The 57160-nt window shown below is 67.2% G+C and carries 48 protein-coding genes (1 of these 48 cut by a window edge); 17 read left to right on the top strand and 31 right to left on the bottom strand.

Annotated features, from left to right (window positions below):
- On the bottom strand, positions 1 to 8180 hold the 5' portion of the coding sequence (locus tag Q0C59_RS03830; protein ID WP_291211937.1) for an SdrD B-like domain-containing protein. The gene continues 277 nt to the left of window position 1, outside the view; only the first 8180 of its 8457 coding nucleotides appear in the window; it begins with the start codon at positions 8178 to 8180; its stop codon lies off the left edge, out of view.
- A 447-nt stretch (positions 8181 to 8627) separates the two neighbouring features.
- Between Q0C59_RS03830 and Q0C59_RS03825 the strand changes: the two genes are divergently transcribed.
- Positions 8628 to 9914, top strand: a complete 1287-nt coding sequence (locus Q0C59_RS03825) for a BLUF domain-containing protein (protein WP_291211934.1) — start codon at positions 8628 to 8630, stop codon at positions 9912 to 9914.
- Here Q0C59_RS03825 and Q0C59_RS03820 read toward each other — a convergent pair.
- Genes Q0C59_RS03820 through Q0C59_RS03810 form a run of 3 tightly spaced genes read right to left on the bottom strand, consistent with a single transcriptional unit; the run spans position 9890 to position 12122 of the window.
- On the bottom strand, positions 9890 to 10567 hold the full coding sequence (locus Q0C59_RS03820) for a hypothetical protein (RefSeq protein ID WP_291211931.1): 678 nt from the start codon (positions 10565 to 10567) through the stop codon (positions 9890 to 9892). The two genes, Q0C59_RS03825 and Q0C59_RS03820, sit on opposite strands and share 25 nt — an antisense overlap.
- The gene (locus Q0C59_RS03815; RefSeq protein ID WP_291211928.1) at positions 10560 to 11684 is read right to left on the bottom strand and encodes a PHB depolymerase family esterase; all 1125 of its coding nucleotides are present in this window, start codon (positions 11682 to 11684) and stop codon (positions 10560 to 10562) included. The genes Q0C59_RS03820 and Q0C59_RS03815 overlap by 8 nt, the downstream gene beginning before the upstream one ends.
- A gap of 30 nt (positions 11685 to 11714) precedes the next feature.
- Positions 11715 to 12122, bottom strand: a complete 408-nt coding sequence (locus Q0C59_RS03810; RefSeq protein ID WP_291211925.1) for a CopG family transcriptional regulator — start codon at positions 12120 to 12122, stop codon at positions 11715 to 11717.
- Positions 12123 to 12277: 155 nt separating this feature from the next.
- Here Q0C59_RS03810 and Q0C59_RS03805 point away from each other — a divergent pair, with 155 nt between their 5' ends.
- Entirely contained in the window at positions 12278 to 13489 is a 1212-nt protein-coding gene (locus tag Q0C59_RS03805; RefSeq protein ID WP_304753730.1) for an AI-2E family transporter, read from the top strand.
- A 9-nt stretch (positions 13490 to 13498) separates the two neighbouring features.
- On the opposite strand, the gene Q0C59_RS03800 is transcribed toward Q0C59_RS03805, so the two are convergent.
- Both Q0C59_RS03800 and Q0C59_RS03795 read right to left on the bottom strand, forming a co-directional pair.
- The gene (locus Q0C59_RS03800) at positions 13499 to 14353 is read right to left on the bottom strand and encodes a heme-dependent oxidative N-demethylase subunit alpha family protein (protein ID WP_291211920.1); all 855 of its coding nucleotides are present in this window, start codon (positions 14351 to 14353) and stop codon (positions 13499 to 13501) included.
- Between the two features lie 64 nt (positions 14354 to 14417).
- Positions 14418 to 15305 carry a LysR family transcriptional regulator gene (locus Q0C59_RS03795; RefSeq protein ID WP_291211917.1) on the bottom strand — a complete coding sequence of 296 codons (888 nt, stop codon included), beginning with the start codon at positions 15303 to 15305 and terminating at the stop codon, positions 14418 to 14420.
- A gap of 92 nt (positions 15306 to 15397) precedes the next feature.
- Here Q0C59_RS03795 and Q0C59_RS03790 point away from each other — a divergent pair, with 92 nt between their 5' ends.
- From Q0C59_RS03790 to Q0C59_RS03765, 6 genes are all read left to right on the top strand, one after another.
- Positions 15398 to 15820, top strand: coding sequence for a TerB family tellurite resistance protein (locus Q0C59_RS03790; protein ID WP_291211914.1), 423 nt, complete (start codon positions 15398 to 15400; stop codon positions 15818 to 15820).
- Positions 15817 to 16227 carry a hypothetical protein gene (locus tag Q0C59_RS03785; protein WP_291211911.1) on the top strand — a complete coding sequence of 137 codons (411 nt, stop codon included), beginning with the start codon at positions 15817 to 15819 and terminating at the stop codon, positions 16225 to 16227. Before Q0C59_RS03790 ends, Q0C59_RS03785 begins: the two co-directional genes overlap by 4 nt.
- Positions 16224 to 16862: an exopolysaccharide biosynthesis protein gene (locus tag Q0C59_RS03780; RefSeq protein ID WP_291211909.1), complete on the top strand. Its 639-nt coding sequence runs from the start codon at positions 16224 to 16226 to the stop codon at positions 16860 to 16862. The genes Q0C59_RS03785 and Q0C59_RS03780 overlap by 4 nt, the downstream gene beginning before the upstream one ends.
- Before the next feature lie 72 nt (positions 16863 to 16934).
- The gene (locus tag Q0C59_RS03775) at positions 16935 to 18410 is read left to right on the top strand and encodes a UbiA family prenyltransferase (protein ID WP_291211906.1); all 1476 of its coding nucleotides are present in this window, start codon (positions 16935 to 16937) and stop codon (positions 18408 to 18410) included.
- Positions 18411 to 18417: 7 nt separating this feature from the next.
- The gene (locus Q0C59_RS03770) at positions 18418 to 18777 is read left to right on the top strand and encodes an SMR family transporter (protein ID WP_291211903.1); all 360 of its coding nucleotides are present in this window, start codon (positions 18418 to 18420) and stop codon (positions 18775 to 18777) included.
- Between the two features lie 10 nt (positions 18778 to 18787).
- Positions 18788 to 20332, top strand: coding sequence for a glycosyltransferase family 39 protein (locus Q0C59_RS03765; RefSeq protein ID WP_291211900.1), 1545 nt, complete (start codon positions 18788 to 18790; stop codon positions 20330 to 20332).
- Positions 20333 to 20406: 74 nt separating this feature from the next.
- On the opposite strand, the gene alr is transcribed toward Q0C59_RS03765, so the two are convergent.
- Entirely contained in the window at positions 20407 to 21522 is a 1116-nt protein-coding gene (alr, locus tag Q0C59_RS03760) for an alanine racemase (protein ID WP_291211897.1), read from the bottom strand.
- 192 nt (positions 21523 to 21714) lie between these two features.
- Here alr and lplT point away from each other — a divergent pair, with 192 nt between their 5' ends.
- Entirely contained in the window at positions 21715 to 22998 is a 1284-nt protein-coding gene (lplT, locus tag Q0C59_RS03755) for a lysophospholipid transporter LplT (RefSeq protein WP_291211894.1), read from the top strand.
- On the opposite strand, the gene Q0C59_RS03750 is transcribed toward lplT, so the two are convergent.
- Positions 22995 to 24185 carry a hypothetical protein gene (locus Q0C59_RS03750; RefSeq protein ID WP_291211891.1) on the bottom strand — a complete coding sequence of 397 codons (1191 nt, stop codon included), beginning with the start codon at positions 24183 to 24185 and terminating at the stop codon, positions 22995 to 22997. The two genes, lplT and Q0C59_RS03750, sit on opposite strands and share 4 nt — an antisense overlap.
- A gap of 178 nt (positions 24186 to 24363) precedes the next feature.
- Here Q0C59_RS03750 and Q0C59_RS03745 point away from each other — a divergent pair, with 178 nt between their 5' ends.
- A complete protein-coding gene (locus Q0C59_RS03745; RefSeq protein WP_291211889.1) occupies positions 24364 to 24846 on the top strand; it encodes a glutathione peroxidase in 483 nt (160 codons plus the stop codon).
- A 10-nt stretch (positions 24847 to 24856) separates the two neighbouring features.
- On the opposite strand, the gene corA is transcribed toward Q0C59_RS03745, so the two are convergent.
- The 10 genes from corA to Q0C59_RS03695 form a co-directional block, all read right to left on the bottom strand.
- Positions 24857 to 25843: a magnesium/cobalt transporter CorA gene (corA, locus tag Q0C59_RS03740; RefSeq protein WP_291211887.1), complete on the bottom strand. Its 987-nt coding sequence runs from the start codon at positions 25841 to 25843 to the stop codon at positions 24857 to 24859.
- 207 nt (positions 25844 to 26050) lie between these two features.
- Entirely contained in the window at positions 26051 to 27298 is a 1248-nt protein-coding gene (locus tag Q0C59_RS03735; protein WP_291211883.1) for a patatin-like phospholipase family protein, read from the bottom strand.
- A gap of 37 nt (positions 27299 to 27335) precedes the next feature.
- Complete coding sequence (locus Q0C59_RS03730; protein WP_291211880.1) at positions 27336 to 28691, bottom strand: solute carrier family 23 protein; 1356 nt, start codon at positions 28689 to 28691, stop codon at positions 27336 to 27338.
- Positions 28692 to 28770: 79 nt separating this feature from the next.
- Positions 28771 to 30096 (bottom strand): fumarylacetoacetase, encoded by a 1326-nt coding sequence (gene fahA, locus Q0C59_RS03725; RefSeq protein ID WP_291211878.1) that lies wholly within the window; start codon positions 30094 to 30096, stop codon positions 28771 to 28773.
- A 102-nt stretch (positions 30097 to 30198) separates the two neighbouring features.
- Positions 30199 to 31005: a cyclase family protein gene (locus Q0C59_RS03720; RefSeq protein WP_291211875.1), complete on the bottom strand. Its 807-nt coding sequence runs from the start codon at positions 31003 to 31005 to the stop codon at positions 30199 to 30201.
- A gap of 23 nt (positions 31006 to 31028) precedes the next feature.
- Positions 31029 to 31805: an ABC transporter permease gene (locus Q0C59_RS03715; protein ID WP_291211873.1), complete on the bottom strand. Its 777-nt coding sequence runs from the start codon at positions 31803 to 31805 to the stop codon at positions 31029 to 31031.
- Positions 31802 to 32545, bottom strand: coding sequence for an ABC transporter permease (locus tag Q0C59_RS03710; protein ID WP_291211870.1), 744 nt, complete (start codon positions 32543 to 32545; stop codon positions 31802 to 31804). The genes Q0C59_RS03715 and Q0C59_RS03710 overlap by 4 nt, the downstream gene beginning before the upstream one ends.
- Positions 32546 to 33322: an ABC transporter ATP-binding protein gene (locus Q0C59_RS03705; RefSeq protein WP_291211868.1), complete on the bottom strand. Its 777-nt coding sequence runs from the start codon at positions 33320 to 33322 to the stop codon at positions 32546 to 32548.
- Positions 33323 to 33335: 13 nt separating this feature from the next.
- Entirely contained in the window at positions 33336 to 34277 is a 942-nt protein-coding gene (locus tag Q0C59_RS03700; RefSeq protein WP_291211865.1) for an ABC transporter substrate-binding protein, read from the bottom strand.
- Positions 34274 to 35008: a TetR/AcrR family transcriptional regulator gene (locus Q0C59_RS03695; RefSeq protein ID WP_291211863.1), complete on the bottom strand. Its 735-nt coding sequence runs from the start codon at positions 35006 to 35008 to the stop codon at positions 34274 to 34276. Before Q0C59_RS03695 ends, Q0C59_RS03700 begins: the two co-directional genes overlap by 4 nt.
- Positions 35009 to 35118: 110 nt before the next feature.
- Here Q0C59_RS03695 and Q0C59_RS03690 point away from each other — a divergent pair, with 110 nt between their 5' ends.
- Positions 35119 to 37296: an acetoacetate--CoA ligase gene (locus Q0C59_RS03690; protein ID WP_291211860.1), complete on the top strand. Its 2178-nt coding sequence runs from the start codon at positions 35119 to 35121 to the stop codon at positions 37294 to 37296.
- Positions 37297 to 37325: 29 nt separating this feature from the next.
- Positions 37326 to 37553 (top strand): tripartite tricarboxylate transporter substrate-binding protein, encoded by a 228-nt coding sequence (locus tag Q0C59_RS03685; RefSeq protein WP_291211857.1) that lies wholly within the window; start codon positions 37326 to 37328, stop codon positions 37551 to 37553.
- A gap of 319 nt (positions 37554 to 37872) precedes the next feature.
- On the opposite strand, the gene Q0C59_RS03680 is transcribed toward Q0C59_RS03685, so the two are convergent.
- Together Q0C59_RS03680 and Q0C59_RS03675 are read right to left on the bottom strand one after the other, a co-directional pair.
- Positions 37873 to 38775, bottom strand: coding sequence for a DMT family transporter (locus Q0C59_RS03680; RefSeq protein ID WP_291211854.1), 903 nt, complete (start codon positions 38773 to 38775; stop codon positions 37873 to 37875).
- Between the two features lie 55 nt (positions 38776 to 38830).
- A complete protein-coding gene (locus Q0C59_RS03675; RefSeq protein WP_291211851.1) occupies positions 38831 to 39352 on the bottom strand; it encodes a flavin reductase family protein in 522 nt (173 codons plus the stop codon).
- Between the two features lie 81 nt (positions 39353 to 39433).
- Between Q0C59_RS03675 and Q0C59_RS03670 the strand changes: the two genes are divergently transcribed.
- Positions 39434 to 40327: a M14 family murein peptide amidase A gene (locus Q0C59_RS03670; RefSeq protein ID WP_291211848.1), complete on the top strand. Its 894-nt coding sequence runs from the start codon at positions 39434 to 39436 to the stop codon at positions 40325 to 40327.
- Between the two features lie 18 nt (positions 40328 to 40345).
- On the opposite strand, the gene Q0C59_RS03665 is transcribed toward Q0C59_RS03670, so the two are convergent.
- Positions 40346 to 41842 (bottom strand): sodium:alanine symporter family protein, encoded by a 1497-nt coding sequence (locus Q0C59_RS03665; RefSeq protein ID WP_291211846.1) that lies wholly within the window; start codon positions 41840 to 41842, stop codon positions 40346 to 40348.
- A 120-nt stretch (positions 41843 to 41962) separates the two neighbouring features.
- Positions 41963 to 43324, bottom strand: coding sequence for a D-amino acid dehydrogenase (locus Q0C59_RS03660; RefSeq protein ID WP_370654307.1), 1362 nt, complete (start codon positions 43322 to 43324; stop codon positions 41963 to 41965).
- A 118-nt stretch (positions 43325 to 43442) separates the two neighbouring features.
- Here Q0C59_RS03660 and Q0C59_RS03655 point away from each other — a divergent pair, with 118 nt between their 5' ends.
- Positions 43443 to 44360, top strand: a complete 918-nt coding sequence (locus tag Q0C59_RS03655; protein WP_291211844.1) for a LysR family transcriptional regulator ArgP — start codon at positions 43443 to 43445, stop codon at positions 44358 to 44360.
- A gap of 49 nt (positions 44361 to 44409) precedes the next feature.
- Here Q0C59_RS03655 and Q0C59_RS03650 read toward each other — a convergent pair whose 3' ends face one another.
- Positions 44410 to 44865: a fasciclin domain-containing protein gene (locus Q0C59_RS03650; protein ID WP_291211842.1), complete on the bottom strand. Its 456-nt coding sequence runs from the start codon at positions 44863 to 44865 to the stop codon at positions 44410 to 44412.
- A gap of 204 nt (positions 44866 to 45069) precedes the next feature.
- Between Q0C59_RS03650 and Q0C59_RS03645 the strand changes: the two genes are divergently transcribed.
- Positions 45070 to 45714 carry a TetR/AcrR family transcriptional regulator gene (locus Q0C59_RS03645; protein WP_291211839.1) on the top strand — a complete coding sequence of 215 codons (645 nt, stop codon included), beginning with the start codon at positions 45070 to 45072 and terminating at the stop codon, positions 45712 to 45714.
- Positions 45715 to 45780: 66 nt separating this feature from the next.
- Here the strand turns inward: Q0C59_RS03645 and Q0C59_RS03640 are convergent, their stop codons facing one another.
- The 3 genes from Q0C59_RS03640 to Q0C59_RS03630 all read right to left on the bottom strand — a co-directional run bounded on the left by Q0C59_RS03640 (position 45781) and on the right by Q0C59_RS03630 (position 48226).
- Positions 45781 to 46203: a universal stress protein gene (locus tag Q0C59_RS03640; protein WP_291211837.1), complete on the bottom strand. Its 423-nt coding sequence runs from the start codon at positions 46201 to 46203 to the stop codon at positions 45781 to 45783.
- 71 nt (positions 46204 to 46274) lie between these two features.
- Positions 46275 to 47195: a metallophosphoesterase gene (locus tag Q0C59_RS03635; RefSeq protein ID WP_291211835.1), complete on the bottom strand. Its 921-nt coding sequence runs from the start codon at positions 47193 to 47195 to the stop codon at positions 46275 to 46277.
- Positions 47196 to 47218: 23 nt separating this feature from the next.
- Positions 47219 to 48226 (bottom strand): LysR family transcriptional regulator, encoded by a 1008-nt coding sequence (locus Q0C59_RS03630; protein ID WP_291211943.1) that lies wholly within the window; start codon positions 48224 to 48226, stop codon positions 47219 to 47221.
- Positions 48227 to 48332: 106 nt separating this feature from the next.
- Between Q0C59_RS03630 and Q0C59_RS03625 the strand changes: the two genes are divergently transcribed.
- Positions 48333 to 48878 carry a hypothetical protein gene (locus Q0C59_RS03625; protein WP_291211832.1) on the top strand — a complete coding sequence of 182 codons (546 nt, stop codon included), beginning with the start codon at positions 48333 to 48335 and terminating at the stop codon, positions 48876 to 48878.
- Positions 48879 to 49017: 139 nt separating this feature from the next.
- On the opposite strand, the gene Q0C59_RS03620 is transcribed toward Q0C59_RS03625, so the two are convergent.
- From Q0C59_RS03620 to Q0C59_RS03600, 5 genes are all read right to left on the bottom strand, one after another.
- Entirely contained in the window at positions 49018 to 50874 is a 1857-nt protein-coding gene (locus Q0C59_RS03620) for a phosphoenolpyruvate carboxykinase (GTP) (protein WP_291211830.1), read from the bottom strand.
- Between the two features lie 367 nt (positions 50875 to 51241).
- Positions 51242 to 51385, bottom strand: coding sequence for a hypothetical protein (locus tag Q0C59_RS03615; protein ID WP_291211828.1), 144 nt, complete (start codon positions 51383 to 51385; stop codon positions 51242 to 51244).
- Positions 51386 to 51437: 52 nt separating this feature from the next.
- Positions 51438 to 51866, bottom strand: a complete 429-nt coding sequence (locus Q0C59_RS03610; RefSeq protein ID WP_370654308.1) for a PaaI family thioesterase — start codon at positions 51864 to 51866, stop codon at positions 51438 to 51440.
- Entirely contained in the window at positions 51867 to 53327 is a 1461-nt protein-coding gene (locus tag Q0C59_RS03605) for a mechanosensitive ion channel (RefSeq protein WP_291211825.1), read from the bottom strand.
- Positions 53328 to 53408: 81 nt separating this feature from the next.
- Positions 53409 to 54608, bottom strand: a complete 1200-nt coding sequence (locus Q0C59_RS03600) for a threonine ammonia-lyase (protein ID WP_291211823.1) — start codon at positions 54606 to 54608, stop codon at positions 53409 to 53411.
- A gap of 238 nt (positions 54609 to 54846) precedes the next feature.
- Between Q0C59_RS03600 and Q0C59_RS03595 the strand changes: the two genes are divergently transcribed.
- Positions 54847 to 57160: ATP-binding protein (locus tag Q0C59_RS03595; protein ID WP_291211821.1), on the top strand; the 2314-nt coding region annotated here is incomplete at its 3' end.

Genomic DNA, 57160 nt, shown 5'->3' with positions numbered 1-57160 from the left:
GTCAAGTCGACCCGCATCACCGAGGTGCGCGCGGGCAGACCGCAGATGCTGTACTTGCCTTCGCTGTCGCTGGTGAGGTTCGTGCCGTCCTGCAAGTAGAAGCGCACGCCGGGGATGCCGGGTTCTTCGGCGTCCTGGATGCGGTTGCCGTTGCAGTCCACAAAGACCTTGCCGAGCACACACGCTTCCTGGAAGAACACTCCGCCGGTGATGCGGATGCGTGCCTGCGCGCGGTTGGACGACACCACCGTGCCACCCACGGTGCCGCTGGCCTGGGCGCGGTTGATGCCGTCGCCCTGCTGCGCGCCCACACCCACGCGCAAGCGGTAGGTGATGGTCACGGTGACGTTGGCGGCAAAGTTGCCGGCGTTGAAGTTGAGCACCGGGCCGGGCGCGCCGGCCGGGTCGGCCACCACCACGCCGTCGCGCGTGACGGTGCCGGGAATCAGGCGCAGGCCGGCGGGCAGGCGGTCGGTGATGGTCACGTTGGTCGCGGCGCCGTTGGGGCTGAGCACGCGCAGCGTGTACTGCACCGAGTCACCCAGCTCGACCACCTCGCGCGCCACGTTCTTTTGCAGGAACAGACCTCCACCGGCGAACGGCTCCAGCGGGATGTGGTTGTGGATCACATCGGGCATGCCGGCGGCCAGGTTGAAGCGCAGGTAATACGTGGTGGGCTGGCCCAGCGGGGGCGGGCCGGCCTGCGCCTGCACCAGCAAGGGCGAGGCTCCGGCGGGCGTGAACACGCCGGGTGAGGGCGGGATGGACGCGATCGGCGTGGGCGCGTAGTTGGGCGCCGAGGCGCTCAGCGTGTACTCACCCGTGGTGGCGCCCGGCGCCAGCAGGAACTGGTAGAAACCGCCCGGGCCGGTGACCATCTGGGCGCAGTTGCCCTGGTTCACATAGCTCGCGCCCCCCACCAGCATGGTGGCCGGGTTGAAGCCGGGCGGGCCGCAGAAGCGCACGGTGGAGCCGCCAATGGGTTGTCGCGTGCTGGCGTCGTAGACCACGCCCGAGGGGTCCAGCGGCAGGTCTTGCTGCTGCAGGTTGGCGCCGGGTTGCAGCGTGACGGCCAGGTAGTCGCGGCTGCTGGCCACGCGCGAGGCCGGGTCGCCGCCCGAGTTCTGCGGGGTACCGTAGATCACGTTGTTGGCCGGGTCGCGGAACGCCACACGGTAGTCGCCGGGCACGAGGCCGAGCACGCCGTAGCTGCCGTCGGCGCCGGTACGGAACAGGCTGCGGCCGTCGGGCATGGTCACGCAGCCCTGCACGCTGTTGCTCGGCACGGTGCGGCACAGCACGGCGGCGCCGTTGGCATCCAGGATCTCCACCGCCCAGTCGGGCACAGGCGTGTCACCCGGGTCGCGCTTTCGGTCGGCGTTGTTGTCGCGCCAGACAAAGCCCGACAGGGTGGCGGGCAGGGCCGAGAGCGGCACACCGGTGGGGTCGATGCCTGCGGTCTGGAACGGCGTTTGTGTGAGGCTGGCCGGGTTGATCACGCCGGGTGGCGGGTTGCCCGCGCCGCCGGTGGGCGTGGTGGCGTCCACCGCGTCGGTGCGGATCGCGGCACCCCCCGCACGCGCCTGGTTCAGGCGCGCAGTGGTCACCCCCGGGGTCACGGTCACCGGCACCTCGATCGACACCCATCCGCCCGCGGGCAATGTGGCGTTGCCCAGCACGTCGTTGCCGGCCAGGCCGCTGTAGCCCGCGTTGAGCACGATGCTGGCGCCACCACCGCTCTGGCTGGTGAGGGCGGGTGCGCCGGCGCGGGTCATGAAGTCGGGCAGTGTGTCGCTGATGTCCAGCGTGAGCGGGAAGGCGCTGTCGTTCTGGTAGATCACCTGCCACACCACTTCAGCGCCCGGCGAGATGCCCACCGCCGCCACGGGCGAGACGATGCGCACGGCCTTGTAGCCGCGCAGGGTGGCGCCGGTCACGGTTTCGGCGAAGTTGACCTGCAGGGCCGCGCCCGGCGTTGCGTTGAAGCTCAGGGCCACGGTTTCGGTGGCGCCGCCCAGCGGGCCCACGGTGCCTGCGCTGCCACCGGTCACCGGGCCGGCGCTGTTGAGCACGCTGGTGTAGTCCAGTGGCTGGGTCTGGCGCACGGTGTAGTTGCCCGGCGGCAGGCCGCTGAAGCTGTACTGGCCGGTGCCGTCGGTGGTGGTGAAGCGGGTGATGCTGTTGCCAAAGGCGTCGGTGCCCAGCAGCGTGAGGGTGTTGCCGGCAATGCCGACATCGGTGCCGCCAAAGCTTCCGTCGAGGTTGCGGTCTTCAAACACGCGGCCGGCCACCTGGATGTTGGAGACCAGCGGGAAGTTGTTCTGCACCGACTGCTGCGCCGCACCGAGGTTGATGCCGCTCACCACCGCGGGGCTCACGCCCGGTGCGGTGGCCACGCCGGTGGGCGTGCCGCCCACATTGCCGGCCGTGGTGATGCCGGCGGTGGTGCCGGCCGGTGGTGTGGCCAGGCGCACCTGGTAGCTGGCGCCGGGCGCCAGCGCCGGCAGGCTGAGCGAGCTGAACAGGTATTGGCCAGCGGCGTTGGTGGTGGTGGTGCCCAGCACCGCGCCACCGGCGTCCAGCAGCTCCAGCGTGATGCCGGCCACGGGCGAGTCGGTCGCGGTGAAGGCGCCGCCGCTGTTGTCCGGATCGAAGTACACCGTGCCGCCGATCTGCTGGGCGGGCGGGGTTTTGGTGAACAGGTTGTCAATGGCGGCGCTGGCGCCGCCGGTGAGCGAGATGCCGGTGATTTGCGGCACGGCTTGCGTGCCGGCGGCGGTACCACCGCCGCTGCCCGGCCAGGCCAGCGGCGTGGTGCTGTTGGCCAGGCCTGCAGGCGCTGCGCAACTGCTGCAGGTGAGCGTGTAGCTGGCGCCCGGGGGCACGCCGGTGAAGCTGAAGTTGCCGTTGGCATCGGTGTCCACCGTGCGGTTCACCGGGTTGCCGGCGATGTCGGTGCCGGTCAGGGTGATGGTTTGCACGAGGTTGTTGGCGCCGGGGGCGCCGCTGCCCACGCCGGCGTCCAGGCCATTGACCTGGCCGTCGCCATTGGCGTCGGTGAACACGCGCCCGCTGATGGTGCGGTCGCTGGCCACTTCACCGAAGTTGTTGTTGGCCGAACGCGTGTTGGGCGGCAGCACGATGCCGGTGACTCGGCTGGTGCCGGCATCGATCACGTAGGCCGTGGGCGGGCCACCGTAAGCGACCGCGGGTGCGTTGTTGGAGCCGGTGCCTGCGGTGCCGGTGGCGGCCCCAGAAGTCAGGTTGGTCACTGCACCAGCGCTGGTCTGGCCATTGACCGTGCCGGCGGGCTGTGTGCCCTCTGTGAGCACATAGCCCGGGCATCCCGGTGCGGCCAGGGGCGAGCAGCTGGGTCGCAGGCCGGTGAAGCTGTAGTTGCCGTTGGCATCGGTCACCGCGCTGCGGTTCACGGACTGGTTGAGGTCGTCCACGCCCTGCAAGGTGACGCTCACGCCGGCGATGCCGGGCTCGGTGCCGTTGGCCACGCCGTTGTTGTTGTCGTCGCGGTAGACCTTGCCCGAGACCTCGGACGGCAACACCTCACCGAAGTTGTTGCCCACCGAGCTGGCCACGTTGCCACCGGAAAGGTTGAGCTGGATGTTGGAGCGCCGGGAGATGAAGTCGACGCTGCTGTTGTTCGGTGTGCCGACCGTGCCGGTGCCGCCGGTGATGCTCGACTCGGCCGTGGTGGCCGGTGTGAGACGACCGGGCAAGGTGCCGCTGAGGGCGTTGGTGGCGGTGCTCGGTGAGGGCGAGGCGCCCGAGCCTTGCACGTCGCTGCCGGAGCGCAGGAAGCGCACCGAATAGTCCGAGCCTTGGGCAGCGGTATCGACGAGTTCGCTGAACACGTAAAAGCCGCCGCTGTCGGTGGTGGTCTTCTGCAGCACCACGCTGTCGAGAGAACGGATCAGGCTCACCGACTGGCCCGCCAGCGGGAGTTCGCCCACGTCGTAGGCGCCGTTGTTGTTGGCGTCGATGTAGGCCCGGCCCGAAATGGAGCCCAGCGGGCTGACGCGCAGCTCGGCGGTGGTGGGCTGGCCGTTGCTGCCCGCGTTGGTGAGCAGGGCGCCGGCGAGAAGCTGGTTGGTGTAGGTGCCGGCGTTGGCCGCCGTCACATTGACCTCGATCGTGCAGCCACCGGCAGGGATGCTTGCACCGTTGGCGTAAACCACTTGCGAACTGCCGGCGGTGGCGGTGACGGAGCCGGTGGTGCAGGTGCCGCCCACGGCGGGCGTTGGGGCCACGGTCACGCCCACGGGCAGGTTGTCGGTCAGGGCCTGCTGCAGCGTCTGGGCCGACGGATTGGCATTGCCCAGGGTGATGATCAGGCGCGACACGCCGCCAGGCGAAACAGTGGGCGGCACGAAGGCCTTGTTCAGCGTGGGCGGCTGCAGCACCCGGACCTGGGCCGTCGCCGGGTCGGCGTTGCTCACGCCCTCGGTGGCGGTCAGCGCCCCCGTGGGGATGGTGTTGATGTACAGCCCAGGTGTGTTGGACACGGTGTCGAACGAGAAGCTGCACGAGCCGCTGGCGGGCACGGTGGCGCCCGACACCTGGGCGCTGGTGGCCGAGGCCAGTGCGCTGACGGTGCCACCGGCGCAGGTGGTTGCCGTGTTCGGCACCTGTGCCACGAACAGGCCGCTGGGCAGGTTGTCGACCAGCGCGACGCCGGTGAGTGCTTGTGTGGCGTTGGGGTTGCTGATCGTCACGGTGAGCCGGTTGGGCGCGCCGGGCGCCACGGGGCTGGCCGCAAAGGCCTTGCTCACGGTGGGAGGTGCCAGCACGAACAGGGTGGCGGTGGGGCCGGGCTGCGGGTTGGTCACCGCGCCTTCATTGGCCACCACGGTGCCACCGGGAATCGTGTTCACGTAGGCACCGGGGGCATTGGCGCGCACGTCCACGCGGATCTCGCACACGCTGGGGCCGGCAGGCAATTGCGCGCCGCTGAAGCCGATGCTCGATGCGGTGGTGGTGAGCGTGGCGCCCGCGCAGGTGGTGGTGGCGTTGGGGGGTGTGGAGAGCTCCAGCCCGGCCGGGAAGTTGTCGGTGCTGGAAATGTTGGTCAGCGCCTGCGGCAGCGAATTGCGGATGCGGATGACCAGACGCGCAGGCTGGCCCACACCGACGGCGGTGGGATCAAAGAACTTCTCCACACCCAGACCGGCCAGTGACGCCACGTTGGCAGTGAAGGGGTTGGCGTTGGTGACCCCTTGCGTGTTGGTGATCGCACCGGCCGCCAGGGTGTTGTTGAGCGTGCCCACGAAGGCCGAGGTGATGTTGACCGACACCGTGCAGCCGGCATTGCCGCCCACCGAGCCACCGGAGAGGCTGACCGTTGTGGACTCGGCGGCGGCGTTGACGATGCCGCCGGGGCAGGTGGTGGCGGCATTGGGCGACGGCGCGACCACCATGCCCGAGGGCAGGTTGTCGACCACGCCGAGATCTGTCAGGGCTGTGGCGCTGAGGTTGTCGATGCTGATCGTGAGGCGCGAGACACTGCCCGGGCCGCTGAGCGTCGTAGGCGAGAAGGCCTTGGTGAGGTTCACGCTCGTGGTGATCTTGTTGAGCGTGGCGCTGACCGGGTTGGTGTTGGCCACACCGCCGTTGGCGGTGACGCTGCCCACCGGCAGGGTGTTGGTCGACGGCGTGCTGGTGGAGGTGGTCACGTCGAACAGGAAGTCGCAACTGCTGCTGCCGGCAATCTCGGCGCCGGTGAGGCTGGCCGAGACGCCGCCCGCAGGCGCGTTCAGCACGACCGGGCCGGCACACGTGGTGCTGGGGTTGGGCGCGGCGGCCAGCGCCAGGCCGGTGCCGGTCAGCGGGTCGGTGACGCTGACGTTGCTGAGCAGTCCGCTGCCGGTGTTGCCCAGCGTGATGCGCACGCGGCTTGTGCCGCCCACCTGCACCGGGTTGGTCAGGAAGGTCTTGGCCGCGGTGAGGGCGGGCAGGTATTCCAGCGTGGCGGTGGTGGTGTTGAGGTTGCGCACCGTGCTGCCTGGCACGTTTCCGATGGTGCCGGTGGCGCTCACGGTGTCGGCGGCGTTGGCGCCGGTGAAGGCGGGAATGCTGTTGGTATGCACGCCCACGGTGCCACCGACCACGTTCACCCGCACGCTGCACAGGCCGGCGGCAAACGGGGTGACCGAGCTGCGCGCCGGGATGTTGCCGCCGCTCAGGCTGAAACCGGTGTCGCCCGGGTTGGCCGTGACGGTGCCGCCGCAGGTGCTGACCGCATTGGCCGGGCTGGCCACCCGCAGCACGCCCGGTGTGCCGGGCAGGGTGTCGGTGAAGGCGACATTGCTCAGAGCCGAGAAGTTGTTGTTGGTCAGCACGATTTCGACCACCGAAGGCGAGCCCTGGAAGAGCTGGCGCGCATTGACGCCATCAAACGTCTTGGTCACCACCAGCGGGTTCACTACCGTGAAGCTGACCGCGCCCGAGCTGCCGGAGACGGTGCCGTTGCCCGCGCCGAAGCTGGCGTTGGTGAGGGTGGTGCTGGGCGCTGCATTGGTGGGAACGCGTGCGGTGAAGCGCACCACACAGGTGGTGCCGCCGGGTGCCGCAGACGGAAAGTCGAACGTGAACTGGGGGGCAGTGGCCAGGGGTGCGGGGAAGGGTGCCGAGAAGCTGCAGCCGCCACTGATGGTGGGCGTGATGCCGCCTTCGGTGGTGTCCACGTAGACCATGCCGGCGGGCAAGGTGTCGGTGAAGGTGACGGACGTCTGCGGGGCCAGGCTGAACGAGGTGAGGGCCACCGAGAAGGTCGCCACGTCGCCGGGCGCCACGGTGGTTGGCGCAAAGGTCTTGGCCACGGTGAGCGCGTTGTTGCGAACTTCCAGCGCGGCCGAGCGCGCAGGTGAAATGAAGCCCTGGTCGTTGGTGACGCCCTGGGTGTTGCCCACGTTGCCGGCCGGGATGCTGTTCGTGTGGGTGCCGGGTGTGTCGGAGGTGACGGGGTAGCTGATCACGCACTCGGCGCCGGCGGCGATGGTGGCGTTGGCCAGGGTGAAGCCTTTGTCGACACCCGCGTCGGTGCCGGTGGTCAGGGTCGCGCCCGCACCGCAGGCGGTCAGGTTGCCCGCGCCAATGGCGCCGGCGTTGCGCACGGGGGCTGGCCAGCCGGTGCCCACCACATCGGCCAGGCCCAAGCCAGTCAGCGGCGCCAGGCTGTTGTTGCGGATGCGCACGGTGAGCTGCGAGTTGGTGCCGGCCGTCAACGGCGTCACCGAAAAGCCTTTGCCCAACACGATCGGGCTGTTGACGGTGATGGCTGTGCTGGTGCCCGGGTAGTTGACGCCCCGGGTGTTGCCGATGTCGCCTGCCGCAATGGTGTTGGTGCCGGCCAGCGAGGCCACGCCGGCCGGGAGCACGCCGCGAATGGTGAACTGCAGGTTGCAGGTGCCCGGGGAGCCGGCGGGAATGGCGCCGCCGGTGAGCGTGACGCTGCTGGCATTGAAGCTGGTGCTGCTGCCGCAGGTGGTGGTGACCGGGCCCTCCACCTGCAGGTTGGCGGGCAGGTTGTCGGTGAAGGTCGTGAACGGAATGTTCACCCCCGGGTTGGGGTTGGTGAAGGTGATGGTCGCGGTGCGCGAGAGCCCTTGCGTGAGTGTGGCGCCACCCAGGTTCTTGCTGACCGCAGGCAGCAGGATGTTGTTGACCAGGATGCTCTGCTGCGCCACCGTGGCGGCGTTGGGCGTCAGGTCGGTCGGGTTGATGACGTTGGTCCAGGTGCTTCCGCCCTGGAAGGAGGTGATGTCGACCTCGATCGCGCAGGTGCCGTCAATGCCGCCGCTGATGCCCGGGATGCTGAAGCCGCTGACGGTCAGCGTGTCGTTGCCCCCGGCAGGCGTTGGCGTGATGGTGGCGCCCGCGCAGGTGCTGGACGGCGCCACATAGCCGGGAAAGCCCGGGTCGTACAGCCTGAGCTGCGGTGGAAAGTTGTTGATCAGCTGGGCGCCGTTCACCTGCACGTCGCTGTTGCTCACCGTGATGGTGAGGCGCACGCGCTCGCCCACCACGATGGTGTTGGCGCTCACGCTCTGGCTGACCACCAGGGTGGCGTGGGCCGAGGCCGCGAAGAACAGCGTGGCCACGCAGGCCAGCACCAACGAGCGAACGAACCCACCCGCGCTGCGTGCGCGAGAACTCCAACGACTCATGTCTAAAACCCGGTGGCGTGCCTTGCAGGCTCGTCGCCTGAAGGTATCGGGCGCTGAAACCGTTGGACAGAACTGGCGTGGAACCACGAAAGTTCACATGTTTCAGATGTGAGAAATTCGTTGCTGTATGAAACGGGGGGGAGTATATCGGGGCCTCGCCAGCGGGCAAGCCTGAGGCGGCCGCAATTCGGCGGACCGTGAAACACAGCACGGCGTTTGCAGGCAAACTCCGGAAGGGGCGGCTGAATGCCTTCGCGTTACATCGACGGCCCAACCCCGTTTTGCAGCACCTGTTTTGTGTTTTTCAGGCCCGGGTAAACCTTGCTTGACAGGGAATTGGACGCGGCAGGATCATGCCCTCGGTCAAGAGTTCCTCTGCTCGAGTTAACGAACCGACCAGCGCGCACCGCCATCCCGCGACACCCAACCTGTTCACTCAAGAGCGCCGTGTTGTCCCGCCCCTCCACCCCTCTGTCTGCCGTTGCCCAGGCCAGCGCCCAGCCGGCCTTGGCCACGCTTGTTTACCGCAGCCGCTGCGTCACGCCGCTGGATGACGCCGCGCTGAAGCAACTGGTGGAGGCAGCCCTCCAGCGCAACCAGGCTGAGTCGGTCACTGGCTTGCTGATCTACGACGCCGGGCGTTTCCTGCAGTGGCTCGAAGGCCCGGCCGAGAGCGTGAACCGCATCTGGCAGTCGATCCGGGTCGACAGCCGGCACACCGATGTGGAGATCCTGGGCCACATGCCCAGCACCGTGCGCTGTTTCCCCGACTGGGGCATGAAGCTGGGCGACCGCGATGCGAGCGAGCGGCCCGATGCCGCCAACGACGCGCACATGAGCCCGCCGCACAACCTGATCGAGCTGCTGCGCAGCCAGCAAGGCATGCCGCATGCCAGCGCCACCGAGCTCTGGCAGAGCGCCCCGGCGCAGCCCGCGTTCGAACACGAGTTCGCCCGGCTGGACCACGAGATCCTGCGGCGCGTGGTGGATTCCACCGTGCTGCCGCAGGTGACGCCGCGCTACGGCATCGAACAGCCGCTGCACGTCGAGGCCGATCGCGATCCCCGCATGGCCAGCCTGGCCCGCCTGCTGGTGGCGGCGGACCCGGCCGAGGCGTTTGCGCTGCTTGATGTGCTGCACGCCGAAGCCGGCTCGCTGCGTGCTTCGTGCATGTGGGTCTCGGAGCCGGCCGCGCGCGACCTGGGCGACCTGTGGGCGTCCGACGAAGTGTCTGAATTCGACGTGACGCTCGGGCTGGGTCGGCTGCAGCAGTCGTTTCGCAAGCTGTGCCTGGAGGCCGATCACAACGACCGACCCCAGGAGCGCCTGCGTGGTCGCATCCTGATCGCGCCGCTGCCGGGTGAGCAGCACCTGATGGGTGCCGTGTTCGACGCAGAAATGATGTGGCGCGAAGGCTGGGACACGCACTGCGAGTTTCCCGAGGACAACGCGGCCCTGATCAAGCTGGTCAAGCGCCAGTGGTTCGACGTGGTGGACCTCTCGCTGAGCCTGGCCTTCAACCGCGAGGACTGGATGCCGCGCATGGCGCAGACCATCGCCGATGTGCGCCGCGCGTCACTCAACCCGGCGCTGGTGGTGGTGGTGCGTGGCCGCGTGTTTTTTGACCACGATGGGCCCTTGCCCGAGCTCATTCACAGCGTGGGCGCGGACGGCGCGAGCACCGCCGCGGTGCTGGTCGTGCCGTCGTTTCAGGCTTCAGCCGCCCGCGGCTGAAGGGCTTTCACCGGCACCCCGAGGGTGCTCAGCCGTCCGGTGAGGGTTTCCGGCCCGTTCTGCACCACCAGCCAACGCACCGGGTGCGCGAACCGCAACGACGACGATTGCATCGCCGCCAAAGTCTCCACCAAGGTCTCTTGCGGCCAACCCACAGCCACCACGAGCGTGGCCCGGCGCGGCTCGAACCGCGCCAGCGCCGCACGCGCTTCAGGCTCGTTCAGCGCATAGCCGCAGTCCCACGGGTCTGAGGCCTGGCGGCGGCGCCACCACATCACATCGCAAGCCTTCACCCGCAGGCGCAGCCGCAGACCCGCCAGTGCACCACCGGCCGCCAGCAGCTGATGGCTGCCGTCGAGGTGGCGGCTGAAGGCATCGATCAGGTCGAGTGCGGTGGGGTCGTCCGCGGGCCAGACCGCAGCAGAGAACGGCAGCTCCACTTGCGGTGCTTGTGTGGGCCGCAGCAGCGGACTGCTGCCTGTGCCGGCGCCCTCGAAACTCCAGGCTTGCAACGGCGCCCACTGCGCAAGTTGCGTGGCGGACGGCTTGCGCACCGCGTTGGCCGGCTGACCCGGCAGCGCCACTTGAAGGGCCGCGCCGTCAAAGCGCGCGCGCAGCGTGGCCAGCAGGCGGCGGCGTCGGACTTCAGCCACGCGGCTTCTGCGCCAGGAAGAAGCGCAGCATCTCGGCCGAGGCATCGGGCCCGGCGTTGTCGGTGTACGAGCCTGCGGCGTCGCCGCCCGACCATGCGTGGCCCGCGCCGTGCACGGTCCACTGCTCCACCAGCACGCGGCCGGTGGCGTCGGCGTGCACGTCGCGTGTGTAGCTGCGTCCGCCCGAGGCGGTGCCGCTGTGGTGGCTGATGTCCAGCGCGGGCGTGGCCTGGCGGGCCTGCTGTGCAATGTGCTCGCCGTTGCTGTGCTGCACGGTGTGGTCGCGGTCGCCGTGGAACACGATGGTGGGCACGGCGTGTGTGGCGCTTCGCCGTGGGTCGTCGCCGGTGCCGGGGAAATGCGCGCGGCCCATCACGGCACGGCCCTTCATGGCGGCCATGGCCGAGGGGATGTCGTGCGCAGCCGCGTATGGCAGACCCGAGTGCGCGCCCACAGCGGCAAACAGGTCGGGCCAGGTCTCGCCCAGCACCACCGCCATCGCCGCGCCGGCCGAGAGCCCGGCCACGAACACGCGCTGCGCGTCCACCGGTTGCTCGGCCATGACGGTGCGCACCATGGCCGCGATGAGCGCGGGTTCACCACCTTCGCGCACCTGGTCTTGCGGGCGAAACCAGTTCCAGCAGCGCGAGGCATTGGCGGTGGTCGATTGTTCGGGGTAGAGCACCAGAAAGCCGTGTTCGTCCGCCAGGCGGTTCATCTGCGTGCCGGCGGCAAAGTCGTCGGCCGACTGGGTGCAGCCGTGCAGCATGACGACCAGCGGCCATGGGCCCTGGACCGTGCCGGCTCGCAGCGCCGGCAGGTAGAGCTTGTAGTCGCGCGCGCCGGCCGGGTGCTGCAGCGTGCGGCGCACGAACTGGCCGGCGCCGGGTGCCGAGGGCTTGGCGTCGATGTCGCGCGCCAGCACGTCGAACACGTCCGCATCGGCGCGGGACACCACAGTCCCTCCTCCCAGCCCTGCGGACGCCAGCGCCTTGCGGATGGTCTCGGTCACGCCCTGGAGCGGCCCGCTGCGGGTGTCGAGTCCGGCCTGCGCGAACGCCTTGCTGAGGGTGTCGTTGATGTTCATGGCCAAGGTCGGCGAGTGGGGTGTTTTCAAGGTGTGTGTTTCGTCAAAGGGAAAGAAGATTCAAACGGTGCGGGCCGCCAGCGCGCGGCGCACCGCGGGGCTGGCGTGGAAGGCGCCGAGCACCGAGACGGATTCGATGGCGGCCAGGGCGAGTTCGGGCGTCACGTCCTCGTCGATGCGGGCCAGGCCCACCACCTGGATGCGCAGGCGTTCGCCAGCGGCCACGGTGCGCTCCAGCCCGGCGCGGGTGAGGTGCTGCAGGCCGAGCGTGAGCGTCTTGCGGGCCACGGTTTGTTTGAGCGTGTCGGCGTGGGTGGCCAGCAGGTTGCGCACTGCCGTGCGCACCAGGTCGGAGCGGTTGGAGTAGAAGCCTTCCTGCACCAGCAGGTCAACCTGACCGAGATCGACCACGCCGAGGTTGACGGTCATCTTTTCCGAATCACCCACGCGGGGGCGGAGCTCGTGCATCCGGTTTGTCATTGTTTTGCCATCCATGTGGAATCCATATGGATGGCATTTAAGCACGTTTCGGCGGATTGCAAGGGCGTGACCGCCGCACAACGCACCAGTGCGCTGGCGAACAGCGCCATACTCGGCGCGCCCCCAAACTCCCGGCCGTGAACATGACAACACCCGCCACACCTGCCGACCCCGCTGCGGTCGAATCCACCTCCAGCGAGGCGCAAGACCTGTCGCCCCTGCCGGCGCCCGCAGTCTCGGCCCCGCTCACGCTGCGCCTCATGCTGGCCGCCGTGACGGTGGCGTTCTTCTGGATCCTGCTGCCTTTCTTCGGCACCATTTTGTGGGGTTCGATCATCGCGTTGATGTTCGCGCCGCTCTACCGCTGGTTGTTGCCGCGCATGAACCACCGGCACACACGCGCCGCGCTGGCCACCATGGGTGCCGCGATGCTGGTGGTGGTGCTTCCGGCGGTGCTGGTGGTCATCTCGCTGGCGCGCGAAGCCACACAGATGTACACCCGCATCCAGTCGGGCGAGGTCAACCCGGCCTTGATGCTGCGCGGGCTGTTCAACGCCTTGCCCGACGGGCTGATCGCATTTCTGCGGCGCTTCGGTCTGGGCAGCTTCGACCAGGTGCAGCGCAAGTTCAACGCGCTGCTCACGCAGGGCAGCGAGCTGATTGCCACCCACACCTTCAACTTCGGCCAGGACCTTTTCACGCTGGTCATCAGCCTGTTCATCACGCTGTACCTGGCGTTTTTTCTCACCCGCGACGGCGCCAGCATCGTGCGCAGCATCCGCATGGCGATCCCGCTGCCGCCCGACCACAAGCAGGAACTGCTGGAGCGCTTCGGCACCGTGCTGCGCGCCACCGTCAAGGGCAACCTGGTGGTGGCGTTGGTGCAGGGCATGCTGGGTGGCCTGGCGTTCTGGGTGCTGGGCGTCAACGGGGCGCTGCTGTGGGCGGTTCTGATGGCTGCGCTCTCGCTGCTGCCCGCCGTGGGCGCCGGCCTGGTGTGGGTGCCGGTGGCCCTGTACCTGTTTGCGGTGGACCAGGTGTGGCAAGGCGCAGCGCTGGTCGCATGGGGTGTGCTGGTGATCGGGTTGGCCGACAACGTGCTGCGCCCGCTGCTGGTGGGCAAGGACACCGGCATGCCCGACTACCTGGTGCTGATCACCACGCTGGGCGGCATCGCGGTGATGGGCATCAACGGTTTTGTGATCGGCCCCACCATCGCGGCCATGTTTGTGGCGGTCTGGCACATCCAGACCACCACTCGACCAACCATTCCGCCGCACAAGCCCCCGGTGGTGGAGCCCACGCAGCCGGCGCCGGCTGAGGCGCAAGCGCCGGTCGATTCCGCGAAACCCTGAAGCCTGGCCTCAGCCGAGCGCCTGCAGCTCCTGCAACAGGCGCTCCCGCACGCCCTGCATGCCGCGGTAGTGCACCACGGCGTCGCTCATGGAGTGCAAGGCCTCACGCAGTTCGGCCGCGCGGCTGGGCTCCACCGACAGCACATCCACCAGACCACAGACCATCACGCGGATGAAGAACACACCGCGTTGGAGCGCGGGCAGCGGCAGCGTGGTCTGGCGCTCGACGCGAAAGAACACCTGATCGATCAACCGACCCGAGAGCGAGATCTCGGCCTGCAGCAGCGCGTCTTCCCAGCGGCTGCGGCGGCTTTCGGGGTGCTGGGACAGGTCGGCGCCGGGTGTGATCAGCCACACATGGCGCAGCATCGAGGCCTTGCGAAACGCCATGTCCACAATGCCTGCTGCGCCCGCCTGCAGCAACGCGTTGTCGGCCACGGGCGCGTGGATGGCGGCAAAGTCCAGGCCCAGCTTCTCGGCCGGGTTCCAGTTCGACGGAAAACACACCGCCAGAAAACGCGCTCGCATGCCCGCCGGCTCGTCGTGCAGGACCACAAAGTCTTCCTGCATGCCGCCCGCCAGCGCGTCTGCGGTGGCATCCAGGTGCACACCGGTCTGCGCCGCGTAGGCCTGCGCGATGGCCTGCAGCACCTCGGCGTCGGGCTCGCCGTGCAGGGCGTTCGGCCCCGGCGCTTGCAGCACGGCGGCCTTCTCATCGGCGTAGGCACCGGCCAACGCATCGCGCATGAAAAGCGGTGGCACATCGACTGCGGGTGCCGCGGGCAGGCGCTTGAGACCGGGGTGCATGCGAAACGGCCGGGTCACGGGCCAGGGCATCTGGGGGGCGGGTGTCAGGGTCGGCATGGTGCACCGATCTTCCCGCAGAGCTGCGCGGCCGTTGGTGCCACTTTCTGGCGCCGCGCGCGCTTCAAGCGGCCGGCGCGCTGAGCAGGCTCTGCACCAGCGGGTGCTGCACCTTGCGCGCGGTGCCGATGGCGTAGAAGTGTTCGCGCACGCCGTCGCAGGCGCCGATCCACTGCAGGCCGTAGCCCTTGGACAACTTCTCGCGCATGCGCTCGGAGGCCGGGAACACGCCCATGCCCGACGAACCGAAGGTGGCCAGCAGCGCGCTGTCTTCAAACTCGCCCACCACACGCGGCAACACGCCGTGGCCCTCGAACCACTGGTCGATGCGCAGGCGCACCGAGGCGTGGGCGGTGGGCAGCAGCACCGGCACGTTGGCCAGGCTGTTGGGAAAGTCCTGCTTCGCCTGGGCCAGCCAGGCTTTGGGGGCGTACCAGCCCAGGGCCGACGAGCCCAGCGCGTGGCTGTAGAGCCGCAGGTTGGGGTTGGCCGGGGCCGGCCGGTCGGCGAGCACCACGTCAAGCCGGTGCAGCGCGAGTTCGGCGAGCAGGTCGTCAAACTCGCCTTCGTGGCACAGCAGGCGCAGGTTCGGCTCCGCCATGGCAGGCTCGAGCAGGTCGCGCACGGCGAGTTTGGGCAGGCCGTCGGAAATGCCCACCACCAGACGCACCTCGCTGGCGCGCGTGGCGTCGCGCACGGCCGCGGGCAGTTGCTCACCCAGATGAAAGATCTGCTCGGCCACCTGCAACGCAGCCTGTCCCGCCTCGGTGAGCGCCAGCCCGCGCCCGGCGGGCTTGAACAGCGCGTGGCCCAGCGACTGTTCCAGCAAGCGCACTTGCGCGCTCACCGTCTGCACCGCCAGCCCGAGGCGGTCGGCTGCGTGCGACATGCCGCCCTCCTTGGCCGTGACCCAGAAGTAGTACAGGTGCTTGTAGTTGAGTTCCGTGTTCATGCATCGTCTTTTCGGAATGATTGCGCAGCGATTTTCTGCTTTTTCAACGCACTGTGCGTGCTTATGCTCGCGCTTTTCGTCAGGAGATCCCCATGCGCACCTACTCCGTCAACAGTCCCCAGGCCGCTGCCCGCCTGCTGGCCATGGCCCTGGTGGCCGATGGCAACTACGCCCTGAGCGAGATCAGGGCGCTGGACCGGCTGGACGCCGCACGCCAGCTCGGCCTGCCGCCGCAAGACCTCAAGGCTGTGATCGACGCTTTCTGCGAAGACCTGCTGCTCGGCGCCCACGGTGAATGGCTGGGCTCGTCGCAGCTCGATGCCGCCACCCGCCAGGCCCTGCTGGCCGAGGTGACCGACCCGGGCCTGCGCGAAACCATCGTGGCCTTGTGCGAAGCGGTGGTGGAGGCCGACGGGCACCTGGCCGAAGGGGAAACTGCGATGCTCGACAGCCTGACACATGCCTGGCGCAAGATGCCCCAGACCCACCAAAACTTCGAAGGAGTCTTGCCTTGAAAACCATCATCTGGGGCGTGTTCGCCTTTCTTGCGGTGTGCTGGACCGCGCTGATCGCGCTGTCGGTGCAATTGACGCACTGGCTGGTGGGCGCCGCCGGCTCGGGTCAGGCCACCTCTGCCGCCACGGCCGTGGGCGAGTGGCCAGTGCCGGCCTGGGCCGCGCTGTGGGTGGACCCGGCGTGGATCCAGTCCTTGCAGTTGATGTGGCTGGACCTCGTGCAGTGGCTGGGCCAGGTTGCACCGTCGAGCGAAGGCGTCATGGGCTGGATCACACCGCTGCTGTGGACCGGCTGGGGTCTGGGCATGTTGTGCCTGTTGGTGCCTGCGATCGGCCTGCACTGGATGGTGGGCCGCTTGAACAAACCCACCGCGCTGCGCGGCGTCCCTTCGCAAGGCCACGTTTGAGCGAGCGGCTGGCGCAATCGCTGCGCAGCGCGGCCCACGCGCACGCGGCCAGTGCACGGACGGAACCACCCACCGACCCGGCCGATCTCCGCCTGAACCTGGCCGAGTTGCTGCAACTGCACGGTGACAGTTCGACCGCGGTGGTGCTGATGCTCATGGCCTTGCTCACCGTGGTGCCCATCGCCGGTGCGGGCACGGTGCTCAGCCTGGGCATTCTGGTCATCGCCTGGGGCTGGGCGCGCGGGCGCGACTCGGTGGACTTGCCCGATCGCCTGGGCGCGCTGAGCCTGAACGAACGCTGGACCGGGCGCTGCCTGCACGGCCTGGCCTGGGTGTACGAGCGCGCCAACCGCTGGCTGCGACCTCGGTGGTTGGTCTTGAGCCACGGCGCCACGCGCTGGGGCTGGGGCGTCTGGATCGCCCTGATGGCAGGGGTGATCTTCCTGCCCTTGCCGCTGGGCAACGTGCTGCCCAGCATGAGCCTGATCCTGCTGAGCCTGGGCTGGATGTTTCGCGACGGCATGGCATTGGCGGTCTCTGCGCTGACGGGTTGTGCGGCGCTGGCCTACACCGCATCACTGGCCCACCTGCTGGTGCAACTGGTGGACCGGGCCCGGGGTTGGCTGCCCATCTGACACCCGCTGCGGCAGGGTGAAACGCCGCGGGTACGGCGCCTAGAATCGGCGCACACCCACCGGACCCACCGTTTGACGCCTGCCGCCACCACCGCCCGCCCCGCCGACACCTGCCCGCTGTACGTGGACCTGGACGGCACGCTCACGCCCAGCGACACGCTGTACGAGTCGGTGATGCTGTTCATCCGGCGCAACCCGCTGAACCTGCTGCGCCTCTTCGCATGGCTGCTGCTGGGCAAGGCCGGCTTCAAGCTCAAACTCGCCAACGCCGTGCGCCCCGACCCGGCCCGCCTGCCGTACCACGAGCGCTTCGTTCAGTTCCTGCGCGAGGAACACGCGCGCGGCCGCAGCCTGGTGCTGGCCAGCGCCGCCGATTCGCGCATCGTGCAGGACGTGGCCGCACACCTGAAGCTGTTTGACGACACGCTCGGCACCAACGCCCGCGCCGACGGCGTGAACCTCAGCCGGGGCAACAAGCGCGACGCGATCGCCGCCCACGCGCAGGCGCGCGGCCACAGCAGCTGGGCCTACGCCGGCAACAGCCACGATGACATCGCGGTGTGGCAGGGCAGCGCGCAAGCGGTGGCGGTGAACGCACCTGCCGGCGTCATCCACGCGTTGCAGAAGGTGCATCCGCAGGCGCGGGTGTTTGAACGTGAGCCGCTGCGTCTGAAAACCGTGCTGCGCGCGATCCGCCTCAAGCAGTGGTCGAAGAACGCCCTGCTGTTCATTCCCCTGCTCGCGTCGCACCGCACCGACTCCGGGCTGTGGGCCGTGGTGATGATGGCCTTTGTGGCCTTCGGTTTGTGCGCTTCGGCCACCTACCTGTTCAACGACCTGCTGGACCTGCCCAACGATCGCGCGCACCGCCTCAAGCGCCACCGCCCGCTGGCTTCAGCCGCCATCAGCATCCCGTTGGCGGTAGCGCTGGGCAGTGTGATGCTGGTGCTGGCCTTCGTGCTGGCCTGGGCGGTGTCGCCGGCTTTCGCCGCCATGCTGCTGCTCTACACCCTGACCACGCTGGCCTATTCGATGGTGCTCAAGCGGCTGGCGCTCATCGACGTGTTGGTGCTCTCCGGCCTGTACACCCTGCGCATCGCTGCTGGCGCGGTGGCCGCCAACCTGGTGCTCTCCAACTGGCTGGCCGCGATCTCGATCTTCCTGTTCCTGAGCCTGGCGCTGGTGAAGCGCTGCGCCGAGCTGGAAGAGCTCGATGACGAGCGCACCACGCTGGCGCCGGGCCGCGGTTACCAGCCGCGCGACCTGCCGTCGCTGCGCGCGATGGGCATGGCCAGCGGTTTTCTGGCGGTGATGGTGCTGGCCTTGTACATCGACAGCCAGAACAGCGAAATGCTCTACGCCAACCCCGAGTGGTTGTGGGCCGCGGCTCCCGTGCTGCTGCTGTGGGTCATGCGCATCTGGCTCAAGACCGGGCGGCGCGAGCTGCACGGCGAGGACCCGCTGCAGTTCGCACTGAAAGACCCCTTCAGCTGGATGACGCTGCTCGCCATGGGCGCCATCGGTCTGGCGGCCACCACCGGACTCTGAAGCACCCATGAAATCCATCGCCATCGGCCTCGCCGTCTTCTGTGTGCTGCTGTCCTCGGCGGCGCAACTCGCCATGAAGCGAGGCATGGGCGCGCCTGTGGGTGGTGATGTGGGCGCCACCTACCTGCACGCCCTCACCAGCCCCATGGTGTGGCTGGGTCTGGTGCTGTACGGCGCCAGCGCCGTGCTCTGGCTGTGGGTGTTGTCTCGGCTCGACGTGAGCCTGGCGTACCCGCTGGTCAGTCTGGGATTCGTGGTGACCATGGCGCTGGGAGTGCTGTGGCTGGGCGAGCCGTTTTCGTGGTTGCGTGTGGCGGGTTGCACCCTGATCGTGGTGGGTGTTTCGCTGCTGGCGCTGGATGCTTGAGAACCCTTTGATGCGCGCCTCTGAGTTTTCCGCCCACGCTTCGCGCCAGATCTTCTGGTCGACGTTTGTCATCACGCTCGTTCTGAAGGTCGTCATCGCGGCGGGCTTTCCCTTCACCGGCGACGAAGCCTTTTTTTACCAGTGGGGCGTGTTCCCCGCCTGGGGCTACTCGGACCACCCGCCCATGGTGGGCTGGCTGCTCGCCGCGCTGCGCCAGTTCAGCGAACACCCGCTGGTGCTGCGCAGCTTCACGCTCATCGTCACCAGCGTGATCGCGCTGGGCATTGTCGATGCGCTGCGCCGGTGGTTGCCCGACGAGCGCGAGTCCAGCGCCTGGCTGGCCGGCGCGGTGTACCTGGCCATGCCGTGGAGCTGGCTGTTCGTGCTGGTGACCACCGACACGCCGCTGATCTTCTTCATGGCGCTCTCGGCCTGGGCCTACCTGCGGGCCGACACCAGCGCCACACGCAGCCTGCCTTGGTACGCGCTGGCGGGGCTGTTCCTGGGGCTGGCGTTTCTGTCCAAGTACTTTGCGGCGTTGCTGGGTTTCGCCTACGCCGCACACTGCTTCGGCTGGCGGCGCGAGCGCTGGTGGGCGCCGTTCCTCATCTTCGCGCTGGCCTTGCCCTCGATCGCGCTCAACGTGGCTTTCAACGCCACGCACGGCTGGACCAACGTGATGTTCAACGTGTTCAACCGCAACGAAGGCTCGGCCTGGTCCCTCAAGACCTTCGGCACCTATGTGGCCATGGCGGTCTACCTGCTCACACCCTGGTTGCTCTGGCGCAGCGCCGCCGCCCGCCCGATCGCGGGCACCTCGGCCACGACACGCACCACGCTGGCCGTGCTGTGGCTCTTCCCCATCGTGGTGTTTGCGCTGCTGAGCACGCGCCGCACCATCGGCTTGCACTGGGTGCTGGGCTTCGTGCCGCTGTTCGTGGTGTGGGCCGGGCTGCGGCTGGAAGCGCGGCCGCTGCGCAGCGCGCTGACATGGACGGTGGTGCTCTCGGTGCCGCACCTGCTGGTGGTGGCGGCTATCGCGTGGGCACCGCTGGCCTGGTGGCAGCCTTTCAAGATTCACGACCGCACGGTGTTCCTGCGCGAGACGCCGGCGGTGGTCGCAGAGCTCAGGCAGGACATGCCGGCCGGCGCCACGTTGATGGCGCGCACCTACAACCCGGCGGGCATGCTGGCGTTTCACCACGGCGCCTACGTGCCGGTGTTCGGTGTGGGCCGCCACCATGCACGGCAGGACGACCAGATCGTCGACTTCCGTTCGTACGACGGCAAACCGATCCGTGTGTTTCTGTACGACGAACCGGTGCTCGCCGAGTTCACGCCCTACTTCGAGCGCGTGAGCGTGAAGCGCTTCGAGGTGGAGGGTGTGCCGTTCTTCGCGGTGGATGGGGTGGGGTTCCGGTTTCAGGCTTATCGCGACGGGGTGCTGGCCGTTGTCGCTCGGGAGTTTCACGACGTGCCGAAGTGGTTGCCGGTGTTGGGGAGTCCTTTTTGTGAGCGGTATGGGTTTGTGGCCTGCTCTCCTGGGCGTCGTTGAAGTTCTTTTGAAGTGATGGTTCTGCTTTCGTGGCGAGCCGGGCCGAGACCCGGCCAGCCACGAAAGAAAAAACATCACGACAAAGAAAACGGAACCCGCGCCGCGACCGCACACATCAACTCATACCCAATCGTCCCCGCCGCAGCCGCCACCTCATCCACCCCCAACACAGCCCCGGACGAAGCCCGCCCCCACAACACCACCTCCGACCCGATGCCGGACCCATCCAGGCCGGAGAGATCCACGGTGACCATGTCCATGCTCACCCGCCCCACCACCCGCGTGCGCACGCCATCCACCAGCACCGGCGTGCCATTGGGCGCGTGCCTTGGATACCCATCCGCATAACCACAAGCGACCACGCCGATGCGCATGGCCTTGTCTGCCGTGAAAGCCGAGCCGTAGCCCACGGTGTCGCCAGCCTGCAAGCTCTGCACGCCGATGATCCGGCTGGACAAGGTCATGGCCGGTTGCAGGTTCCACTCCAGGGCCGAGCGGGCGGGAAAGTCGGGCGCGCTGCCGTAGAGCGCAATGCCTTCGCGCACCCAGTCGGCGGCCAATGTCGTCACGCCCTCGCCGCGCAGCGCATCGCCTGGGTTTCGCAGCAGGGCCGCGCTGTTGCACAGCGTGCGCTCGCCCGGCAGGTCGGCGGTGGCGGCTTCGAAGGCGGCCACCTGGTGCGCGATGCCGCGGGGTCCGTCGGCGTCGCTGAAGTGCGTCATGAGCGAGATCTCGTCCACCTGTGGCAGCGCATTGAGCCGAGCCCAGGCGCTGCGAAAGGCGTTGGGCGTGAAGCCCAGGCGGTTCATGCCGCTGTTGAGTTTGAGGAAAACGCGGTGCGGTGCCAGCGTCTTGTGCGCGGCCAGCCAGTCGATCTGCTCGGTGCAATGCACCGTGTGCCACAGGTGCAGGCGCGAACACAGTTCCAGGTCGCGTGGCTCGAACACACCTTCGAGCAGCAGGATGGGGCCGCGCCAGTCCAGCGCGCGGATGCGTTCGGCCTCATTCAGATCGAGCAGGGCAAAGCCGTCTGCCGAGCGCAGGGCTTCGAAGCAGCGCTCAATGCCGTGACCGTAGGCATTGGCCTTGACCACCGCCCAGACCCGCGCATCGGGGGCGCATTCGCGGGCGCGTTGCAGGTTGTGGCGCAGGGCTTCGGGGTGGATGGTGGCGAGGATGGGGCGGGGCATGGGGCGGGCGTGAGGTCCGTCATCGAAAGGCGTTGAAAGCGGGTTCAACGCCGGTGAATACGTGGTCGTTTCAGGGCCGCGTGCTATAACCCCGCATCCCTTGGAGACACCCGTCAACTGTCGCATAAAAAAGCCGCTGCGACCCGCTCAGCCACTCTCCGCTGAGGCCCTTCGGCGCTCAAAATCATCGCCATGAAGCGCGGCTTCTACACCATCATGACGGCGCAGTTCTTCAGTTCGCTGGCGGACAACGCGCTGTTCGTGGCCGCGATCGAACTGCTGCGCACGCGTGGTGCCCCCGAGTGGCAAAGCGCTGCCCTCGTTCCCCTGTTTGCCTTGTTCTACGTGGTGCTCGCGCCTTTTGTGGGCGCGTTCGCGGATGCGAGGCCAAAAGGCCAGGTCATGTTCATCAGCAACGCCATCAAGGTCGTGGGCTGCCTGCTCATGCTCACCGGCGTGCATCCGCTGCTGGCCTACACGCTGGTGGGTCTGGGTGCCGCAGCCTACTCGCCGGCCAAGTACGGCATCCTCACCGAACTGCTGCCGCCCTCACAGCTGGTCAAGGCCAACGGCTGGATCGAAGGCCTCACCATCGCTTCCATCATCCTGGGCGTGTTGCTGGGCGGCCAGTTGGTGAGCCCGTGGGTGTCGGCACACTTGCTGGCGATCGACATCCCCGGTTTGCACACCGGCATCCACCACCCCGCACAAGCTGCGGTGGCCGCGCTGATGTTGGTCTACATGCTGGCGGCGTGGTTCAACACCCGCATCCCGCTCACCGGCGTGACGCCACGCCCCATGCCCGCCAACCCCTGGGCGCTGCTGCCCGATTTCTGGCGCTGCAACAGCCGCCTGTGGCGCGACCGGCTGGGCCAGATCTCACTGGCCACCACCACGCTGTTCTGGGGCGTGTCGGGCAACCTGCGTTACATCGTGCTGGCCTGGGCCGGTGCGGCATTGGGCTACAGCACCACGCAGGCGTCCTCGCTGGTGGGCGTGGTGGCGCTGGGCACGGCGGTGGGTGCGGTGGTGGCCTCCATGCGCATGCGGCTCGACCAGGCCACGCGCGTGATGCCGCTGGGCATCGCCATGGGCGTGCTGGTGATCCTCATGAACTTCATCGACAACGTCTGGGTGGCCGCGCCGTTTCTGGTGCTGCTGGGTGGCCTGGGCGGTTTTCTGGTGGTGCCCATGAACGCGCTGTTGCAGCACCGGGGACACAACCTCATGGGTGCGGGCCGCTCGATCGCCGTGCAGAACTTCAACGAACAAGCCTGCATCCTGGTGCTGGGCGCGCTCTACGCATCCTCCACCGCCTGGGGCTGGTCGGCCTTCGCGGCCATCACCGCCTTTGGTGTGCTGGTGGCCGGCTTCATGGCCGTGATCGCACTCTGGCACCGCCACAACCAGCGCACGCATCCGCACGAGCTGGAGCGGCTGCTGGAAATCGCCAGGCGCGACGACCTGCACGGCTAGAACCCGACGTTGGTGGGCGCGAAGCCGTCGAGGCTCACCAGCCGGTGCTGCGCCAGCACCTTGTACAGATCACTCTCGCTCACCGAGCGCGACAGGTAGGCGTCGCTGCCGGCCAGGCCCGCCTTCATGCGGTCCATGCTGCCGGCGGTGGGGGCGAACATGATCACCACCGGCGCGCCCTTGGGGCCCTTGGTCTGTTTGGCAGAGCGGCAGATCTGGTTGGCGTCGGGGTCGCCCTTGAGCCGGTCGATCACCACCAGGCGGTAGGGGTTGGCCTTGAGCATCACCAGCGCCTGCGCGGCTTCGCGCGACCAGTCGATGTTCAGGCCATAGCGCTTGAAACGCTTGAGCAGGATGCGGCCTTCCACCAGGCTCTCGGCCACCAGCAGCATGTCGCCGCGCGCCACGTCGGGCACGGCGGCCTTGTCGGTGCTGATGCGGGAACGTGGCGAACGGGTGGAGCGCGGCGCGGGCGGTGATGGCAGGTCGTCCAGTCCCCCAAAGTCGGTCAGGCGCATCGTGCCCTGCCGGTTGCCGGGCGCAGTCGTGCGCTGTGGCGGCGGGGGCATGGCCGCCAGGGCACGTTCTTCGCCGCGTTCCATGGGCCGGGTGGCCGGAAACTCGGTGTCGGCCGAGCGGCGCCGGCGCAGGTTCACCGCCGGGGCCATGGGCCGGGGCGGCTCTTCTTCGGGCGGCAGGGTGGCTGAAAACCCGCGGTCGGCGCCCATGCTGGAGGCCACCGGGGGCAGGTGGTCGGGTGCTGCCAGGCGGCCACTGGCCAGGCGCATGCTGGCGTCCAGGCCTTGCAGCTGGGAGCTCTGGAACGGCTGGGTGGCCGCAAACCCGCCAGCGGGCGCACGCTGGTTCGCTGCCGCCGGGCGCACGCCGACGATGACATCCAGCGCGTTGAGCACCGACACCAGCTTGACGGGTTTGAGCTGCAGTGGCCAGCCAGTGCCGCCGTCGGATTGCCCGATCAGCAGGATTTTGCCGGGCAGTTCGGCATAGCGAACAAGGTGCAGTGCCTGGGTGTTGTCGGCGTTGACGATCAGGATCTGGGCGTCCATCACCTCGTCCTGCACGGTGTAGCTGGGGGGGCGGCGCGCGGCCATGCGGAAAAAGGACTCGAAAGTGGCAGACTCGGCTTGCGTGAAGCCCACCAGCGCCACCGAATAAGCTGCCACCATCGATCTGCCCCGCCCGCTGAAAAGTTGGTTGATGTCCTAAGACCTTGATGAGTATGCCTTTTTTGTAACGAAACAAGCTGTCTCCGATGGGCATCTCATTTGAAATGCGACACCTCGGACGCGGTCCCCCTCAGGCACCCGCTCCTAACTTTCCCCCGACCATTCCCCAAGGAGCCCCATGTCCAGCATCCACGACTTTGACGCCCTGTCCATCGACGGCAAACCGGTGTCGCTCGCGCAGTTCAAGGGAAAACCCCTGCTGATCGTCAACACCGCCAGTGCCTGTGGCTTCACCCCGCAGTTCGGCGGTCTGGAAAAGCTGCACAAGACCTATGGCGGGCGTGGTCTGGTGGTGCTGGGATTTCCCTGCAACCAGTTCGGCAGCCAGGATCCGGGCAGCAACGACGAGATCGCCAGCTTTTGCCAGCTCAACTACGGGGTGACTTTCCCCATGATGGAGAAGGTGAACGTGAACGGCGCTGAAGCCCACCCGCTGTACCAGTGGCTCACGGCCGAGGCCCCGGGGCTGTTGGGCAGCAAGGCGATCAAATGGAACTTCACCAAGTTTCTGGTGGGCAAGGACGGGCGCGTGATCAAACGCTACGCGCCGCATGACGCCCCGGAGAAACTGGCCGCGGACATCGAGGCCGCGCTGGCCTGAGCAAGGCTCCCTAGCGCAGCCAGCCGCGCTTGCGGAAGTACAGCATGGGCACCACGGCCGACAGCACCATCAGCGCCAGCGCCAATGGGTAGCCGTACTGCCACTGCAGTTCGGGCATGAAGGCGAAGTTCATGCCGTAGCTGCTGGCCACCAGCGTGGGCGGCAGCAGCGAGACGCTGGCCACCGAGAAGATCTTGATGATCTTGTTCTGGTTGATGTTGATGAAACCCACCGTGGCGTCCATCAGGAAGTTGATCTTGTCGAACAGGAAGGCGGTGTGGCTGTCGAGCGAGTCCAGGTCGCGCAGGATCTGGCGCGCGTCTTCGAACTGCTCGGCGCTCAGCAGGCGGCTGCGCATCATGAAGCTCACCGCGCGGCGCGTGTCCATCACGTTGCGGCGGATACGGCCCGACATGTCCTCGTGGCGTGCGATCGCCGACAGCGCCTCGCTCAGCAGGTTGTCCGAGGCGTTGCTGTTGAGCACCTTCTTGCTCACTGTTTCGATCTCGTCGTAGATGTCCTCCAACGTGTCGGCGCAGTACTCGGCGTCGGCGTCGAACAGCATCAGCAGCACGTCCTTGGCGTCCTCGATCAGGCCCGGCATGCGGCGCGCGCGCATGCGCAGCAGGCGGAACACCGGCACGTCTTCGTCGTGGATGGAGAACAGCACGCCCTGGCTCTTCAGGGTGTCGTTGTGCTCGTTGAGGATGAAGGCCACCCGCACCGCGCGCGGGTCTTCCTCGTCGTCGATCAGGAAGTCGGAGCGCACATGCAGCTCGCCGTTGTCTTCTTCGAAGAAGCGGGCCGACTCCTCGATGTCCTCGTCCATCGCGTCTTCGGGAATCGACAGGCCGAAGTGCTGCTTGACCCAGCGGCGCTCTTCGGGAGTGGGGTCTTCGAGGTCGACCCAGATCGGCTTGAACTGAGCCAGCTCTTCGAGCGACTCGATCTCTTCCTGGAAGAGGCGGCCATTGGCCAGGGTGAAAACGTTGAGCATGGAGCGCTCCCGGCGAGGTCTGCTGTCTGAAAGGGCGGGCCGCGTGGGCGGGCCGCGTGGGCGGTAAAGGTGCTTTCAGCCAGCAGGCCGCCCGATTCAGGCCGCCGCGCGGGCGGCGACGATCAGACGGTGGCGGGGGTGGCTGAAAGCACGCAACTGGGGGGCGTGCTGTCCATGGGGCTATCCGGGGTGGGTTGGAGTGGCGAATTATGGCACTGCAGCAGCGCTGTCGAGGGGCGCATGAGGCGCCAGAAAACGCATCAGTTCGTCTTTTCGGCGCCAGGCATCGTGCTCACCCAATTCGATCAGCGCGTGCACGAAGCCGGGTTCAAACAGCAGGTAGCTGGCCAGCGCCGCGGCGCTGCCGGCGGCACCACGCGCGGTGTCCAGCGCGCCCAGGCCGGCCAGGGTGTTGCGGGTGGGCGCGGGCAATTCGCCAATGTGTTTGTGCGCCAGTTCGTCGAGCGAGAAGCTGGGCTGGATCGCCAGCACGTCGACCGGCCGGTAGGGCAGTGCCGCGGCCAGCGAGGGCGGCAGGCGCGACAGGGTCTGGCTCACGCGCTGGGCCTGCTCCACGTCGGCCTGCAAGGTGTCGTGGAACACGCTGGCCATGGCGTGGCCGGCGATGGTGCCGGCCGTGGGGTCGCCCGCCGCGCGCACCACCATGCCCGAGCGCTGTGGCTGGCCCACACCGATCACCAGCACGCGCCGCGCGCCGAAATGGATGGCGGGCGACAGCGGCGAGAGCTGGCGCATGGAGCCGTCACCAAAATGCTCCTTGTGGCCATCGACCCACAGCGGCACGGCCGGAAAGAGAAACGGGATGGCGCTGGATGCCATGAGGTGTTCGATGGTGACGGGCTGGAAATCCGCCCGCCGCCCGGGCCGGTGCCAGGCCTGCGCAGGATGGCCGGGGCGGGTCTGGCAGAAGGTCCAGTGCTCACCGCTGGTGTAGCTCGACGCGGTGACGCCGAGCGCTTCAATGGTGCGCTGCTCCAGCGCGCGCTCCAGACCTTGCAGGTTGATCGCGCGGTGCAGGGTGTCCACCAGCGGCAGCGTGTCGAGCAGGGCGCGGTGGCGCCGCACCTGGCGCGCCAGCGTCCAGCCCGCCACCAGCCGGTTGGCGCGCACCCAGCCCGGCGCCTCCAGCCGGTAGACCTGTTCCGAGCGCAAGCCCATCCAGAACCGCGCCAGCAGCGGCAAGGCCGCCAGCCCCTGCTCGGCCACGCTGGCGAGGTAGGCCGCATTCAGCGCACCGGCCGACGTGCCGAACAACCAGCGAAACGGAAACGCCTGCGCGCCCTTCGGCTGCATGGCGGCCAGCGCCTTGAGCACGCCGGCCTGGTAGGCCGTGCGCGCACCGCCACCCATCAACACCAGCGCACACGCGTCGGGACTCGCCTCGTGAGAGGCGGGCGTCAACATGTTGTGGGTGATCAGGGTGTCGAGGGACATGGCGTACGGCTTTCTTCAGGTCGCGCGGCCAGGGCGCTTATGCCTTGCCTCGGCTCAGCAACCAATACAGGAAGATCGCGCCGAAGGTGGCGGTGCCGATGCCGCCCAGGCCGAACTCGCCGAACTTCAGCGTGTATTCGCCCGTGCCCAGGATGATCGGGATCGCGGCCACCAGCAGGTTCTTGTTGTCCGAGAAGTCGACCTTGTTGTCGACCCAGATCTTGGCGCCGGCGATGGCGATGAGGCCGAACACCACGATGGACACACCGCCCATCACGGCCAGCGGGATCGCCTGGATCAGCGCGCCGAACTTCGGGCTGAAACCCAGCACGATGGCGATGCACGCGGCCACCACGAACATGGCGGTGGAGTAGATCTTGGTGGCGGCCATCACGCCGATGTTCTCGGCGTAGGTGGTCACGCCGGTACCGCCCGCCGCGCCGCTGACCATGGTGGCCACGCCGTCGCCGATGAAGGCTTTGCCGAGATACGGGTTGAGGTCGCGCCCGGTCATGGCGCTCACGGCCTTGATGTGGCCCAGGTTCTCGGCCACCAGGATCAGCGCCACCGGTGCAATCAGCAGGATCGCTTGCGCCTGGAACACCGGCGCGGCAAAGGTGGGCATGCCGAACCACGCGGCGTTGGCGATGCCCGAGACGTCGATGGGTTTGCCCAGGCCCAGGCCGTTGGTGAGCACAGCGTAGACCACGCTGGCCACGATGAGGCCGACCAGGATCAGCAGGCGCTGCGTCATGCCGCGCGCGTACACGGCCACCAGCGCCACGCTGATGAAGGTGATGGCTTGCATCCAGGCGTCGAATCCGGTGGGCGCCATGTTCTTGATGGGGATGGCGGCGAGGTTCAGGCCGATCACGGCCACCACGGTGCCGGTGACCACCGGCGGCATGAGGCGTTCGATCCAGTGCACGGCCGCGCCTTCATCCACCTCGTCGACCTCCATGCCGGCCATGGGTCGCGACCTGGTGTGCTTCACGTTGGTGGCGTGCACGATGAAGCCGATGACGGTGTAGACCAGGCCGCAAATGATGATGCCGCCCAGCGCCACGCCCAGGTTGGCGTTGGGGCCGGGGCCGGCATAGCCACTGGCGGCGATCACCACGCCGATGAAGGCGAAGCTGGAGCCGAGGTAGCTGGGCACCTTGCCGCCGGTGATGAAGAAGAAGATGAGCGTGCCGATGCCGCTCATGAGGATGGCCACGTTGGGGTTGAAGCCCATGAGCAGCGGCGCCAGCACCGTGGCACCAAACATGGCGATGACGTGCTGCACCCCCATCACGGTGGTCTGCGGCCAGGGCAGTCTCTCGTCGGGGGCGATCACGCCGCCGTTGTCGAGAGTGGAGGACGGCTTTTCCGTCCAGCTGAACAGGCCCATGGGGTACTCCTAAGTGGTGGTCGAGGTTGGCGGCATTGTGCCCGCAACCCTGGCCCCCTCAGGTGCCCGGCCTGTGCGCTCAGGTCCCGATGGCGGGCAGCACTTCGCCCCGGTTCTCGCCAAAGCCGATGCGCGCCGCGCCCGGCTTTTCGCACCAGCCGCGCAGGATGATGGCGTCGCCGTCTTCCAGAAAGGTGCGTGCTTCGCCGGTGCCGGGCAGCGGAATGCTGCGCGTGCCGCCCAGGCTGAGCTCCACCATGGCGCCGGCCTGCTCGGGCGTGGGGCCGGAGATGGTGCCGGTGCCCAGCAGGTCGCCCGGTTGCAGGTTGCAGCCGCCCACGCTGTGCTGCGCCACCATCTGCGCGATGGTCCAGTACTGGTGGCGAAAGCTGGTGGCGGAAAGGCGGTCGGGTGCCACGGCGCGTTCACGGTGCTGGCGAGACTCGATCAGCACTTCCAGCTGCACGTCCACACCGCCACGCTGTGAGTTGGTCGCGCTGGTGAGGTAGGCCAGTGGCTGCGGTTCGTCGGCGGGGTGGGCGAAGGGCACACGGTAGGGCGCCAACGCCTCCATCGTCACGATCCAGGGCGAGACGGTGGTGCAGAAGTTCTTGCCGAGGAAGGGGCCGAGCGGGTTCATTTCCCAGAACTGGTGATCGCGCGCCGACCAGTCGTTGAGCAGGCACATGCCGAAGATGTGGTCTTCGGCTTCGGCGATGGGGATGGGCGTGCCCAGGTTGTTGCCCGGGCCGATGTAGAAGCCGAGTTCAAGCTCGTGGTCGAGGCGCCGGCAGGGGCCGTAGATCGGGGCTGATGCGCCCGGCGGCATGGCCTGGCCCATGGGGCGTTTGAACGGTGTGCCGCTCACCACCACACTGGAGGCGCGGCCGTGGTACGCGATGGGGATCCACTGGAAGTTGGGCGTGAGCGGGTCGTCGGGCCGGATCACGCGGCCGACGTTGCGCGCGTGGTGGATGGAGGTGTAGAAGTCGGTGTAGTTGCCCACGCGCGTGGGCACACGCATCTCGGTCTCGGCCTGCGGCACCAGACTGTCGCGCAGTGCGTTCATGCCCGGGCCGCTGGCGCCGGCCTTGAGCAGGTCGAACAGCGCGTGGCGCAGCGCGCGCCAGGCTGCGGGGCCCAGCGCCAGAAAGTCGTTGAGGGCGTCGCCGGTGCAGGCGTTCACCGCCTGTGCGGCCGGGCCCGACACCGCGCCTTCACGCGCGACGGCCGCCAGGTCGATCACCTGGTCGCCGATGGCCACGCCACCGCGAAAGGCTTCGCTGATGCCGGCGCGGCGGAACACACCGAAAGGCAGGTTCTGGATCGGGAAATCGGTGCCCGGTGCGTTGGCGGATTCGAGCCAGCTGCGGGCGTTGACGTCGTGGGTGTGGTTGAGTTCCATGAGGTTTCCTGTGAGAAAGAGCGGCGATCCGGCGCCGGGCCGCCCCAAGCCGGATCAGCCCCCTCGGGGGGCAGCGACCCGCGCAGCGGCGGAGCGTGGGGGCTATGCCGTTGCCTGGAGAGCGTCGTCGAAGATCGCGACCGCGCGGGTCCAGCCCGCCGAGGCGCCACGGATCTTGTGCGGGAAGCACGAGATGAAGAAACCGTCGGCCGGCAAGGCTTCAAGGTTGTGCATCTTCTCCAGGTGGCAGTAGCCGATGTCGCGCCCGGCCTTGTGTCCTTCCCAGATCAGCGACGCGTCTTTGGTTTGGTCGTACTTCACGGCCGTGTGCACGAAGGGCGCGTCCCAGCTCCAGGCGTCGGTGCCGGTCAGGCGCACGCCGCGCTCCAGCAGGTACATGGTGGCCTCGTAGCCCATGCCGCAACCGGCCGCCACATAGTCGTTGTGGCCGTAGCGGGAGCCCGCGCGGGTGTTCACCACCACGATCTCCAGGGGTTTGAGGGTGTGGTTGACGCGCTTCAACTCGGCTTCCACGTCGTCGGCGGTGACCACATAGCCGTCGGCAAAGTGCCGAAAGTCCAGCTTCACGCCGGGCTGGAAGCACCACTCCAGCGGCACGTCGTGGATCGCGATCGCGGGCTTCTTCTCGCCCAGCGCCTGGTCCATGGTGGAGTGGAAGTGGTAGGGCGCATCGAGGTGCGTGCCGTTGTGGGTGGAGAGCTGCACCAGCTCCACCGCCCAGCCCTCGCCGTCGGGCAGGTCTTCCTTTTTCAGGCCCGGAAAGAAGGGCTCGATCTGCTCGAAGGTGTGCTCGTGCGTGAAGTACTGGATCTTGGGCGCGAAGGCTGGCGGATCGCTCACCACGTCGTTTTCAAGGTAGATGGACAGGTCGACAAATCGTCGGGGCATGGGGTCTCCCAGGTGCGTTGAAATCAGGGGTGCTGCCAGCGCAGCAAACGGCGTTCGGCCAGGGCGAGCAGCACATTGCTGGCGAAGCCCAGGGCTCCGAGCAGCACGATGCCGGCAAACAGATCGCTGGCTTGAAAGGAGCGGGCGGCCAGCAGGATGGCCTGGCCCAGCCCGGGCTGGGAGGCGATCATTTCGCCCACCACCGACACGATGAGCGAGACCGTGAGCGACAGGCGCATGCCGGCCAGGATGTCGGGCATGGCGTTGGGCAGGCCCACCTTGAGCACGAAGGCAAGGTGGCCCAGTTCCAGCGAGCGCGACACCTCGCGCAACTGCGGGTGCACGTTCGCCAGTCCGTGCAGCGTGGCCAGCAGCACGGGCCACATGGCGCCAAACGCCACCACTGCCAACACCATGTTGCCCGACAGGCCGAACAGGGCGATGGCCAGCGGCATCACGGCCGAGGCCGGCAGCGGGCGGATGAATTCGAGCGTGGGGGCGATCCATTCGCGGGCGCGCGCTGAACTGCCGATGAGCGCGCCCAGCGCGATGCCCAGCGCGCTGGCCAGCACCCAGCCGCTGACCATGCGGCTGAGCGTGGCCCAGGTGTAGGCTGCGAGGTCTCCGCCGGCCATGCCCTGCACCAGGCTGGCCAGCGTGGCCTGTGGCGACGGCAGGAAGGCGCGGTTGACCCAGCCGCCCTGGCTGGCCGCCCACCACAGGGCGATGAAACCGCCCAGCACCAGCGCCGATCCGGCAGCGCCGCTCAGCATCGAGAGGGTCTTGCGCATTGTGCTCATGCGGTCTGCTCTCCCATGCGACGCGCCACCCAGCGCTGCAGCGCCAGTGCGCCGGTGTTGATGGCATAGCCCACCACACCGATCCACGCGAGCCAGGCCAGCATGAGCGCCGGGTCCAGGCTTTGCTGCGCGATCATCATGGCGTAGCCCATGCCGTGCGGGTTGGCCGCGATCTCCACCGTGACGGCCACCACCAGCGCAATGGCCACGCCCAGGCGCAGCGCCACAAACAGGCGCGGCACGATGGCCGGGCCGACGATCCAGACGAAACGCTGCAGCCTGGAGAGCTGCAGCGCGCGCGCCACCTCCAGCAGACGCGGCTCGACCTGCAGCACCGCAGCCTGCGTGAGCACCAGCATGGGCCACAGGCAGGCAAACGCCACCACGCTCACTTCCATGCGCAGGCCGAAGCCGAACACCAGCATGGCCAGCGGGATCAGCGCCACCGATGGAATGGGGCGCGCGACCTCGACGCTGAGGTAGCCGAGTTGCGCGGCGCGGCGCGACAGGCCGAGCAGCGTGCCGAGCAGCACGCCGCCGAGTGCGCCGATCAGCAGACCCAGCGCGGCGCTGCCCAGCGTGAAGGCCGTGGCCTCCAGCAGCGAGCCGTCCATGAGCGCACCACCGAAGGCGCGCACGGCGGCGGTGGGCGGCGCGATCGCGTCGCTCCCCTGGCCCGTGGTGCGGGCCCAGAGTTCGAGTGAACCCAGCAGCACGGCTGGAAAGACCAGGGCTTTCATTCAGTGGCCCAGGTAGTGGTACAGCTCGCGGCGCAGGCGCAGGAATTCCGGGTGCTCCTTGGTGCTCAACTGGTCGCGCGGCTGCGGAAGCGGCACCTCGATCAGCGCGGCCAGGCTGGGCAGCGCGGCTGTGGGGTTGCTGCGCAGCGCGATCACGCGGTCGCCCAGGTACAGCGCCTCTTCCAGGTCGTGGGTGACAAACATAACCGTGAGGCCCTCCTCGCGCACCAGGCGAGCGAGCTCGTCCTGCAGCGTCTCACGCGTCATGGCATCGAGCGCGCCAAAGGGCTCGTCCATCAGCATCACGTCGGGTTGTTGCGCCAGGCAGCGCGCGATCTGAACGCGCTGCTGCATGCCACCCGAGAGCTGGGCCGGAAACTTGTCGGCGTGGGCGCCCAGACCCACTGTCTGCAGCACACGCGCAATGCGCGCCGGTCGGTCTGCCACCGGCACAAGCGCGGCCTCCAATGCCAGGCTCACGTTGGCCTGCACCGTGCGCCAGGGCAACAGGGCGCGCCCGTAGTCCTGGAACACAAACGCCACCTCGCGGCTGGGACCGGTGATGGCCCGGCCCTGCCGGTGCACGCTGCCGCTGCTGGGCGCAACAAACCCGGCGGCGGCGCGCAGCAGCGTGGTCTTGCCACAGCCCGATGGGCCGATCACGCAGACGAACTCCCCGCGCCGGATGGACAGGTCCACCGGCGACAGGATTTCCCGACCGCCCAGCGTGATGGCCACCTGGTCGAACTGCAGGACGGTGTCGGACACTGGGCTCATGGGTGCCTGGCGCTCACTTCGCGATCAGGCTGGCGACGTTGGGCTGGCCCTTGAGCATGGCCTGGTCGTTCATGAGGTCGACCCAGTAGTTGAGCTGCTTCTCGGTCACCACCGGCCCGGGCGGCGAGATCTGGATTTTTGCGATCACCTCGGGCGGCAGCTTGATGTATTTGCCGATGGCCGCGCGCACCGCATCGTTGTTCTTCGGTTGCTGCATGAAGGCGGCGGCTTCCTGCACGGCCTCGCGGAAGGCGCGCGCTGCGCCGGCGTTCTGCGCCACCCAGTCGCGCCGTGCGGTGTGGATGATGGTGGGCTGGTTCTCGGGCAGAAAGGTCGAGTAGTAGGACGCCACGTAGCCGATGCCGCTGTCGGTGATGCGGCTCATGAACGGGTCGGCGCTGACCACTGCATCGACCGAGCCGCCGCGCAGCAGGTCGCCGTGTTGCGGGAACGATGCCTCGACGAAGTTGACGGTTTTGAAGTCCACGCCCTGTGTCTTGAGCCAGCCGCGAAAGGTCACGTGCAGAAACGCCCCGAGGCCGGGCACGCCGATTTTTTTGCCGACGCAATCCTTGGCGGTGCGGATGCCGCTGCCGGCCTTGGCCACCAGACCGAAGCCGGTGATGGTCTTGGAGGTCACGCCGCCGCCGGCCACCACCACGTGGTCCAGCCCGCCGTCGACCGACTGCAGGAACACGCTGGGCGTAGGTCCGCCGATCTGCAGCGAGCCCGCCTGCACCGCGGCCGGGATGGTGGAGTTGATCGGGATGAACTTGAGCTCCACGTCGAGCGCACGCTTCTTGAAGTAGCCGTTTTCCGCCGCGATGAACACCGAGGCGAAGTCGGTAACGGCGGTGTAGCCGAACACGATCTTGGTCGCGTTCTGTGCGAACGCAGGCAGGCCGATGGCGGCCGGTATAGCGGCCAGAGCGGCCAGGGCAGTGCGTCTTTTCATCTCTGTCTCCTCGTGGTGGTAGTGGCGGAACGGGATGGGGAAGGGGTGGGCAGGGCAGCGCGCAGGCCGCCGACGATGAAGCGCACCAGGCGCTCGCTCGCGGCGGGGTCGCCGGGCTGGTTCAACTCCAGCGAGAGGCGCGCAATGCGGTCGTCCACCAGGTGGTGCAGCAGGGCACCGAGCGCAAATTGGTAGCCCCAGGCCACATCGGCGCGTGTGGCGTGTGGCAAGGCGCTGTGCAGGGCATCAATGAAACGGTGGGCCATGGGGTCGAAAAACTCGCGCAGAACGCGGTCGGCCTCCTGGCTGCTGTAGGCCAGCTCGCGGCCCACCAGCTGTGCGTAGTGATGGCCCTCGGGGCTGGAGCGCAGCTTGATGACGGGGCCCACAAAAGCCTCGACGATGCGCGTGAGTGTTTGCGGATCCTGGGGGTCGTGTGAGGCCGCATTGAGTGCGGCAAGGCGCTCTTCGATGGTCTGGTTCCAGTGCGCGAAGATGGCGTGGAACAGCTCGTGTTTCGGGCCGTAGTAGTAGCTCACCAGCGCCAGCGGCACACCGGCTTCTTCGGCGATCTGGCGGATCGTGACCGCGTGGTAGCCGCTTTGCGCAAACAACTTTTCGGCTGCCAGCAAGATGGCCTGCTGGCGGTCGGGGCGCTGGGCATTGCGCGATGCAGCAGCGTTGTGGCGAGTGCGCGGCGTGGCAGAGAGCGGACGGTGACGGGCGGGCATGATGGCATTGAACGGCTGTACAAAAAAGTTGAACACCCGTACAAACCCGGGTCTGAAATCCCTTGGTTCGCGACTGCGCTGTTAACCTGATGGACAAAAAGGATAACGGCATGAACGAGACAAGCGCACCACCCTACACCCCACAGATCCGCCTGTACCAGCAGTGGCTGGCCGATCAGCGCGGCCTGACGTTCGACAGCTACGACGACCTCTGGCGCTGGTCGACCACCGAACTGGACGCGTTCTGGCAAAGCATCTGGGACTACTTCGACATGCGCTCACCGACGCCCCACACGGCGGTGCTGGAGCGCAACGTGATGCCCGGCGCACGCTGGTTTCCCGGCGCACAGGTGAACTACGCACAGCAGGTGTTTCGCCACGTGCAGCCGGCGCACGACGCCGGCTTCATGGCCATCGTGAGCCGCAACGAGAAGGGCCGCCATGTGGAGATGAGCTGGCCCGAATTGCGCCGCCAGGTGGCGTCGCTCGCGCTGCACCTGCAGGCCCAGGGCGTGCAGCCCGGCGACCGTGTGGCCGCGTATTTGCCCAACATTCCCGAGGCCATGGTGGCGTTTCTGGCCACGGTGAGCATCGGTGGCGTGTGGAGCATCTGTGCACCCGACATGGGCACCCACGCCGTGCTCGACCGCTTTCGCCAGATCGATCCGGTGGTGCTGATCGCCTGCGACGGCGTGACCTACGGCGCGCGCGACTTCGACCGCCTGGCCGTGGTGGCCGAACTGCGCGCCGCCCTGCCCACGGTGCGCCATGTGGTGCTGCACACCAACCTGGCCGCCGAGGATGCAGAGGCTGCCGACCGAGCGCTGGAGGCAGCCGCGCCCTGCACTGCGTTTGCCGAAGCCACATCGCGCATGGACGCCGCGGTGGCGAAGTTCGAACCGCTCTGGCTGCCCTTCGACCACCCGCTGTGGATCGTGTATTCGAGCGGCACCACCGGCCTGCCCAAACCCATCGTGCACGGCCACGGCGGCACCACCATCGTGGCGCTCGCGCTCAAGATCCTGCACAACGACATCGGCTGCAGCTACGAGCCCAACAGCTGGGGCGAGCGTTACCACTGGTACAGCTCCACCGGCTGGGTGATGTGGAATGCGCAGACCGGCGGCCTGTTGGGCGGTACCACCTGTGTGATCTATGACGGCAATCCCGGCGGCTCCAAAGACAAACCCGACTGGACCACGCTGTGGCGCTTCGCGGCCGAGCAGGGCGTGACCTTCTTCGGCGCGGGCGCCGCGTTTTTTGCGAACTGCCTCAAGGCGGGCGTGGACCTGTCCACGTGTGGGGATCTGTCGGCCGTGCGCGCGCTGGGCACCACCGGGTCGCCATTGTCGGAAGACGCGCAGAACTGGGGGACGGAGCAGTTCCGCAGGGTGTGGGCAGCGCAAGACCGATCCACCTCCGGGCCGCCCCAAGGTGGATCAGCCCCCTCGGGGGGCAGAGGACCACGCGCAGCGGGGGAGCGTGGGGGCGACATCTGGTGGTGCAACATTTCGGGTGGCACCGACTTCGCCGGCGCCTTCATCGGCGGCCACCGCGACTTGCCGCAGACACCCGGCCGCATGCAATGCCGCCTCATGGGCTGCGCGGTGGAAGCGTGGAACGAGCAGGGACTGCCGGCGAATGACGAGGTGGGCGAGTTGGTGTGCACGCAGCCCATTCCGTCAATGCCGCTGTACTTCGTGGGCGATGTCGACAACAAGCGCTTGCTGGGCAGCTACTTCGACATGTACCCCGCAGGACATGGTCGCCGACCCGGTGGCGGTGATCTTGACAAAGAGGCCGGTGCCGTCTGGCGACACGGCGACTGGCTGCGCATCCATCCCGATGGATCGTGTGTGATCTACGGCCGCTCGGACGCCACCATCAACCGCCACGGGCTGCGCATGGGCACCAGCGAGCTCTACAGCGCGGTCGAGGCGCTGCCCGAGGTGATGGACTCGATGGTGGTCGATCTTGAATACCTGGGCCGCGAGAGTTACATGCCGCTGTTCGTGGTGCTGCGCGAAGGCGTGGCGCTCGACGACGCGGTGCGCGCCCGCATCACCGACAGCATCCGCACCGCACTCTCGCCGCGCTTTGTGCCCAACGACGTGTTCCAGGTGGCCGAAATCCCGCGCACGCTTTCGGGCAAGAAGCAGGAGCTGCCGATCAAGAAGCTGCTGCTGGGCCAGCCGGTGGAGAAGGTGATCAACAAGGAAGCCATGGCCAACCCCGGCTGCCTGGACTGGTTCGTGAGCTTCGCGGCGCAGCGCAGCGCGGCGATCTGAGCGCCAGAGTCTTGAGGGCCAACCCGCTGTTGGCAACCCTGGCCATCGGGGAGTTCAGCGGGAACGCGGGCATCCAGCTCAACCCGATCCCGTTCAAGGGCTCGACCGAGATCATGAGCTCCATCCTCGGGGGCCACATCCGCATGATGAGCGGCACCACCGAGTTCGCGCCGCACGTGCAGAGCGGCAAGCAGCGCCTGCTGGCCACGCTGGGCCGTGAGCGCAACAAGGCCTTTGCCGATGTGCCCACCGTGTAGGAGAGCGGCTGGGACACCATCACCGAATCACCGTTCGACATCGGTGGTCCCAAGGGCATGGACCCTGCTTTGGTGAAGGTGCTGCACGACGCCGTCAAGACCACTTTCGACAGGTTCTACCAGCCCACGATCTACATGAACGCGGCCGACTACACGGCGTATGCCGCACGCACGTTTGCGGCTGAGAAGAACACGATCGAGCGGCTGGGGTTGTCGAAAAAAGAACTGATCGCGTCAGCGCGATTCGCCGCCGGGCCGCCCCAAGGCGAATCAGCCCCCTTGGGGGGGCAGCGACCCGCGAAGCGGCGGAGCGTGGGGGCTACCGTTTGCTCACGAGGACGATGCCAACAGCCACACCCACCAACGCCAACACCAGCTGCAGCGTGAGCGGCTCGCTCAGCAGCACCACGCCGAACACCAGCGCGAACACCGGTGTGAGGAAGGTGAAGGTCGACATCTGCGTGGCCGGGTAGTGGCGCAGCATCCACATCCAGGTGAGGTAGCTCGCAAATGCGCCCACCACGGTCTGGATGGCCAGCGATCCCCAGGCGCGCGCCGAGTAGTCAAGCGACCACACCTCACCCAGCGCGAGCGAGATGAAGGGCGCCACCGCCGCTGTGACGGCCACCTGGTAGAACAGGGTTTTCTCAGGGCTGGCGGTCGCGAGTTTGGTGGCGCGGATGGTGAGCGTGGTCAGGCCCCAGAGCACACCCGCCGCCAACGCCATCGCGTCGCCGAGCCATGCGCCCGCCACCGGGGAGCCGTGCATGAAGCCTTCGCCGAAGGCGATGGCCACCGCCGCGAACGCGATCACCAGGCCCACCCACTGGATGCGCCGCAGCTTCTCTCCGGGCACCACGCGCGGCAGCAACAACGCCACCACAAAGGGGCTGGTGTAGAGGAACACCGTGAGGCGCGAAGCGGTGGTGTGCATCAGCCCAAGGTAAATAAAGGCGAACTCCCCGGCGAACAGCGAGCCCGCGAGCAGGCCCGCCTTGAGCGTGCCGTCGCGTTCAAACAGCGGCACACCGCGCACTGCACACCACAGCCAGATCAACACGGCTGCGCCCCAGAAACGCAGCGAGGCCTGCCACAGCGGCGGCACTTCGGCCACCGTGGCCTTGATCAGGATCTGCTGGAAACCCCAGAAAGCACAACACACCACCAGCAGGGTGATGGCGAGAGCGTCAAGGTGGGTCTTGCGAACGGTGGTGGGACTCATGCCCTCGATTGTCGCGAGGTCGCACGCGGCGTCCTGTCACCCGGGCGCGGCGTGCTCAGAGCGGGTGTTCGGTGTAGAAGCGCCCGCCGTGGAACAGCAGCGGTGAGGCCTCGGCGCGGTGGCTGCAGCGCTCCACTTCGCCCACGAAGATCACATGGTCACCTTCGGCGTACTGGCTGCGGTTGAAACATTCGAAACTGGCGGCCGCGCCTTCGAGCAAGGGTGCGCCGTTGCCGCCTTCGCGAAACGCCACGCCAGCCCAGCGGTCGGTGTCCTTGGCGGCGAACTGCTCGGCCAGCGCCTGCTGGTCGGCAGCGAGCACGTTGATCGCGTAGTGGCGGCCGTTGGAAAACGCCGCCATCGAGCCCGCTGACTTGCCCAGGCTCCAGAGCACCAGTGGTGGGTTGAGCGAGACCGAGTTGAACGAGTTGGCGGTGAGTCCCACCAGTTCACCGCTGTCGGTGCGCGCGGTGACGATGGTCACGCCGGTGGCGAACATGCCCAGCGAGGCGCGGAACTCGCGCGCCGAAAAATCGGGAGCGCGGGCCTGGAGGGTGGGGGGGCGGTCAGAAGGCATCAAGGGCAGGTGCGTGGAGCGGTGGTGGATGGATTCTCGGTGATCGGTGGCTTTGTTCGGTACCGTCCCTAGAATGCCGTGATGCTTTGCCCCCCTTTGTTCCCCGCGAACCGCCTGTCTGCGTGGGCCGTGTTCGCCTTGCTGGCCGTGGGGTGGCTTTGTACCAGCGATGCGCAGGCCGCCTCGCCCCTGCGCGGACCACCGCACCACCGCACCACCGTGCCCGCCAGTGCGCCGCCCTGCATGCACCTCTCGGCCCGCCTGCCGCACATGGGCCGCGCGCTGTGCGATGCGGCCGAACTGGTCGCCACCGAGGGCCGTTCGTCGCAGGGTCGCACGCTGTACGCGCGCGACGTGGTGGCGCCCCAGGCGCGCCTGCGGGTGCTGGTGGTGGGCGCCATGCACGGCGACGAGATGTCCTCGGCCTCGGTGGCGCTGCACTGGATCCAGCACGCGCTGAAGGAGCCTGCCGACGCCCACTGGCGCTTCATCCCCGTGCTCAACCCCGACGGCCTGCTGGCGCGGCCGGCCAAACGCGTGAACGCGCGCGGCGTGGACCTCAACCGCAACTTCCCGACGCCCAACTGGGCCAGCGATGCCAAGGTGTACTGGGAGCAGCGCACCCGCAAGGACCCACGCCGCTGGCCGGGCCCAAGCCCGTTGTCGGAGCCGGAGTCGCGTTTTCTGCACGAGGAAATGGCACGCTTCCAGCCCCACCTGATCGTGAGCATCCACGCCCCCTACGGCGTGCTCGACTTCGACGGTCCGGGCGCACCGCCGCCCAAGCTCGGGCGGCTTTACCTGGACCAGGTGGGCATCTTTCCCGGCAGCCTGGGCAACTACGGGGGTGTGCACCGTGGCATGCCGGTGGTGACCATCGAACTGCCCAACGCCTTTCGCACGCCGCTGGACAGCGAGATGCGGCAGATGTGGCTGGACTTGCAGGGCTGGATGGTGGAGCGCCTGCGTCCCTGAGGTCGGCGCGCCACGTTGTCAGGCAGCGACCATGCGGATCTCGCCGCTGCGCAAGCCGTGTTCGTAGCGCAGCAACTCGGTGCGCACCACCGGCATGAGCATGTACAGCCCCACGATGTTGGCCAGCGACATGGCGAAGATCATCGAGTCGGAAAAGTCGATCACCGGACCCAGGCCCATGGTGGTGCCGATGACCACGAAGGTCAGGAACATGAACTTGTAGGCCATTGTCGAAACCATGCTGTCGCCCAGCAGGTAGATCCAGGCCTGCAATCCGTAGTAGCTCCAGGTGATCATGGTGGAGAAGGCGAACAGCACCACGCACAGGGCGAGCACGTAGGGAAACCACGCGATTGCACTGCCGAAGGCCACGGAAGTCAGGGCCACGCCCCGGGCCTCACCGGCCAGCTCGGTGACGCCGCCCATGTTCACGTGGCCGGTGATGATGATCACCAGTGCGGTCATGGTGCAGATCACCACGGTGTCGATGAAGGGCTCCAGCAAGGCGGCAAAGCCTTGTGATACCGGTTGGTCTGTGCGCACCGCCGAATGGGCGATCGCGGCCGAGCCGATGCCGGCCTCGTTGGAAAAAGTCGCACGGCGGAAGCCCTGGATCAGCGCACCCACCACGCCACCGGTCACGCCCTCGGCCGAAAACGCCCCGGCAAAAATCTGCCCGAACGCCCACAGGATCTGGTCTGCGTGCACCGCCAGCACGATCAGGCCCGCGCCCACGTAGATGAGCGCCATGGTGGGCACCAGCTTGGAGGTGACTGTGGCAATCGACCGGATGCCACCAATGATCACCAGGCCCACCAGCACCGCCATGACCAGACCGAACACCCAGGCGTTGCCGGCCAGTGGGCTGTCGACGCCGCCGGTGACACCCAGCACCTGCTGGAAGCTCTGGTTGGCCTGGAACATGTTGCCGCCCCCGATGGAGCCGCCAATGCAGCAGATGGCGAAGAACACCGCCAGAAACTTGCCCAGGCGGGGCCGGCCCTGTTCGGCCAGACCCTTGGAGAGGTACCGCATGGGACCGCCCGCCACTGTGCCGGCGGGCTGCTTGATGTCGCGGTACTTCACACCCAGCGTGACCTCGGTGAACTTCGACGCCATGCCCAGCAGCCCGGCCAGGATCATCCAGAAAGTGGCGCCCGCGCCGCCGATGGCTACCGCCACGGCCACACCGGCAATGTTGCCCAGGCCCACGGTTCCCGAGACCGCTGCTGTGAGTGCCTGGAAGGGCGACACCTCGCCGGGCTTGGTCTTGTCGGAGTAGCGTCCGCGCACGACGTCAATGGCGTGCCGGAAGCCGCGGATCTGGATGAAGCGAAAGTAAAAGGTGAAGACCGTGGCAGCCAGGATCAACCAGCCCACGATGAGCGGAAACGTGGTGCCGGCCACCGGCACTGAAAAGAAGATGAAGCCGGCGATGGCGTCGGAGAACGGTTGAATGGCCGCGCTGATGCGCTCGTCCAGGCTGGCGGTGGCCAGAGCTCCGGTGGGGTTCATGGTTTGTCTCCTTGTCGTGGAATGGTCGGGACGTCGAGCGTCCCGTACCCGGCCCGCCACGCTGGCGCGGACCCAGAAAAGGCCGTGGCCGCCTGGCGGTCCCCGGCCCTGGCGGCAGGATCAGGCGCGCTGGCTCGGCGGCGTGGCTTGCAGGTGCGGCGTCTGGCCCTTCCTGCTGCTGCGTACCGGAGCGTCGATCCCGTGAAACCCGAATGCCATGGCAGGTCGCTCACCGCTGATGAGTTCAGCCAGTGCCAGGCCCGAGCCGGCACCGTGCGTCCATCCCAGCGTGCCGTGGCCTGCGTTGATCCAGAGGTTTTTCAGCGGCAGGCGGCCAATGAGCGGGATGTTGGTCGGCGTGGCCGGGCGCAGGCCGCACCAGAACTGCGGATCACCGCCCTGTTCGGGCGTGCGCGTGTCGGCCACACCGGGAAACACCTGCTCGATGCGGCGCACCAGCATCTCGCAGCGCTTCTTCGCCAGCGGCGTGTCCAGCGTCAGATCAAAACCGCCGAGCTCGATGGTGCCGGCGACGCGCAGCTGGTTGCCCAGGCGCGAGACGGCGATCTTGAGCTGGTCGTCGATCATGCTCACGCTGGGCGCCTGCGCGGGCTTGAGCAGCGGCAGCGTGGCGCTGTAGCCCTTGCCCGGATAGATCGGCACGCTCAGGCCAACCGTCTTGAGCAGCGGCGTGGTGTACGAACCGCAGGCGACCACGAAAGCGTCGGCCTTCAGCACGCGTGCAATCCCGCTCTGGCGGTCGCGCACCCGCACCTCGCGGATCTCGTGGCCGTCGCTGTCCAGGCGCTCGATGTCGTGGCCGAACATCAGCCGCGCGCCGCGCTGGCCGCACAGCGCAGCAAGCTGCTGCGTGAAGCTGCGGGCATCGCCCGACTCGTCGCTCTGCGTGTAGGTGCCGCCCACGATGCGGTCGGCAAAGGCGCTGAGCGCAGGCTCGATGGCCAGCAACTCATTGCGTGAAACCACGCGGCGCTTGACGCCGAAACGCTGCATCACGGCGGCGGCTTCGGCGGCGCCGTCGAAGGATTTCTGGTCGGTGTAGTAATGGGCGATGCCCCGCTCCAGCCGGTGGTAGTCGATGCCGGTGGCGGCCACCACGGCCTTGAGCGCGTTGTGGCTGTAGGAGCCCAAGGCCACCAGCTGTGCCACGTTGCGCTCGAAGGCGGCGTCGTTGCACTGCGCAAGGAACTGGAGACCCCAGCGCCACTGTGCCCAGTCGAGCTGCGGGCGGAACAGCAGTGGCGATTCGTCGGAGAACATCCACTTCAGGGTTTTGAGCGGCGCGTCCTTGTTGGCCCAGGGCTCGCAGTAGCTGACCGAAATCTGTGCCGCGTTGGCGAAGCTGGTCTCCAGCGCCGCGTCGCTCTGGCGGTCGACCAGTGTGACCTCGTGACCACGCTCCAGCAAGTGCCACGCCGTGCTGACGCCGATGATGCCCGCGCCGAGAATGGTGACCTGCATGACCTGCTCCTCAAAGGATTGAAACTGATCGCAGTATCGAAAGAAGCGGCTTCGAAGTGAAGCGGAATTAAACTAAAATTTTGGGCATCAGATCTGCTTATATGACCAGCGAGCACCCATGAGCACCTTCGATCCCGACGCCCTCGAATGCCTGGCCGCCATCATTGAAGAGGGCGGATTCGAGCGTGCGGCACAGCGCCTGTCGATCACGCAGTCTGCGGTGTCGCAGCGGCTGAGGGCTTTGGAGGCGCAGGTCGGTACGGTGCTCATTGTGCGCAGCCGCCCGCTCAAGCCCACGCAAGCCGGCCAGCTCATGCTCAAGCACGCCAAGATGATGCGGCTGCTGCGCGCCGACCTTGAAAAAGACCTCAAGGAGCTCGCGCCCAGCTCCACCGGCAGCGGCCGCGAGGAAGAGCGCATCTCGGTGGCCATCAACGCCGACAGCATTGCCACCTGGGCGCTGCCCGCGCTCGACGAACTGGCACAAAACGGCCTGCCGATTGAAATCATCACCGACGACCAGGAGTTCACCCACGAGTGGCTGCGCGAAGGCCAGGTACTGGGCTGCGTCACCTCGCTTGGCCAGGCCTTGCGCGGCTGCAAGATGGAAGCGTTGGGCTGCATGGACTACGTGGCCGTGGCACGGGCCGACTACGCCGCGCAGCATTGCCCCAAGGGCTTGAGCGCACACAACTTTCACAAGGTCCCGTTCGTGGCCTTCAACCGCAAGGACAACCTGCAGCACGGTTTCGTGATGAAGGCCTTTGGTCTGCCGCGCGTCATGCTCAAGCAACTGTTCGTGCCCTCCAGCGAAGGCCAGGTGCGCGCCGTGCAGTCCGGCTGGGGGGTGAGTGTGCTGCCCGAGCTGCGGGTGCGTGAGCTCATTGAATCGGGCGAACTGGTCAATCTGGCTCCGCGCCACCGGCTCGGTGTGGCGCTCTACTGGCATTGCTGGAACCTGAGCTCGGACGTGCTGGACGCCTTGAGCAAGGCCTTGCGGACTGCAGCCGCCGACAACCTGCGACCGGCCAGCTGAAACAAAAAAAGCCCCGCGAGTGCGGGGCTTTGTGTGAGCAAGTGCCTGCTTACTTGGGCATGATCACGGTGTCGATGACGTGGATCACGCCGTTGTCGGCCGCGATGTCGGTCTTGACCACGTTGGCTGCGTCCACCTTCACGCCGCCCATGGTGGCCACGGTGATCGAGCTGCCTTGCACGGTTTTGACCATGCCGGCTTTCACGTCCGCGGCCATCACCTTGCCGGGCACCACGTGGTAGGTCAGCACCTTGGTCAGGGCGGCCTTGTCTTTCAACAGGGCGTCCAGCGTGGCCTTGGGGATCTTGGCGAAGGCTTCATCGGTGGGGGCGAACACGGTGAACGGACCCGGGCCCTTGAGCGTGTCGACCAGGCCGGCGGCCTGGACAGCTGCGACCAGGGTCTTGAACGAGCCGGCGGCCACAGCCGTGTCGACGATGTCGGCGGCCTGGGCCGAGCCGAGTGCGCCGAGTGCCAGCAGGGATGCGATGAGTGTCTTCTTCATGGTGATGTCCTTGGGAAAGGTTGAGGGAGCGGGATGGTGGAAGCACATGACTGCATGGGCAGAAGCGCCGTGCCCTGTTACGAGCGCATTCTGGCCGCAGAAGTTTCCAAAGAGACCGCTTGGTATGTAACAAGACTTTGCAGTAGGGATATCGACGGCTCCGTCGATATCGGGCAAAATTGCAGCCCTACCAAAAGGTTGTCCATGACCAGCGCAGTCCACAAAGATCCCGCCGAATCTCCCCAGAAACGCAGCTTCCGCCAGCAAATGCACCTCGCCCGCGAAGACGCCATCGTGTCGGCGGTGAACCGCTTGCTGGCCGAAAAAGGCTTCGATGCGATGACCGTGGACGAGGTCGCCGCCGAGGTGGGCATCGCCAAGGCCAGCTTGTACAAGCACTTCTCCAGCAAGGAAGATCTGGCCGCTGCGGCCATGGTGCGTGTGATGGATCGGGCGCGTGCCTTTCTGGACAGTCTGGAAAGCCAACCCGGGCGCGCGCCGATCGAGCAGCTGCGGGCGGTCGCACGCTGGACCATGGAGGTTCAGCTCGCGGGCGAAATGCCGTCACTCCCCAGCGAAAACTCCAGCCTGCGTGCGTCGCTCACCACCAACAAGGCGTATGTGGACGGCCTCATGGACGTGAGCGAGCGACTGGGCCAATGGATCACGCAGGCCCAGGCCGACGGCAGCCTCAACACCCAGCTGCCCCCCATTGCCGTGCTTTACACCTTGTTCGCGCGGGCCTGCGATCCGGTGCTGGGCTTCCTCAAGGGTTCGGGCCAGCACAGCAACGACGAGATCATCGAGATGGTGCTCAGCACCTGTTTTGACGGTTTGAAGTCGCGCTGACGGGCAGGGTTCAGCACACGAGAAAAAGGCCGCAGTCGCGGCCTTTGTTGTCTGCGCAGACGGGTTTCAGCGAACCAGCAACACGGGCACGCTGCAGTGGGCGAGTACCTTGGTGGCCACCGAGCCCATGACGAGGTTGCCCAGCGCGCTGTGGCCGTGCGATCCCATCATCAACAGGTCGAACTTGCCTTCATTGGCGACCTTGGCAATCACCTCGCCCGGCGTACCGACCTTGGACACCACCGTCGGTTCCATGCCGTGGCGCTTGAGGAACTTGACCACCGGGGCCGTGATCTTGGCCGCTTCGTCGGCGTAGTAGCCGTTGGCGATCTCGGCACCCACGGCCGCGCGGGCGCGGGGTGGCAGCGGCAACTGCACCGTGACCAACGTGATGGTGTTCTTGGTGCCGAACATCTCGTCGTGTGTGGCGAGATAGGCCAGCATCTTCTTGGTGTACGCGCTGCCATCAACGGCGAGCAGGATCTTCATGAGGGTCTCCTTGGGTTTCAATGGAATGCGTGCGAGTTTAGAGGCAACCCGGGCGTTTTCTTTGCGCTGGCTCAAACCTGATGTGTCCGCTCGTGTGCCCGTGCCGGCACACTCACCTCGATGCAGCGCATGGGCACAAAGGATGTCTGTTCGTTCTTGTCGTGATAACCCAGCGGGTTGGCCACGATGCGGCAGCGCCCCACCTGCACATCGGTCGGGCAATGCAGGTGACCGTGCAGCCAGAAGTCGGCCAGCGGCAGCAGCTCGTCCAGCCCATTGCAGAAGCCCGCCGTGCCAGGGCTCATGCCGTAGCGTGGGTCCATGCTGTGCAGCGTGGGCGCGAAATGGGTGATGACCACCGTGGGACCGTCGAAGGGCTGGGCCAGCGCCTCGCGCAGCCAGGTCTGGCAGTCCAGCGCGAGCGAGCGCATGGCTTCGGCATCAAACAGGCGGCTGTGCCGGCGGCCGCCCATTTTCTGCAGGTAGTGGTTGGCCGCGCGAAATGCCTTCTCGCGCTGGCGCAGACGGTGCGTGAGCGGATCGGGCACGCGCGGTCTTTGAACGGCTCCGGCACGGCTGTGGCGTGCGGGCGTGGGTTCCGGTGCGTGCTCGCCCAAGGCGTCGTAGTCGCTCCAGAGCGTGGTGCCGATCAGCCGCACACCCTGCATCTGCAGGCGCTCGCGCTCCAGCCACTGGATGCCCAGTCGATCGCAGGCCTTTCGCAATTCGGCGTGGGCCTCGTCCACATCGAGCGCGTCGTATTCGTGGTTGCCCGGCACAAACACCACCGGCGCGGGCCAGCCCGCGTATTGCGGCAGGGGCGAGAAGCGCTGAAGACCCCAGTCGGGCTCGTTCATCACGCTCCCGTCGCGCCGCGTCTGGTAAGAGCCGATATCCCCGGCCAGCACCAGCAGGTCGGCTTCGGGCGCCGGCACCGGCACAAAGTCGGGGTTGGCTTCGAGGTGCAGGTCGCTGAGCAGTTGGATCTTCATGCGGCCATTGTCGGACAGGGCCGTCACGCAGGTTTGACGGACTTGCGCCGTGACGCGGCGGGTGCGGCCGCAGCGGCCGCACGAAACCCGACCGCCGACGCCCGCTCGACCGACTGGCGCAGCCAGCGGTGGCCGCTGTTGTGGGTGGCCTGGCGATGCCACAGCGCATCCACGTGCACGGGCGGCACCTGCAGCGGCAGTTCCAGCAGAGCGAGTTCGTGTTCCATACCGGTGGCACCTACAAAGTGGCGCGGCAGCACTGTGAGCAAATCGGTGGTGGCCACCACGCGCCCGGCCGTGAAGAACTGGTTCACGGTGAGCACCACACGGCGCTGGCGGGAAAGGGCCGCCAGCGACTCGTCCACAAAACCGAAAGGCCTTCCCGAAAAACTCACCAACAGATGGCGCGCGTTGCAATAGGCGTCCAGGCTCAACGGCTGCCCGGCCAGCGGGTGGCCTTTGCGCATCACCACCACGTACTCGCCGTCGTACAGGCGCTGGTGCAGGAACTGCGGGTTGTTTTCCTGCAGGTGCCGGGCGCCGAGTTCGGCCAGCACGCCCGGAAAATGCCCGATGGCCAGATCGGCTGTGCCGTTCTCCAGCAGCTCGCGCGGATCGCGCGTGGTCAACGGCAACACGCGCAGGTTCACCCCGGGCGCTTCGGCTTCGAAGATGTCGATCAGGCCGGGCACCAGCTTGGCGGCGGTGGCGTCCGCCATGGCCAGCACAAAAGCATTGTGGGCACTCAGCGGGTCGAAGGTGCCCGGGGCCAGCGATTCGCGCAGCAGGTGTAGCGCGTCCCGAATGGAGGGCCACAGGCTCAGCGCCAGCGGCGTGGGCTCCACCCCGTAGCCTGAGCGACGCACCAGGTCGTCGCCCACCACCTCGCGCAGCCGGCGCAAGGCGTTGCTCACCGCAGGCTGGGTCATGGCGAGGTTGTGGGCGGCGCGGGTCAGGTTGCGCTCGGACATGACCTCGTCAAAGACCCGCAGCAGGTTCAGGTCGAGGTTGCGAAAATTGAGGCTATTTATCACCCTTGTGAATGTAAGACATCACAAAGATAAATTAGCGAATAATGCGGGTTAACCCTAGTATTGCGCTGTCCAAAAGACATTCTTTCCTTCTCAGGAGCCTGCCATGAGCACCCTTGCATCCTCACCTTCTTCCGTATCGATCGGCCAGCGCCGCGCCCCCTCCAGCCACCGCCAGCCCAACCGCGTTGACGGCTCCCGTGGCCTCGCCGCCATGTTGCTGGCCGCTGTTGTGGCTGCCATGGTTGTCCTCGCCGACCGTTTGATCAGCACCTGGGCCGACGGCCACCTCTTGCTGGCCTGGGTGTTTCTTTGGGTCGTGGTGTTTGCGGGTCTGGCCTTGTTTGCCGATTCGGCCCGCCGCCTGGCCCGCCGCGGCATCGTGGTGCTGGACAGCTGGTCGGAGTCGATGGCCGAAGCCCGCGCTGAAACGCGCCTGTGGGAAATGGCCCGCCAGGACCCACGTCTGATGAGCGAACTCACCCTGGCCCGCACGCGCGCCGAGCAGGAAGAACCCGCCACCAGCTTCGATTCAGCCTTGGCGCCACTGGGTCTGCCGGTCGCAGCCGAGGCCACCGTGCCGCAGGCGTCGTACTGGGAACGGCTGGGACAGGCCCGTGCTGCACGCCACCTGCAAAACCGCTACCTCTGATCTGTCCCGCGCCGACCCTCCAGGGTCGCCCACAAAAAAGCCACCGGGTCTGGTGGCTTTTTTTTGCCCGGGCGTCTTGGTACCGGGGGGTGTTCCGGCCCGCGGCAGATCGTGCCGCGGGCCGTCGGGACTGCCGGCTTCAGGCAGCCAGGCGCTTCTCGATCTTCGCTTTTGTCTCCTCGAGTTCCCGTGGCAAGTGATGGGCCAGCTGCGTGAACAGCTCGCTGTGCAGGGCGAGTTCCTGTGTCCAGGCGGCGTTGTCGATGTGGGTGACGGTCTGGTACTGCTCGGTGGAGAAGTTCAGGCCGTCCCAGTGGATGTCTTCATAGCGCGGGCTCACGCCGAACGCGTGCTCGGAGCCCTGGCCACGACCCTCCAGGCGGTCGATCATCCATTTGAGCACGCGCATGTTTTCACCGAAGCCGGGCCAGACGAACTTGCCGGCCTCGTCCTTGCGGAACCAGTTCACACAGAAGATGCCCGGCAATGTCGCGCCCTGGCCTTGCAGTTTCGCGCCCAGGTCGAGCCAGTGCTGGAAGTAGTCGCTCATGTTGTAGCCGGCAAACGGCAGCATGGCGAACGGGTCGCGGCGTACCACGCCTTGCGCGCCAAAGGCGGCGGCGGTGGTCTCCGAACCCATGGTGGCGGCCATGTACACGCCTTCGGTCCAGTTGCGGGCTTCGGTCACCAGTGGCACGGTGGTGGAGCGGCGGCCGCCGAAGATGAAGGCGTCGATCGGCACGCCCGCCGGATCGTCCCAGGCCGGGTCGAGTGCGGGGTTGTTGGTGGCGGCCACGGTGAAGCGCGCGTTGGGGTGAGCGGCCTTGGCGCCGGTCTCCTTGGCGATCTGTGGCGTCCAGTCCTTGCCCTGCCAGTCGATGGCGTGCGCTGGAGCCGCGCCCATGCCTTCCCACCAGATGTCGCCGTCGTCGGTCAGGGCCACGTTGGTGAAGATCACGTCGCGGTCCAGGCTGGCCATGCAGTTCGGGTTGGTCAGGGTGTTGGTGCCCGGTGCCACGCCGAAGTAGCCCGCTTCCGGGTTGATCGCGTAAAGGCGGCCATCGTCGTGCGGCTTGATCCAGGCGATGTCATCACCGATGGTGGTGACACTCCAGCCCTCGAAACCCTTGGGCGGGATCAGCATGGCGAAGTTGGTTTTGCCACAGGCGCTGGGGAAGGCCGCGGCCACGTGGTACTTCTTGCCCTCGGGGTTGGTCACACCCAGGATGAGCATGTGCTCGGCCAGCCAGCCCTGGCGCTTGCCCATGGTGGAGGCGATGCGCAGCGCAAAACACTTCTTGCCCAACAGCGCGTTGCCGCCGTAGCCCGAGCCGTAGCTCCAGATTTCGCGGGTTTCGGGGTAGTGGACGATGTATTTGGTGGTGGGGTTGCAAGGCCAGCCGGTCTGGTCGGTAACGCCTGCGGCGAGCGGCGCGCCCACGGTGTGCACGCAAGGCACGAACTCACCGTCGGTGCCGAGCACGTCGTACACGGCCTTGCCCATGCGTGTCATGAGCTTCATGTTGACCGCCACGTAAGCGCTGTCGGAGAGCTCGATGCCGATGTGTGCAATCGGGCTGCCCAGCGGTCCCATGCTGAACGGCACCACGTACATGGTGCGACCGCGCATGCAGCCGTCAAACAGCGGTTGCAGGGTGGCGCGCATCTCGGCCGGAGCTTTCCAGTTGTTGGTCGGGCCGGCGTCTTCCTGCTTCTCGCAGCAGATGAAGGTGCGGTCTTCCACGCGGGCCACGTCCGACGGGTCAGAGCAGGCCAGGAAGCTGTTCGGGCGCTTGACCGGGTCGAGCCGCTTCATCGTGCCGGCGTCCACCAGCTGGTTGCACAGCCGCGCGTACTCCTCGTCGCTGCCATCACACCAGACCACGGTGTCGGGCTTGCACAGGGCGGCCATGTCGGCCACCCAGGCGATCAGCCGGGCGTTCTTCACATAGGACGGGGTGTTGAGGGTCAGGCCCTGCATCACGGGTGAGTTCATTGAAAGACTCCAGAGGTTGATAACCGGTGTGCACCAGAGACGCCGACAGCCGCGGGCTGCACACAAATGCAGCTGGGCGGCTGTCAGGGGTCCCTTGTGCTTGAAAGGGGCGGTCGGCGCTGGTGGCTGTGGGCGGTTGGCGCCCGGCAGCGAGAGGGACAAGGGGCGGGTTGGTGTGCCCGCGGCTCGGTCCGTGTGTCGTCCTTGATGCCGATTTTATGAAACCGGGCGCCGGGTTACGAACTGGTTACATGCAAAACCCGCATAACGTGATGCATTGGACAGTCTGAACGTTCGACCGTTTCACCAAGCAAAACGGCCGGACGCCCCGAGGGAGCGTCCGGCCGTTGCGCCGACGGCAGGTGCGTCAGGCCATGAACACAGCGATGAAGGCCAGCAGGAACATGAGCACGGCACCGGCGACGGGCAGCACGATGGGCATCATGGGAACGATGGACTCGACCACGTCTTCGGGCTGGTCGGAGGGGGTGTGGTGGTCGTGCTGGGACATGTTGATTTCCGCTGGATGGTTCAAAAACTGCAGAGATTTTACGGCAGGCGCTTCACAGCAAGGCGTAGGTGGTGCTGGCGCGGCACACGCTGCGGCCGTCGGTGGCGCCCGCGATGTCGATTTCGCCGAACACCAGGCTCTTGCCGGCGCGGATCACGCGTGCGGTGACCCGGGCGTCCTGACCAGAGAGTGGTTTGAGAAAGCTGGTGTTCAGCTGCACCGTGGTCATGGGGCGCTGATCGCCGAGTTGCGTGACGATGGCCAGCACCATGGCGGTGTCGGCGGCCGACATCATGGCCTGGCCGCACAGCATGCCGCCCACGCGCGAGAGCTGGTCGCTCTGCGGCAGGCGCAGTGTGACCTCGCCGTCAGCGAACGACTCGACCTGCAACCCCAGGGCCTGGACCCAGGGCGCGAACCACGCGGACAGCAGGCCTTGCAGCGAATCAACGGACACGGTGGCGGGGGGGGCGTGGGTCATTCAGTCCTCTTTGCGCAAACGGGTAAGCCAATGGTCCATGAGTTTGCCGGCGGCCTCGCGCCCACCCAGGCCGAACGACAGCGCAAACGCCACCGCCACGGCGCCCAGCGTGAGCCCGAAGGCGAGGTTGACGATGTCGTCGGCAATGCCCATGGCGCGCAGGCCCATGGCGATGACCAGTGCGAGGATGGCGTAGCGGCCGATGCGCGCCAGTCCCTGCGTCCGTGCGCCGCTGGCGCGGTCGATGGCGTCGTGGGCCACGTTGGCCAGCCAGAAGCCGATCACCAGGATGGCCGAGCCCAGCAGGATGTCGCCGCCAAAACGGATGAAGCTGGCCACGATGTCGCTGACCTGGTGGAAACCCAGTTGGGCAGCCGCTTCCACGGTGGCGAACAGCATGGCGAAGAACAGCACCACCCGACCCACCGTGCGGGACGCGCTGGTTTTCTCGAAAGCATGGGCCATCTGCACACGTGCGGGCAGGGTGTCAAAGCCCAGTGCGGCCAGCAGACTGGCCAGCAACTGGCTCGCAAAACTGGCCACCAGCCAGGTGACGACCAGGATCAGGCCGGCCGCCACGATGTTGGGCACGGCCTGCATCAGACTGGAAAGCATGTCGGTGGCCGGTCGGGAGATGGCCTCGATCTTCAAGGCGTCGAGTGCGGCGATGAGCGAGGGCAGGAACACGGCGATGAAGACCAGCATGCCGATCACGCTGGAGAGCTGCACCGTTTCTGCCAGGCCTGCGCGACTCCCCAGGCGGTCGATGCCCGCTGTGCGGCTGAGGTGCGTGGTGAGCTTGCGCAACACGGTCGCCACGATCCAGCCCACACCGCCGATCACGATGGCGGCCACCGCATTGGGCAGCATGTCCAGGGTTTTGGTCACCATGCTGCGCAGCGGGTCGAGCAGACCTTCGAGCTGCAGGGCGCCGAGGATGGCTGGCACAAACAGCAGGATCACCAGCCAGAACAGGGCCCCGGCAAGCCCTTCGCTGATAGGCGCCATGTCGGCGTGCTCCGACAGCTTGTCGTCGAGCGTGGTTTTGTCGAGCAGTTTCTGCGCCAGCGCCCGCACCACGCTGGCCACCAGCCAGCCCACCAGCGCCAGCACCAGGCCACCCACCAGGCGCGGCGCGTATTCAAAGAGCTGCGTGGTGAAGGCCGAGAACGGGCCGGAGACGATGGCCAGGTTCAGCGAGTTGAACACCGCCACCAGCGTGAGCAGGATCACCACCCAGAACAGGCCGAGCGCCACCGCACCTTCAATGTCGACCCCGGTGCCGGTGAGCTTGCCGAAACGGTGGTTCACGCCGCTGAAGCCCAGCGTCTTGCGCGTGGCCGCCCGCACCAGAACCGCGATCAGCCAGCCCAGGATGAAGATGGCGAGTGCACCGAGCAACTGCGGAATGTGCGTGCCCAGGTTGCTTTGCAACGAGTCCCACAAGGCGTTGGTGTTCATGGCGTTCCTCCGGTTCGTGTGTCAGGCCCGGGCCATGATGCAGAGCGGCTTGGCCAGCGTCAACCATGCTGGCGCCCGATGTCAGAGCAACGCAGTCTCGAACCCCGCCTGCTGCAGGCGCTCGATCACCTGCGCGATGTGCTCGCGCCCACGCGTCTGCAGCACCAGTTCGATGGCGACGTTCTGCGCCGCCAGCAAGGTGAAGGCGCGCTGGTGGTGCACCTCGTCGATGTTGGCGCCGGCGTCGGCCACGGTGGCGGTGATGCGCGCGAGATTGCCCGGCACGTCGCGCGCGTTCACCTGGATGCGTGCCAGCCGCCCGGCGCGCACCATGCCCCGTTCGATGATGGAGGCCAGCAACATCGGATCGATGTTGCCACCGCACAGCACCAGGCCCACGCGTTTGCCGGCAAAGCGTTGCGGGTGCTTGATGAGCGCGGCCAGGCCGGCGGCGCCTGCCCCCTCCACCAGCGTCTTTTCAATTTCCAGCAGCATCACGATGGCTTGTTCGATGTCGCCTTCGTCGACCAGCAGCAGGTCGTCCACCTTCTGGCGCACGATGGCCTCGGTGATCACGCCCGGCGTGCCCACGGCGATGCCTTCGGCGATGGTGCTCGTGCCCTGCGGCAGGTGCGTGCCCTTGATGGCGTTGACCATGGCCGGGAAACGCTCGGTCTGCACGCCGATGATTTCGATGCCGGGGCGGATGGCTTTGGCCGCCGTGGCCATGCCGGCGATCAGACCGCCGCCACCAATGGCCACCACCAGCGTGTCCAGGTCCGGTTGTTCACGCAACATTTCGAGCGCCACCGTGCCCTGGCCAGCCACGATGTCTTCGTCGTCGTAGGGATGCACGAACACCAGACCTTCCCGGGCCGCGAGTTCGCGCGCGTGGGTGCGCGACTCGTCCAGCGTGTCGCCGTGCAGCACCACCTCGGCACCAAAGCCGCGCGTGCGCTCCACCTTCACGCCGGGCGTGAAGCGCGGCATGACGATCACCGCCCGAATGCCGAGCCGTTGCGCGTGGTACGCCACACCCTGCGCGTGGTTGCCCGCACTCATGGCGATGACGCCACGCGCCCGCTCATTGGCGCCGAGCTGCGCAAGCTTGTTGCAGGCACCGCGCTCCTTGAACGAGGCGGTGTACTGCAGGTTCTCGAACTTGAGAAACACCTGGCAGCCGGTGAGCTGCGAGATGGTGCGCGATTCCACGAAGGGCGTGTCCAGCACCTGACCGACCAGGCGGGCGGCGGCTGCTTGAATGTCTTTGAGTTCCAGCATCGCGCGATTGTGAACCGGCGGCGGCGGACCGCGTCGGCATAAAGCCGGACAAATCCCACAAACACCGTCCATCACTCACTTCCATGAATCATCAAGCTGGGTTATGGTCCATTTGAATGCCGGATGTCCCGGTACGGCGTCACTGGAAGCACGTTCTGGAGGTGTCTGGATGAGCAAGCGTTCCGTGCAGCCTGCAGCCACCGCAGGCCGCACCCCGACCGACCCGAGAGAGGGCCGAATGCCCCTTTTGGGCGAAGGGCGCGTGTTCGTGCCGCACGGCTTGCGCCAGGCGCCGGTGCTCGACCTCATGTGCTCGCACTTCGTGCTCACCCTGGCCGCGCGTCAGGGCCCGCGCTTCAATGTGCGGCGCGACCTCAACACCCTGCTCTCGCTCGCTGGCCGACACCTCGTGTGGCCGCACACCGTGCTGTTGCGCCTGCGCGAGTTCCTGCAGCGTCGCTGCAAGGACAACGAACTCTGGAGCGGCCACGACCGGCTCGCGACCAACGCCTTCATGGAGCGCTACGGCGTCTGGCGCGGCCCGTACGAAGAAGGCACCTTGTTCTTCTACCTGGACGAGTACGCCAAGGAGTCGCCCAAAGACCTGCTCTCGGTGCTGGCGGTCACCGGTGAGTGGCTCAGCCACTCGCTCAAAAAGCAGTCCACCCTGGTGGAGAAAAACATCGACGCGCTGGCCGGCCTGCTGCAGCTCAACCGCGCCGAGCGCGCGCTCCTGCTCTACGGCACGCTCGCGCGCTACCAGCGCGACCTGCGCTCCATCCTGGTGGAGTTCAAGGTGAACAACGCCCCCGAGGCCTATGCGGCGATCGCCGACGTGGCCGGCGTGAAGGCCAGCGAAGTGGGTGAGGCGCTGCGCGCCGGCTCGCGGCTGGAGCGCATCGGCATGGTGGAGAACCTGATCTCCGAGCACAACATCACCGACCTGGCCGACCTCATGAAGGTGAGCGAGAAGCTGCCGCCGGTGCTGATGCGCCAGTACCGCACGCAGAGCGAGCTCATGGCGGTGTTCACCCGCCCCGCCGCGCGCTCGGCGCTCACGCCCAAAGACTTCGACTATGTGGGCGAAGACGTGCGCCTGCTCTGCGGCCTGCTGCGCGAAGCCGTCGCGCGCAAGGAGCCCGGGGTGAACGTGCTGATGTACGGCCCGCCCGGCACCGGCAAGACCGAGCTGGCGCGGGTGGTCGCGCAGGCCGCCGGGCTGGAGTTGTTTGAAGTGGAATACGCCGACCGCGACGGCAATGCGCTGTCGGGCCGCGACCGCTACCGCTCGCTGCAGATCGCGCAGGTGTTCCTCAAAGGAACGGCGCATTCGGCGCTGCTGTTCGACGAGGTGGAAGACGTGTTCCCGCCCATCTCCAGCGAGGCGGCGCAGATCATGGCGCGTGCCGAACACGTGGCGCCCTCGCACACCGGCAGCGTCAGCGGCAAGGCCTGGGTCAACCAGATCCTGGAAACCAATGCCGTGCCCACGATCTGGGTGACCAACCGCATCGAGCAGATCGATCCCGCGTTTCGCCGCCGCTTCGCTTACCACCTCGAACTCAAGAGCCCGCCGCCCGGTGCCCGCGAGCAGCTGGTGCGCAAGACGCTCGAAGGCGCGCCGGTGTCCGACGCGCTGGTGGCACGCCTGACCGAGCGCAAGGGCCTCACGCCGGCTCAGATCCGCACCGCGGTGCGGTTTGCCGAACTCGCTGCCAGCCCTGTCAAGCCCGCCGCGCGCCGCAGCGCCAAGGCCCGCGCCACGCAGCCGCCAATGCTCGACGATCTGATCGAGCGGCAGCTGAAGAACGCCGATCTGGCCCTGGGCCGCAAGCCCGACCTGGTGCAACGTCCCGGTGTCACCCAGTACAGCCTGGACATGCTCAACGTCGAGTCGCGCTACGAACTGCCACGGGTGATCGCCGCACTCAAGGCGCGCGGTCATGGCTGCCTGTGTTTTCACGGTGCCCCCGGCACCGGCAAGACTGCGCTGGCAGAGCACCTGGCGCAGCAGCTGGAACGCCCGCTGATGATCCGCCGCGCCAGCGACCTGGTGAGCAAGTTCGTGGGTGAGACCGAGCAGCAGATGGCGGCCATGTTCCGCGAAGCCGAGGCCGAGAAGGCCGTGCTGCTGCTGGATGAGGCCGACAGCTTCCTGCAGGACCGCCGTGGCGCGCAGCGCACCTACGAGGTGACCGAGGTCAACGAGATGCTGCAGGGCATGGAGCGCTTCGCCGGCATTTTCATCTGCACCACCAACCTGATGGACAGCATCGACCAGGCGGCGCTGCGGCGTTTCACCTTCAAGATCCGCTTCAAGCCGCTCTCAGCCGAGCAGCGCCAAACCATGTTCGTGGTGGAGGCGCTGGAGGGTGATGCGTTGCGGCTGGAGCCGGCGCACGCGGTGCGCCTGGCCAAGCTTGACCAGCTCTGTCCGGGTGACTTTGCGGCGGTGAAACGGCAGGTGGAGATCCTTGCCGAAGTGCTGCAGCCCGAGGAATTCATCGCGCAGCTCGAAGCCGAGCACCGCATCAAGCCCGAGGTGCGGGAGG

This window comes from Hydrogenophaga sp., assembly GCF_022844385.1.
In the GTDB taxonomy this organism is placed as follows: Bacteria; Pseudomonadota; Gammaproteobacteria; order Burkholderiales; family Burkholderiaceae_C; genus Hydrogenophaga.
This window is presented reverse-complemented; position numbering and strand designations above follow the sequence as displayed.

What these genes read in the sequence shown, in the direction of transcription:
- fahA (WP_291211878.1), bottom strand. Translation starts at nt 30,096, where the DNA reads ATGGAACTCAACCACACCCACGACGTCAACGCCCGCAGCTGGCTCGAA.
- Q0C59_RS03750 (WP_291211891.1), bottom strand. Translation starts at nt 24,185, where the DNA reads ATGGTGGCAGCTTATTCGGTGGCGCTGGTGGGCTTCACGCAAGCCGAG.
- Q0C59_RS03635 (WP_291211835.1), bottom strand. Translation starts at nt 47,195, where the DNA reads ATGAAGATCCAACTGCTCAGCGACCTGCACCTCGAAGCCAACCCCGAC.
- Q0C59_RS03710 (WP_291211870.1), bottom strand. Translation starts at nt 32,545, where the DNA reads ATGAAAGCCCTGGTCTTTCCAGCCGTGCTGCTGGGTTCACTCGAACTC.
- Q0C59_RS03715 (WP_291211873.1), bottom strand. Translation starts at nt 31,805, where the DNA reads ATGAGCACAATGCGCAAGACCCTCTCGATGCTGAGCGGCGCTGCCGGA.
- Q0C59_RS03795 (WP_291211917.1), bottom strand. Translation starts at nt 15,305, where the DNA reads ATGAACACGGAACTCAACTACAAGCACCTGTACTACTTCTGGGTCACG.
- Q0C59_RS03800 (WP_291211920.1), bottom strand. Translation starts at nt 14,353, where the DNA reads ATGCCGACCCTGACACCCGCCCCCCAGATGCCCTGGCCCGTGACCCGG.
- corA (WP_291211887.1), bottom strand. Translation starts at nt 25,843, where the DNA reads ATGCTCAACGTTTTCACCCTGGCCAATGGCCGCCTCTTCCAGGAAGAG.
- Q0C59_RS03620 (WP_291211830.1), bottom strand. Translation starts at nt 50,874, where the DNA reads ATGAACTCACCCGTGATGCAGGGCCTGACCCTCAACACCCCGTCCTAT.
- lplT (WP_291211894.1), top strand. Translation starts at nt 21,715, where the DNA reads ATGAAGCGCGGCTTCTACACCATCATGACGGCGCAGTTCTTCAGTTCG.
- Q0C59_RS03765 (WP_291211900.1), top strand. Translation starts at nt 18,788, where the DNA reads ATGCGCGCCTCTGAGTTTTCCGCCCACGCTTCGCGCCAGATCTTCTGG.
- Q0C59_RS03680 (WP_291211854.1), bottom strand. Translation starts at nt 38,775, where the DNA reads ATGAGTCCCACCACCGTTCGCAAGACCCACCTTGACGCTCTCGCCATC.
- Q0C59_RS03735 (WP_291211883.1), bottom strand. Translation starts at nt 27,298, where the DNA reads ATGTCCCTCGACACCCTGATCACCCACAACATGTTGACGCCCGCCTCT.
- Q0C59_RS03790 (WP_291211914.1), top strand. Translation starts at nt 15,398, where the DNA reads ATGCGCACCTACTCCGTCAACAGTCCCCAGGCCGCTGCCCGCCTGCTG.
- Q0C59_RS03605 (WP_291211825.1), bottom strand. Translation starts at nt 53,327, where the DNA reads ATGAACACCAACGCCTTGTGGGACTCGTTGCAAAGCAACCTGGGCACG.
- Q0C59_RS03655 (WP_291211844.1), top strand. Translation starts at nt 43,443, where the DNA reads ATGAGCACCTTCGATCCCGACGCCCTCGAATGCCTGGCCGCCATCATT.
- Q0C59_RS03600 (WP_291211823.1), bottom strand. Translation starts at nt 54,608, where the DNA reads ATGCTGGAACTCAAAGACATTCAAGCAGCCGCCGCCCGCCTGGTCGGT.
- Q0C59_RS03640 (WP_291211837.1), bottom strand. Translation starts at nt 46,203, where the DNA reads ATGAAGATCCTGCTCGCCGTTGATGGCAGCGCGTACACCAAGAAGATG.
- Q0C59_RS03695 (WP_291211863.1), bottom strand. Translation starts at nt 35,008, where the DNA reads ATGCCCGCCCGTCACCGTCCGCTCTCTGCCACGCCGCGCACTCGCCAC.
- Q0C59_RS03615 (WP_291211828.1), bottom strand. Translation starts at nt 51,385, where the DNA reads ATGTCCCAGCACGACCACCACACCCCCTCCGACCAGCCCGAAGACGTG.
- Q0C59_RS03650 (WP_291211842.1), bottom strand. Translation starts at nt 44,865, where the DNA reads ATGAAGAAGACACTCATCGCATCCCTGCTGGCACTCGGCGCACTCGGC.
- Q0C59_RS03770 (WP_291211903.1), top strand. Translation starts at nt 18,418, where the DNA reads ATGAAATCCATCGCCATCGGCCTCGCCGTCTTCTGTGTGCTGCTGTCC.
- Q0C59_RS03675 (WP_291211851.1), bottom strand. Translation starts at nt 39,352, where the DNA reads ATGCCTTCTGACCGCCCCCCCACCCTCCAGGCCCGCGCTCCCGATTTT.
- Q0C59_RS03810 (WP_291211925.1), bottom strand. Translation starts at nt 12,122, where the DNA reads ATGCACGAGCTCCGCCCCCGCGTGGGTGATTCGGAAAAGATGACCGTC.
- Q0C59_RS03705 (WP_291211868.1), bottom strand. Translation starts at nt 33,322, where the DNA reads ATGAGCCCAGTGTCCGACACCGTCCTGCAGTTCGACCAGGTGGCCATC.
- Q0C59_RS03670 (WP_291211848.1), top strand. Translation starts at nt 39,434, where the DNA reads ATGCTTTGCCCCCCTTTGTTCCCCGCGAACCGCCTGTCTGCGTGGGCC.
- Q0C59_RS03645 (WP_291211839.1), top strand. Translation starts at nt 45,070, where the DNA reads ATGACCAGCGCAGTCCACAAAGATCCCGCCGAATCTCCCCAGAAACGC.
- Q0C59_RS03625 (WP_291211832.1), top strand. Translation starts at nt 48,333, where the DNA reads ATGAGCACCCTTGCATCCTCACCTTCTTCCGTATCGATCGGCCAGCGC.
- Q0C59_RS03665 (WP_291211846.1), bottom strand. Translation starts at nt 41,842, where the DNA reads ATGAACCCCACCGGAGCTCTGGCCACCGCCAGCCTGGACGAGCGCATC.
- Q0C59_RS03610 (WP_370654308.1), bottom strand. Translation starts at nt 51,866, where the DNA reads ATGACCCACGCCCCCCCCGCCACCGTGTCCGTTGATTCGCTGCAAGGC.
- Q0C59_RS03720 (WP_291211875.1), bottom strand. Translation starts at nt 31,005, where the DNA reads ATGCCCCGACGATTTGTCGACCTGTCCATCTACCTTGAAAACGACGTG.
- Q0C59_RS03700 (WP_291211865.1), bottom strand. Translation starts at nt 34,277, where the DNA reads ATGAAAAGACGCACTGCCCTGGCCGCTCTGGCCGCTATACCGGCCGCC.
- Q0C59_RS03660 (WP_370654307.1), bottom strand. Translation starts at nt 43,324, where the DNA reads ATGCAGGTCACCATTCTCGGCGCGGGCATCATCGGCGTCAGCACGGCG.
- Q0C59_RS03730 (WP_291211880.1), bottom strand. Translation starts at nt 28,691, where the DNA reads ATGGGCCTGTTCAGCTGGACGGAAAAGCCGTCCTCCACTCTCGACAAC.
- Q0C59_RS03805 (WP_304753730.1), top strand. Translation starts at nt 12,278, where the DNA reads ATGACAACACCCGCCACACCTGCCGACCCCGCTGCGGTCGAATCCACC.
- Q0C59_RS03690 (WP_291211860.1), top strand. Translation starts at nt 35,119, where the DNA reads ATGAACGAGACAAGCGCACCACCCTACACCCCACAGATCCGCCTGTAC.
- Q0C59_RS03745 (WP_291211889.1), top strand. Translation starts at nt 24,364, where the DNA reads ATGTCCAGCATCCACGACTTTGACGCCCTGTCCATCGACGGCAAACCG.
- alr (WP_291211897.1), bottom strand. Translation starts at nt 21,522, where the DNA reads ATGCCCCGCCCCATCCTCGCCACCATCCACCCCGAAGCCCTGCGCCAC.